45 protein-coding genes (1 of these 45 cut by a window edge) are annotated in these 57306 nt (G+C 46.3%); 12 read left to right on the top strand and 33 right to left on the bottom strand.

Annotation, left to right across the window (positions count from 1 at the left end; genetic code table 11):
• Both gucD and IEW26_RS08360 read right to left on the bottom strand, forming a co-directional pair.
• Positions 1 to 971 carry the 5' portion of an alpha-ketoglutaric semialdehyde dehydrogenase GucD gene (gene gucD / locus IEW26_RS08355; protein ID WP_188592038.1) on the bottom strand. 493 nt of this gene lie to the left of the window's left edge, so only the first 971 of its 1464 coding nucleotides appear in the window; it begins with the start codon at positions 969 to 971; its stop codon lies beyond the left edge, outside the window.
• 39 nt (positions 972 to 1010) lie between these two features.
• Positions 1011 to 1889, bottom strand: a complete 879-nt coding sequence (locus IEW26_RS08360; RefSeq protein WP_188592039.1) for a fumarylacetoacetate hydrolase family protein — start codon at positions 1887 to 1889, stop codon at positions 1011 to 1013.
• Between the two features lie 162 nt (positions 1890 to 2051).
• On the opposite strand from IEW26_RS08360, the gene IEW26_RS08365 reads away from it, so the two are divergent.
• Positions 2052 to 2960, top strand: coding sequence for an AraC family transcriptional regulator (locus IEW26_RS08365; RefSeq protein ID WP_188592040.1), 909 nt, complete (start codon positions 2052 to 2054; stop codon positions 2958 to 2960).
• A 122-nt stretch (positions 2961 to 3082) separates the two neighbouring features.
• Here the strand turns inward: IEW26_RS08365 and IEW26_RS08370 are convergent, their stop codons facing one another.
• Positions 3083 to 4504 (bottom strand): family 43 glycosylhydrolase, encoded by a 1422-nt coding sequence (locus tag IEW26_RS08370; RefSeq protein ID WP_188592041.1) that lies wholly within the window; start codon positions 4502 to 4504, stop codon positions 3083 to 3085.
• A gap of 240 nt (positions 4505 to 4744) precedes the next feature.
• Here IEW26_RS08370 and IEW26_RS08375 point away from each other — a divergent pair, with 240 nt between their 5' ends.
• The 3 genes from IEW26_RS08375 (at position 4745) to IEW26_RS08390 (ending at position 8348) form a co-directional block, all read left to right on the top strand.
• On the top strand, positions 4745 to 5542 hold the full coding sequence (locus IEW26_RS08375) for a helix-turn-helix transcriptional regulator (protein WP_188592042.1): 798 nt from the start codon (positions 4745 to 4747) through the stop codon (positions 5540 to 5542).
• A gap of 1443 nt (positions 5543 to 6985) precedes the next feature.
• Complete coding sequence (locus IEW26_RS08385) at positions 6986 to 7507, top strand: DinB family protein (RefSeq protein ID WP_188592395.1); 522 nt, start codon at positions 6986 to 6988, stop codon at positions 7505 to 7507.
• A 103-nt stretch (positions 7508 to 7610) separates the two neighbouring features.
• Complete coding sequence (locus IEW26_RS08390) at positions 7611 to 8348, top strand: AAA family ATPase (RefSeq protein ID WP_229729791.1); 738 nt, start codon at positions 7611 to 7613, stop codon at positions 8346 to 8348.
• Between the two features lie 383 nt (positions 8349 to 8731).
• Here the strand turns inward: IEW26_RS08390 and uidA are convergent, their stop codons facing one another.
• The gene (gene uidA, locus IEW26_RS08395) at positions 8732 to 10531 is read right to left on the bottom strand and encodes a beta-glucuronidase (protein ID WP_188592044.1); all 1800 of its coding nucleotides are present in this window, start codon (positions 10529 to 10531) and stop codon (positions 8732 to 8734) included.
• 76 nt (positions 10532 to 10607) lie between these two features.
• Positions 10608 to 11963: an MFS transporter gene (locus IEW26_RS08400; RefSeq protein ID WP_188592396.1), complete on the bottom strand. Its 1356-nt coding sequence runs from the start codon at positions 11961 to 11963 to the stop codon at positions 10608 to 10610.
• Positions 11964 to 12226: 263 nt separating this feature from the next.
• Here IEW26_RS08400 and IEW26_RS08405 point away from each other — a divergent pair, with 263 nt between their 5' ends.
• Complete coding sequence (locus tag IEW26_RS08405; RefSeq protein WP_188592045.1) at positions 12227 to 13462, top strand: helix-turn-helix transcriptional regulator; 1236 nt, start codon at positions 12227 to 12229, stop codon at positions 13460 to 13462.
• Here IEW26_RS08405 and IEW26_RS08410 read toward each other — a convergent pair.
• The 3 genes from IEW26_RS08410 to IEW26_RS08420 all read right to left on the bottom strand — a co-directional run bounded on the left by IEW26_RS08410 (position 13446) and on the right by IEW26_RS08420 (position 16698).
• The gene (locus tag IEW26_RS08410) at positions 13446 to 14426 is read right to left on the bottom strand and encodes an ROK family protein (protein ID WP_188592046.1); all 981 of its coding nucleotides are present in this window, start codon (positions 14424 to 14426) and stop codon (positions 13446 to 13448) included. The two genes, IEW26_RS08405 and IEW26_RS08410, sit on opposite strands and share 17 nt — an antisense overlap.
• A 113-nt stretch (positions 14427 to 14539) precedes the next feature.
• Positions 14540 to 15628 (bottom strand): DUF418 domain-containing protein, encoded by a 1089-nt coding sequence (locus IEW26_RS08415; protein WP_188592047.1) that lies wholly within the window; start codon positions 15626 to 15628, stop codon positions 14540 to 14542.
• Positions 15629 to 15810: 182 nt separating this feature from the next.
• Positions 15811 to 16698: an AraC family transcriptional regulator gene (locus tag IEW26_RS08420; RefSeq protein ID WP_188592048.1), complete on the bottom strand. Its 888-nt coding sequence runs from the start codon at positions 16696 to 16698 to the stop codon at positions 15811 to 15813.
• A 314-nt stretch (positions 16699 to 17012) separates the two neighbouring features.
• Between IEW26_RS08420 and ureA the strand changes: the two genes are divergently transcribed.
• Positions 17013 to 17639 carry an urease subunit gamma gene (gene ureA / locus IEW26_RS08425; RefSeq protein WP_145402233.1) on the top strand — a complete coding sequence of 209 codons (627 nt, stop codon included), beginning with the start codon at positions 17013 to 17015 and terminating at the stop codon, positions 17637 to 17639.
• On the top strand, positions 17636 to 19348 hold the full coding sequence (gene ureC, locus IEW26_RS08430) for an urease subunit alpha (RefSeq protein ID WP_188592049.1): 1713 nt from the start codon (positions 17636 to 17638) through the stop codon (positions 19346 to 19348). Before ureA ends, ureC begins: the two co-directional genes overlap by 4 nt.
• 123 nt (positions 19349 to 19471) lie before the next feature.
• Here ureC and IEW26_RS08435 read toward each other — a convergent pair whose 3' ends face one another.
• Positions 19472 to 20227, bottom strand: a complete 756-nt coding sequence (locus IEW26_RS08435; RefSeq protein ID WP_188592050.1) for an SDR family oxidoreductase — start codon at positions 20225 to 20227, stop codon at positions 19472 to 19474.
• 179 nt (positions 20228 to 20406) lie between these two features.
• Between IEW26_RS08435 and IEW26_RS08440 the strand changes: the two genes are divergently transcribed.
• Entirely contained in the window at positions 20407 to 21168 is a 762-nt protein-coding gene (locus IEW26_RS08440) for a helix-turn-helix domain-containing protein (RefSeq protein ID WP_229729792.1), read from the top strand.
• Positions 21169 to 21197: 29 nt separating this feature from the next.
• Positions 21198 to 21896 carry a transglutaminase-like domain-containing protein gene (locus IEW26_RS08445; protein ID WP_188592052.1) on the top strand — a complete coding sequence of 233 codons (699 nt, stop codon included), beginning with the start codon at positions 21198 to 21200 and terminating at the stop codon, positions 21894 to 21896.
• A 789-nt stretch (positions 21897 to 22685) separates the two neighbouring features.
• Here the strand turns inward: IEW26_RS08445 and IEW26_RS08450 are convergent.
• From IEW26_RS08450 to IEW26_RS08510, 13 genes are all read right to left on the bottom strand, one after another.
• A complete protein-coding gene (locus tag IEW26_RS08450) occupies positions 22686 to 24038 on the bottom strand; it encodes a glucoamylase family protein (protein WP_188592053.1) in 1353 nt (450 codons plus the stop codon).
• 234 nt (positions 24039 to 24272) lie between these two features.
• Positions 24273 to 26093, bottom strand: coding sequence for a glycoside hydrolase family 43 protein (locus IEW26_RS08455; protein ID WP_229729739.1), 1821 nt, complete (start codon positions 26091 to 26093; stop codon positions 24273 to 24275).
• Between the two features lie 213 nt (positions 26094 to 26306).
• A complete protein-coding gene (locus tag IEW26_RS08460) occupies positions 26307 to 27146 on the bottom strand; it encodes an ABC transporter permease (protein WP_111272932.1) in 840 nt (279 codons plus the stop codon).
• A complete protein-coding gene (locus IEW26_RS08465) occupies positions 27143 to 28309 on the bottom strand; it encodes an extracellular solute-binding protein (protein ID WP_188592054.1) in 1167 nt (388 codons plus the stop codon). The genes IEW26_RS08460 and IEW26_RS08465 overlap by 4 nt, the downstream gene beginning before the upstream one ends.
• A 14-nt stretch (positions 28310 to 28323) precedes the next feature.
• Positions 28324 to 29361: an ABC transporter ATP-binding protein gene (locus IEW26_RS08470; RefSeq protein ID WP_188592055.1), complete on the bottom strand. Its 1038-nt coding sequence runs from the start codon at positions 29359 to 29361 to the stop codon at positions 28324 to 28326.
• 61 nt (positions 29362 to 29422) lie between these two features.
• Positions 29423 to 30247 (bottom strand): ABC transporter permease, encoded by an 825-nt coding sequence (locus IEW26_RS08475; RefSeq protein ID WP_111272935.1) that lies wholly within the window; start codon positions 30245 to 30247, stop codon positions 29423 to 29425.
• Positions 30248 to 30249: 2 nt separating this feature from the next.
• Positions 30250 to 31287, bottom strand: coding sequence for a LacI family DNA-binding transcriptional regulator (locus IEW26_RS08480; protein WP_188592056.1), 1038 nt, complete (start codon positions 31285 to 31287; stop codon positions 30250 to 30252).
• On the bottom strand, positions 31265 to 32023 hold the full coding sequence (locus IEW26_RS08485; RefSeq protein ID WP_188592057.1) for a glycerophosphodiester phosphodiesterase: 759 nt from the start codon (positions 32021 to 32023) through the stop codon (positions 31265 to 31267). The genes IEW26_RS08480 and IEW26_RS08485 overlap by 23 nt, the downstream gene beginning before the upstream one ends.
• The gene (locus tag IEW26_RS08490) at positions 32020 to 33147 is read right to left on the bottom strand and encodes a CehA/McbA family metallohydrolase (protein WP_188592058.1); all 1128 of its coding nucleotides are present in this window, start codon (positions 33145 to 33147) and stop codon (positions 32020 to 32022) included. The genes IEW26_RS08485 and IEW26_RS08490 overlap by 4 nt, the downstream gene beginning before the upstream one ends.
• On the bottom strand, positions 33144 to 33611 hold the full coding sequence (locus IEW26_RS08495; RefSeq protein WP_188592059.1) for a hypothetical protein: 468 nt from the start codon (positions 33609 to 33611) through the stop codon (positions 33144 to 33146). Before IEW26_RS08495 ends, IEW26_RS08490 begins: the two co-directional genes overlap by 4 nt.
• Positions 33612 to 33899: 288 nt before the next feature.
• Complete coding sequence (locus tag IEW26_RS08500) at positions 33900 to 34520, bottom strand: NAD(P)-dependent oxidoreductase (protein ID WP_188592060.1); 621 nt, start codon at positions 34518 to 34520, stop codon at positions 33900 to 33902.
• Positions 34521 to 35091: 571 nt separating this feature from the next.
• Positions 35092 to 36075 (bottom strand): alpha/beta hydrolase, encoded by a 984-nt coding sequence (locus IEW26_RS08505; protein ID WP_229729740.1) that lies wholly within the window; start codon positions 36073 to 36075, stop codon positions 35092 to 35094.
• Positions 36076 to 36325: 250 nt separating this feature from the next.
• Positions 36326 to 37555 (bottom strand): RNA polymerase sigma factor, encoded by a 1230-nt coding sequence (locus tag IEW26_RS08510; protein ID WP_188592061.1) that lies wholly within the window; start codon positions 37553 to 37555, stop codon positions 36326 to 36328.
• Positions 37556 to 37860: 305 nt separating this feature from the next.
• Here IEW26_RS08510 and IEW26_RS08515 point away from each other — a divergent pair, with 305 nt between their 5' ends.
• The 3 genes from IEW26_RS08515 to IEW26_RS08525 all read left to right on the top strand — a co-directional run bounded on the left by IEW26_RS08515 (position 37861) and on the right by IEW26_RS08525 (position 41350).
• Entirely contained in the window at positions 37861 to 39453 is a 1593-nt protein-coding gene (locus IEW26_RS08515) for a type 2 periplasmic-binding domain-containing protein (RefSeq protein WP_188592062.1), read from the top strand.
• Between the two features lie 100 nt (positions 39454 to 39553).
• Positions 39554 to 40444, top strand: a complete 891-nt coding sequence (locus tag IEW26_RS08520) for an ABC transporter permease (RefSeq protein ID WP_188592063.1) — start codon at positions 39554 to 39556, stop codon at positions 40442 to 40444.
• A gap of 15 nt (positions 40445 to 40459) precedes the next feature.
• Positions 40460 to 41350, top strand: a complete 891-nt coding sequence (locus tag IEW26_RS08525; protein ID WP_111272946.1) for a carbohydrate ABC transporter permease — start codon at positions 40460 to 40462, stop codon at positions 41348 to 41350.
• A gap of 339 nt (positions 41351 to 41689) precedes the next feature.
• On the opposite strand, the gene IEW26_RS08530 is transcribed toward IEW26_RS08525, so the two are convergent.
• From IEW26_RS08530 to IEW26_RS08580, 11 genes are all read right to left on the bottom strand, one after another.
• Positions 41690 to 43444, bottom strand: coding sequence for a cache domain-containing sensor histidine kinase (locus tag IEW26_RS08530; protein WP_188592064.1), 1755 nt, complete (start codon positions 43442 to 43444; stop codon positions 41690 to 41692).
• Positions 43445 to 43492: 48 nt separating this feature from the next.
• The gene (locus IEW26_RS08535) at positions 43493 to 45124 is read right to left on the bottom strand and encodes a response regulator transcription factor (protein WP_188592065.1); all 1632 of its coding nucleotides are present in this window, start codon (positions 45122 to 45124) and stop codon (positions 43493 to 43495) included.
• A 196-nt stretch (positions 45125 to 45320) separates the two neighbouring features.
• Positions 45321 to 45473: a glycoside hydrolase family 30 beta sandwich domain-containing protein gene (locus IEW26_RS08540; protein ID WP_229729741.1), complete on the bottom strand. Its 153-nt coding sequence runs from the start codon at positions 45471 to 45473 to the stop codon at positions 45321 to 45323.
• Positions 45474 to 45493: 20 nt separating this feature from the next.
• Entirely contained in the window at positions 45494 to 46810 is a 1317-nt protein-coding gene (locus IEW26_RS08545) for a glycoside hydrolase family 30 protein (protein ID WP_188592067.1), read from the bottom strand.
• A 103-nt stretch (positions 46811 to 46913) separates the two neighbouring features.
• Positions 46914 to 48278, bottom strand: a complete 1365-nt coding sequence (locus tag IEW26_RS08550; protein ID WP_188592068.1) for a glycoside hydrolase family 30 protein — start codon at positions 48276 to 48278, stop codon at positions 46914 to 46916.
• Between the two features lie 51 nt (positions 48279 to 48329).
• Positions 48330 to 49973, bottom strand: a complete 1644-nt coding sequence (locus IEW26_RS08555; protein ID WP_188592069.1) for a type 2 periplasmic-binding domain-containing protein — start codon at positions 49971 to 49973, stop codon at positions 48330 to 48332.
• 54 nt (positions 49974 to 50027) lie between these two features.
• Positions 50028 to 50915: a carbohydrate ABC transporter permease gene (locus tag IEW26_RS08560; RefSeq protein WP_111272952.1), complete on the bottom strand. Its 888-nt coding sequence runs from the start codon at positions 50913 to 50915 to the stop codon at positions 50028 to 50030.
• A 14-nt stretch (positions 50916 to 50929) separates the two neighbouring features.
• Positions 50930 to 51916 carry an ABC transporter permease gene (locus IEW26_RS08565; protein WP_111272953.1) on the bottom strand — a complete coding sequence of 329 codons (987 nt, stop codon included), beginning with the start codon at positions 51914 to 51916 and terminating at the stop codon, positions 50930 to 50932.
• 215 nt (positions 51917 to 52131) lie between these two features.
• Positions 52132 to 53154: a LacI family DNA-binding transcriptional regulator gene (locus tag IEW26_RS08570; protein ID WP_188592070.1), complete on the bottom strand. Its 1023-nt coding sequence runs from the start codon at positions 53152 to 53154 to the stop codon at positions 52132 to 52134.
• 204 nt (positions 53155 to 53358) lie between these two features.
• Complete coding sequence (locus IEW26_RS08575) at positions 53359 to 55737, bottom strand: glycoside hydrolase family 95 protein (RefSeq protein ID WP_188592071.1); 2379 nt, start codon at positions 55735 to 55737, stop codon at positions 53359 to 53361.
• Between the two features lie 233 nt (positions 55738 to 55970).
• Positions 55971 to 56936, bottom strand: a complete 966-nt coding sequence (locus tag IEW26_RS08580) for an alpha/beta hydrolase (RefSeq protein WP_188592399.1) — start codon at positions 56934 to 56936, stop codon at positions 55971 to 55973.
• Positions 56937 to 57306: the final 370 nt, after the last annotated feature.

A 57306-nucleotide genomic window follows, 5' to 3' on the forward strand; every position in this document is an offset into this window, starting at 1 on the left:
CCAGCAGACATGCCGTCTCCCAAACGAATCTCCTGAACCTGTGACAGCAGCTTTTCCTTGAAGGCATCATATATTTTTCGTTCGATAATAACGCGGCTGGTCGCTGTACATTTTTGCCCTGTTGATTTCAGACCACCGCTGATCGTTCCTTCTACAGCCAGATCGAGATTAGCGTCTGCGGCAATGATTACCGGATTTTTACCACCCATTTCAAGCTGGTATTTGGCACCCCGAGCGAGGGCAGCCGCACCAACCCGTTTGCCGACTTCATTGGAGCCTGTGAATGTGATGCCATTAACATCCGGGTGCTCCGCCAGCGCGGAACCGATAACCGAGCCTTTACCACATATCAGGTTCAGAACTCCTGCTGGCAGTCCCGCTTCCTCGAAGCATTCCATTACTATGGCTGCGGTAACCGCCGTTTCCTGAGCTGGCTTGAGTACAACGGTATTGCCGTAGATCAACGCAGGCGCTGTTTTCCAGATCGGGATCGCCACCGGAAAATTCCAAGGTGCAATCACACCTACCACACCAAGCGGTACACGGGTTGTGAACATCAGAGCTTCGCTGTCCGTTGACGGAATAACATCACCTGTTTTGCGCATGCCTTCTCCTGCGTAATACCTCAGAATCGCAACGCCGCGCATCGTCTCTCCCTTGGCTTCAGGGAAGGTTTTCCCCATCTCCCTTGTCATCGCTTCGGCTACCTCGTCTGCCCGACGTTCGAGTACGTTGGCAGCCTGAAACAGATAATTGCCGCGTTCCGCACCAGTTAACCTGCGCCACGTTTTGGCTGCCGTTTTGGCCGCTGCCACAGCATGATTCAGGTCCTCCACACCAGAAGCTGGAACATAACCTACAATTTCTTTGCGATTCGCCGGATTAAGGCTTGGTTCGGTCTGGCCGGAACCTGCCTTCACCCATTCACCGTTAATAAAATTGTTATACGTCTGCTCTAACTGAAAACCCATTGCGCTCATCCTCCCTGTTCATTTGTTCGAATTCATCATTTATCGGTTTGAAACAACAGGATTTACCAGTGTGCCGATGCCGCTGATCGTAATTTCAATGCGGTCTCCTGGCTGAAGTGTAAAATCGTTAGGCGGTACGATATTTGTACCTGTCAGCAGCACGGTTCCGTCAAACAAATCATTGTCTCTTGCCAAAAAGGAAACCAGCTCATCCAGCTTCCGGTTTAATTCGCTTGTACTCGCCTCACTATTCACCACAACCTTGCTATCGCGATAGATTTCGCAGACGATGTCAAGATCATAAGGATTAGCTACCGTTTCTGCCAAACGTATAGCTGGACCAATAGCGCAGGAGCTGCGCCATATTTTGGCCTGCGGCAGATACAACGGATTTTCACCCTCGATGTCCCGGCAGCTCATGTCATTGCCAACGATGTATCCCACAATGCTGCCATCTGCGGTAATTACCAGCCCAAGCTCGGGCTCTGGAATCTGCCAGGTGGAATCGCTGCGGAGTGTTACGGCTTCATTAGGACCCACGGTCCGGGCAGCTGTTGATTTGAAAAAGATTTCCGGCCGTTCTGCATCGTAGACCTTATCGTAAAAGGTGTTCGCATCCAGCTTGCCAACTGTCGCTTCATAATTACGCGCTTCCCGGCTTCGCTGATACGTCACACCCGCAGCCCACACCTCCGGAGCGTCAATTGGATTAATAAAATGCAGGGATGTCCAATCCTCTGTCAAACGGTTCACGGGTTTAAGAGCGCTTTCAACAAGCTGTACTGGAGATATCCCCTGCTCTCTGGACTGATGGATCAGTGTGATGAAATCGGCTTGTGGCAAACGATAGGCTTGTTCGTCATCAGTAACGGCTGCAAGCCACTTCTGTTCTCCATCCAGAAATCGAATAATTCGCATGTAAGCGTGCCCCCTGTTTTCCCTTGGCGGGTTGATAATTATACCTTAGCATCATGGATGTCTCATGACGATGCTCTAATCCATCCGAAGAGTTACCCTTTTCACGCATTATTTTTCTGGTAAGATAAGGTTATATTTATTCGACAAAGGAGCTGAGCTGGTATGACCAAACATGCGGAAGCGATGTATCTGGGCCGTCTTCCTGATGTTCGCATGTCGTTTCAACTCATGGGTCTGCATGCCCGAAAAGCAGATTCGAACTGGACTTATCCATCTCACGAGCACACGATGTATGAAATACACTGGATGATGGAGGGGCAGATGGATATGGTGGTTAATGGGCAGCTTTACAAGCAGTCCAAGGGTGACCTGTTGTTCATCCGCCCTGGAATGACCCATTCCTGTACAGGCGCAGGGCCAGAGGGCTTCAGTTATTTTTCAGTGCATTTCAGTGTGCATGATACATCCTTCTGCCGGGAGCTCAACCGTTGTAATGATATCTATTATCCGGCTGTTTCCAATCTGGCCACGGGATTATCGGCCTCCCTGTCTGCATTATACGAGCTGTCTACGGAGCATTTGTCCGATTCATTATCCTCCTCCAAGCAGATGAAGGTGCATGCTGCCGTATTTGAGCTGCTTGGCTCGCTGGTTGGGCAGTTATCGGATCACGCCTCCGTTACATTATCCAGAAAAGAAATCATTGCCCATCAGATCGCGGAGCACATCGAGGATTCAGTAAACTACATTCATCTTCATGGCGAGATTCAGGAGAATAACCGTACATGGATTCAGGATATCGCCAAATCGCTGAATATGAGCACATCCCAGGTGAATCGGATTTTTCGCGAAATCTACGGTCAGCCGCCACGCAAATTTTTATCCGAGACACTTCTGAACGAAGCACAGCGGCTCCTTAAACAGACGGATCTGACGATCGACCATATTGCCATGATGCTGGGGTATAAGACTAATGCGCATTTCAGTCGTCAATTCAAGCGGTGGACGGGCATTGCACCAAGCGAGTTTCGCAGCCATTCACAGCAGGCAGAGCATGAAAAAAGCAGCTAATGGACGATTGACTCACCACTAGCTGCTTTCCACCACCACCACATGATGCAGACATACATCACATGCCGGAAAAAGCGTGCAACCGCTTCTCCTGAGGCATTCTTTGAATTCTGCCTAACATCTTATTCCAAGGCAAATGAAGCAAGACTTGCTCCGCCATTTCCTCTATAAGTAAAATACAATGCTTGTGTGCCGTCCGGGATGTTGATTGGCGCGGTGTAGGCCTTCCATTCATTGGTAAAGTGAACCGGGATGGTTCCCAGAACCGGGCCGTCCCATGAGGTTTTCACCTCGAAAGCTCCGCTGCAGTATCCTCTTACCCTCAGGGTAACCTGGCGAATGCCATGACAATGGAAGTATTTATAACCTGCTGTTGCTGAATCAACCATATTGGCAATATACCCGATCTCCTCATCACCGTCTCTGCCGTCCTGTGTAATCTTCGGAAAGCGACTGTCCAGCCAGGCCCCTGCACCGAAACCTCCGGTGTATATTTGATCGTCACGAGTAAACAGATTACATGCAATGTGTGCAGGATATTCTCCTTTACCCTCAAGTGCACTTCCATTGGCGCCGCAAGAGGTTATCTCCACCTGAGGAATCGATCCGTCCTCTTGAAATGAAATTTTCTCTATGCAACCCTGCCTGTTAAATGCATCTCCGTTTGTGTGCCGGTGATAGAAAATATACCAGTCTGCATTCATTTCGATGATACTGCCGTGATTGTTGCCTCCGTAATACATCGGCATATCGGCCGGTTTGTAGGTATCGATGTGGAGATCACAGTTACTCACAATTACGCCCCCGTATTCAAAACCTGCCGTTGGGGATGTGCTGGTGGCGTAGCATAATTCATGCATCACAATCGAGGAATAAACGAGATAGTACAGATCCCCCCTCTTGCGGATCGAAGGTGCCTCAAAAAATTCATGTCCTTCGAATCCACTGCCCTCGCTGTACGGCTGACTTGGTGCGATGAAAACGGGTTCCTCCACAATCGTTAACATGTCCGGTCCAAGTACGGTTGCCATGGCGCCGTGTCTGGAACGATCGCCAGGTGCACAGAAGCCGGTATACAGATAAGTAAGCGGTCCTTCCGTCAGCACACCGGGATCAAACTGCGGCTCATCCCCATCTCGTTCTCCGAGCCGGGTGCCATCCTCATATTTTACATAACCATAGAATTCATATTTACCAGCGGGCGTATCACACACGGCAACGGAAACAACCGGCACTTTATCCAGCACATAAAATAGATAATAACGTCCGTCCGGCCCTACCGTTACATCGGGCGCGTACAGACACATATGGCCGTCCGGGTTCAGCGGATCATCTGTTTTCAAATAAATGACGCCCTCATTGCGCCAGTTACCAAGATCGTCTATTGGTGCAGACCAGCATACATAATCGTTCAGGCAAAACACATGCCCGTTAAAACGGTCATGCGACCCGTACACATATACTCTGTCGTTAAATACGTATGGCTCACCATCAGGAACATACTCCCACGCTGGCAGGTAAGGGTTAAACGCTTGCTTTTTCATTCGAGATGCACTCCTTATTGAAAAGATATTGAAGTTGAAAAGATATTGAAGATATTGATTAAAGGTTTAGATGAAAATAAATGAATGTATTTGCCGAGCGTTTAAGACAAACTTCCGTTTAATATAGAGCAGAAGTAACCGTATAATAGAAAACAGGAATAACCGTATATTACAAAGGAGAAGTAACGGTGTCCAAGTTCAGTATCTATTCCACAACCTGTATGGTAAAGGTGAAGAACGATGAATACTATTTTTTACGTTGAACATGATGCGGTACATCACAGTGGGTTTGTATTTGATGTGCCCGAAGGGCATGATTGCTGGCTTTTGGTCATCACAAAGACGGCGGCACAGTTCTGGGTAGATGGTGAGCTGAAGGAATATCCGCCCCATCATGCTGTTCTATATGCACCCCATCAGAAAATCTATTACCGTGCGTGTGCGGAGCAGTATGTAAACGATTGGATTCGTTTGCATAGTGATGAGCCTTATATCACCGAAAGCCGCCTCCCGCGCGGGAAGCCATTCCCGTTAGATGATCCTGAATATTGTCACAAGCTGTTCCAGTTACTGGTCGCAGAGCATTCTTTCAAGAAAGATTACCAGGAAGCCTCGATGGATTTTTTGCTTCGAACGCTGTTTAACAAAATGCTGGAGTCCTGTGTTCTTGAGAATATTGGCCCGCAGCATTATCCTCTAATGAAACTGCGGACGGCGATTCACAACAATCCCGGTTACCCATGGACGGTTGCGGCCATGGCCAAAACGATGAGTATCAGTCCAGGGTATTTGCAGCTGATTTATAAGAAATCCTTTGGTGTATCGTGTATGGATGATGTCATCCACAGCCGCATTCGTTTAGCCAAAGAATACCTCAGGCATTACCTTTACTCGATAGCTGAAATCGCTGATCGCTGCGGGTACCGCAATGTGGAGCATTTCTGCAGACAGTTTAAACAGATCACAGGGGTATCACCCAAGCGATTCAAGCAGCAGAGCGTCAAGGTTTTGACGGACAGAGCCAATCTTGATCAATAGTTTGATGAACGAAATAGACAGTTGAAGGTTATTTCATTTTGTATTTACGCTCAGCCTATGTTCAGATCCCTTCTGACTTATGTGATGGTAGCGGTTACTAATATATTCAGGGTAAGGTATCGGGCATACAGTTGCAATGATGTATACTGATGGATTATTGATCAATCCTCATATGCTTCTCATATGAATCAGCTTATGCCGAATTGTGTGAAATGAAAAAACCACCGGATTAACGGCGGCTTGGTGGTGGACTATGTATCTGGGTTAAAAGTTTTTATCATAGGTCTCACGTTGGATAGTCTGCTGCTTGCTAGGGTTTAACTTTGTATTGGTGCATATGAAGCTTAGGTGTGTTCAAATGATCTGGACTGTCAGCATTGTCTAGATTTTCTACATGGTTTGGGTTATCTAATTTGTCTACGTTGTTCAGGTGGTCCACGTTGTTTGGGCTGTCTGGATTGTTTAGTTGATTCAGTTGGTTTTGAGCTGTCGCTTGGTTAAGCTTTTTGCGTTTTTGGAACATCATATAGGTTGTTAAGATCAAAATAGCCGGAATTCCTATATAAATCAGAATGAATAGAAAAATAGATCCAAAAATAATAATGTAGCCTTGCATCGGTGTAATGATGTCGATCCCTCCTTTCAGAAAAATGTTATTGACCGTGATCTGTATATTATAATGCGAATCTGTAAAAATGCACCACTAAACTTGCCCCTTTAAACTTGCTCCTTTCAAGATTGACATGCTCCGCCGATGCTGCAAAAAGCTCTTTTTTCTAACGATCTCAGATAACGCTATTTGGCCAATTTTACATGTTTCTCATTTCTAACGAATCGAGGGGACCCTATTCTCGGCATTTGGTGGGAAAAAGGGTGTTTATTTTGCGGTTTCAGCGAAATAAGGTTTGTCGGATTCGTTACAATTTGAGAGGACCCAAAATTGATCAAATAAGGTCATCTGGATTCGTTAGAGCAGGTAGATACCCAGCTAGGTAGGTTGTTCCGAGAAATGCTGCTGATAAATCGGCGTTTGGCGGGTAGCTACGATAATTCAAAAAATAATCCATTGAATCTTCCGATAATAAAGGGTTAAATCCGAACCAGAGTCCGAAAGAGAATTCAAAAGAGAACGTGCACCAATATTGTAACCATGGCGATACTCTAACCTTAACATCATGCTATGAATGTGATCTACGCTGGGGTTCTATCTTGATTAATGGTAAAATAAACAAAAATCAATTCTAGGGCGTGTCTTGAAACCTGCTGAAGTGCATCTTTTCCTTTTCGCCCCCTGCTACGTCAGTTTCTCTTGACGTGCCCCGGCACGCCTGCTAGAAACTTCCTTGCTTGGAATGAAAATTCGGCAAAATCCGCTATCTTCAGAGTTTTCAGACACGCCCTAGTTAAAAAAGGGGTTATAGCATGAAGACGAACGACAACCACATGAACGAAAGACCTGAACCACAAGAATATGCTTCCTTTTATGAAGGATACATTCGTCAAGTTCCTGAAGGCAATGTGTTGGAACTGCTTGAGAAGCAAGCTAAACAAGTGCTGGCATCCCTTTCCTCCTTGACTGAGGATCAAGCCAGTTACCGCTATGCAGAAGGGAAATGGAGTGTTAAAGAGGTTTTCGGCCATCTTATTGACAATGAACGTATTATGAGCGGTCGTTTGCTGCGGGTAGCGAGAGGTGATATGACATCCCTTCCGGGATATGATCAGGACACACTGATGGGCAGTCATCCATTTGACTCGTATACAGTGGCCGATCTGGCAGAAGAATATGAAGCTGTGCGGCATTCCACCCTGCTCATGCTTCGCCGCCTTAGTCCTGAAGCATGGCTGCGCACAGGAGTCGTCAATGATTACTCGACTACAGCTCGTGCAATTGCTTGGGTGATCACCGGACATGAGCTGCATCATTTATCTGTTCTTCGTGATCGTTATGAAGTACATGTATAACGCACCAATGGCAGTATAGAAGTGTAATACGACGACAACAGCCCATCTATTCTATCGTCTGGAGTGAAGCCAGTTGAACTTATCTGCATCTTATTTAAGCCAGATTCGGCTGAAGCGTGATCAAATTGCTGCTTTTGATCAATATCCGTTTGACTTGGCCGTAATTCAACATCTACATACGCTGAATTTCCACCCCAAGGTCACGTATATCGTTGGTGAAAATGGAATGGGCAAGTCTACGCTGATGGAATCTATTGCTGTCTCCTGGGGATTTAATCCCGAAGGAGGAACGATGAATTTTTCATTTTCTACCCGGGCCACGCATTCCGATCTGTTTCAGTATATCCAACTGGTCAGAGGGTCGCGGCGTCCCAGGGACGGCTTCTTTTTCAGGGCTGAAAGTTATTATAATCTGGCGACAACGATCGATGAATTGGACAACGAGCCTTCGTATGGACCTCCGATAAAAGATTCGTACGGGGGAAAATCTTTACATGAGCAATCTCATGGAGAGTCTTTTTTTGCTACGTTTATACATCGTTTCGGGGGCCAAGGTCTGTATATTCTGGACGAGCCCGAGGCGGCTTTGTCACCGCTTCGCCAGATGGCTATGCTCGCTCGCATTCATGAACTGGTGCAGCAAAACTCACAATTCATTATTGCTACCCATTCCCCTATTTTAATGGCATACCCGGATTCACAGATCTTTAATCTGACTTCAGAGGGCATCGAGCTCCAGACGTTGGAGGAAACAGATCATTATCAGATCATGAAGCAATTTCTGAACAACAAGGATAAGATGCTTCAACAGTTATTTGAGGAAGCTGACTCTGAGGGCTAAAGGGCACTAGCATAAGCAAGCAAATAACGAAGAATACGGATAATGTAAAAAGAAGAGCATGAGCAGCAATTTTGACATGATAGACGCGGGTAGGTGTTTGCTTTGATCAATTCCTGTCACTCAGCGAGCGTTATACCCTGGAAGCAGCGAGTGATATAAATGATATACTAAAACCCCTATTCTATTTTTATTCTATTTCCATGAGAAAGAGACAGCCACTTTATATGATGAGCTGTCTTCTTCTCTATTATCTTTGTTTTATCTTTATCTTTATCTTTATTCTTATCTGTTTTCTTAGCCGTTTTCTTTCTGCTTTCCTCTGCTTTTTTCTGCTTATAGTTATTCTTCTTAATAACACTGTTCTCTATTGTGTATACTTCTTTTTAACCCTTATAGTAGAAATCCGGGATACTTGTCCAGCGTCTTTTAAGCTCATGTGCAATTGCCTTTGGTTTACGATCACGGGTGAAAATGCCTTTTTTATTGCCCTGCACTCGAATGATGCCCTGACTGGTTGCGAAATCAGCAAAATTCCAAACCTGTTCTCCAACAAACTGTGGAAACTCATCGAACACTTCATGGTTGGCTTTGTAGAATTCAACCTGGTACTCTTCAGTAAACATAACGGGCTCGACATCATGTAATCCGGCAACGGTATCTGCACCATACTCTGTCATCATCATAGGTGTGTGTGGACATCTTTTTAGCCACCCATTGAGTTCAGCGCGAAGTTTCTGTTTTGCCAGGTTCAGTTCCCCGCCATCCACATACCATCCGTAATAACGATTGAAGGTGAGCATATCCAGCAGCTCTGCAATCTGATCCTTCTCCGGCGACGATTCGATTTGGGTGACAATCGTAATCGGACGCTTCTGCGGATCTAATGCTCTGGTTAACTCCACCAGCGGTTTGAAATATTCGTAGGCGCCCTCTTCTTCTGAAGCAGGCTCATTAGCGATGTTCCACATGACGACACATGGGTGATTTTTATCCCGCTGAATGAGCTCCCGAATTACGTCTTGATGGTGTTCAAAAGTTTCCAGTTCATCCCACGTATTTTTCAACACCCCGCCGTGATGGAGAACCAGCATGTTCAGATGCATACCCACTGCGGGCACCTCGTCAATAACAACAAAGCCCTCCCGATCGGCCAGCCGCATCATCTCTTCCGAATATGGATAGTGCGCGGTGCGGAATGAATTCGCCCCACTCCACTTCATCAGGTTACAATCGAGCACATTGGCCGCTTCATCAAAACCTCTGCCATGCATCGCGGTATCCTCGTGTTTGCCGTATCCTTTGAAATAAAACGGTTTGTTGTTAATGAGGAACTTGCCTTCCTTTACCTCAACACTTCTCACCCCGAATGGCTGTTCATAGACATCTACGGTTTCATTTTCAGATTCCGTTTCCAGTTCAATACGAAGCGTGTACAAGTAGGCATTTAGCGGCTCCCACAACCTGACGTCTGGAATGTGTGCCAGACCTGATGCCCCTGCAGATTCTGCCACAACCACTCCTGATTCGTCCAGTACTTTCACTTTCACTTTAACTGCGGCCGAGCCTTCAATCTCGATAGCATAATCAACCCGTCCATCCAATTTGCCAACGATAGTGACGTCCTGGATGTAAGTTGCAGGGGTGGTGTATATTTTAACGGGACGGTGAAGACCGGCGTAGTTGAAAAAATCAAAATTAGGCAGGTTCTGCACAACCTTCCCTACACCGGCGATGTGCTTCTCAACAACTGAACCGACAGGTAAGGTAGTTTCGTCCACAACATTATGGACAGCAACGGTTAACCGATTTTTCCCTCTTTGCAGATAAGGGTTAATCACAGCTTCAAAAGGCAGAAATCCACCTTTGTGCTCCACTACAAAATTGCCATTCACATACACTTTCGCAGCATGAGTGACCGAACCAAACCGTAAAACCACTCTCTCCTTGGTTAACAAATCCGGAATGGTGATGTCTCGCTCATACCACACCCAGCCCACGTGATCACGAATTTTTGCACTTACTCCAATGTCATTATATGAAGCAGGCACTGCCATGCATAGGGTATTTTTTAGCTTTTCCTGCTGCCAATTCTCCTGAAATCCCTGACCTGAATCGAGTTTGAAATTCCATATTCCGTTCAGATCAATCACGTTGCGAGTCTCGGTAAGTATAGGGTATAACATATGAACATCTCCTTCATTCTCTTTTAAAAAGAATACCCTTGCTCTACCTCCCTTCGTTGTATATCTTGTTGGTCAGCTAATTGCTCATTCTCTTCGCGTTGATATCGCTTACAAGTTGAGCTGTGCGTTTTTTGTTTAAAGGATACAGTACGGCAATACATACAAAGACAAGAAATAATCCGATTGCGGGTACAAGTGTTGCTAACAGGTAAATCCCTTTAAGTGTCTGCGCAGTCTGCACATGCAGTGAAGCGTTATATCCAACGGCTGCAACGGCTACGCCACCGATTCCTCCGGCTACAGCCTGGCCGACTTTGCGTGAAAAGGAATAAATGGAGTAAATCGTAGCGTCCTCTCGAAGCCCTGTCAAATACTCATGATAGTCGACCAGGTCGGTTATAAATGCCCAGCTGATCAGATTAAACAGAGCGTAACCAAACAAACCGACGGACAAAATGATCATATATTGCACCACCGACAGATCAGGAATGAGATACAAAAGCAAATAGATCACCGTTGAAAGTAAAAATCCGGTCGCGGCGACTTCTTTTTTACCAAATTTTGCGACTAGCGGTTTAACCAAGGGCATGCCGATAAATATCGTTGCCGATTGAACGAGGCTGAGCACACTTAACAGTTGCGCGTTTCCAAAGTAATCTTTGAACAAGTACGTGTTTACAGTACCAATCAGCATGAGATTGATTAAAAATATTAATGATCCGATCAGGAAAATGATCAGCGGTTTGTTTTTCAGCAGCCCCTGTAATGTTTTCTTCAAGTTTGTGTTGGGCTTCTCGTTCTCATCCATGACAACACGTTCGATGGACAGTTTATAACATGCCATATACGACGTGATTGACAAAACTCCGAAAATGACAGCACCCATCAGGAATCGATTGGCATTCGCTTCATTATTCACAAACATCAGCAGCGGGCCAAGCACGCCAACGATAAGCTGAGCGAGAGTTGCGCCGAGTGATCTCCAGGTGGACAGCACGGTTCGCTCTACAGGGTCTGCGGTAATAACCGAAGCCATAGAGCCGTAGGGAATATTGACCGTACTGTACAACGTTCCCCACAAGATATAAGTCACATAAGCATAGGCAAGATAGAATCCGTCGGACATTCCCGGGATGTATACAAACATAAGCACACCCGAGATGACCAGCGGGAAGGACATACGATAAATCCAGGGCTTGAACTTCCCATGCTTTGATGCTTTTCTCGTATCAATAAAACGCCCCCAGGTAATATCCGCTATGGCATCCCATAAGCGTGCTAACAAAAACAAGCCCCCCGCCGCTGCAGGATGAATATGGAATACGTCCGTGTAATACACCATTAGAAATGAAGCTACCAATGCAAAAAAGAAATCATTCCCGAAATCGCCAAACAAATAACCGAATTTATCTTTATATCCGAATGGACGCATAGTAACCACCTTTTTTTGTTTATTTGGGCATATCTCTAAAGATCATTGATGATATGAGACAGAATGATAACGCTCTCAATTTATGGAATACAATAGCTCTTTACGCAAGTTCCAGTGATGTGACCTCCTTCAAATCTATGCTTGAAATCGATTTCATGGAAAATTATAATCGGTATTATCCGTTTGATATGGTATTTTTCACAGATAAATCGGATGATTCACGTTTGATTTTAATAGGAATGAATTGAATTGGAGGTTTTGACGTGCAAAGCTTTACGGATGAACATCTGGAGTTTATATGTACGGTGGCCCATCATTTATACAATGTACCCTTCTACTATTTCGGAGAGCATAATCAACTGCTTTATCGTATTCCTGTGAATATTGAACATAATCCTCTGTTTTCCTCGGATCACGAGATGATCGCAGCATTGTTTGATGGCACGGAGGATCGGCGGTATCCGATTATTCGGGAAACGGTCTATCTGGAGAAGTTTTTTGCTATAAACCTCTTTGCTGACGATCAGCGGATGGGACGCCTTGTCGCGGGACCTGTGATTCATTTTAAAATGACCGAGGCCATCATTCATGTCACGTTAAGTGATCTGCTAACCAAGGCCAATAACAAAGAATTGAGTTTCTACTACGATCATGTACCCGTAATGAGTAATTACAAGTTCATCAATTTTGCGATGGTTGTTTATTTCATGCTCTATCAGGAGCAGTTAACGCTGGCCGATGTATTGGGTAATCTGGAGAAGGATGACTGGAGAAAAGCAGCACTGGAGATCGAGCACCCGTATCATCAAATTATGGATGCGCGCCAAAATAACCTCATACACACCGAGATGCATAAAGAGAAAAAACTGCTGGATTATATTCGGTTAGGCAGAACGGATAAAGTGCTGGAAACCTTCCATTCCATCCATAAACAAGGCAAGAAAAGCGTTCTGTCCAAAACCAGTTATGTCAGAAGCCAGAAAAATCTGGCCATCTCCCTTATTACGCTTGCAACCAGAGCAGCGGTAGAAGGTGGTGTATTTCAAGAAATTGCTTATAATCTCAGTGATCTGTATATTCTTAAACTTGAGGAGTTGACGGATAGTAAAGCGGTGGATGATTTGATGGAGGATGCCTTGCTGGACTTTACGAAACGTGTGGAACACAGCAAAAAAAATAAATACTCCAAACCTATTAATATTTGTCAAGATTACATCTTCAATCACCTGCATGAACGGATCACCATTGCGCGACTGGCTGAACTGACTTCACTTCATCCTAATTATTTATCCAATCTGTTCAAAAAAGAAGTAGGGATCTCCATATCCCAATTTATGTTGAAAACCAAAATAGAAGAGGCTCAAAATTTATTGACATATTCTAATTATTCTCTGGCGGAGATCGCTACTCTTTTGAACTTTAATGATCAGAGTTATTTTGCGAAAGTGTTCAAAACCTATACAGGCTGTACGCCGAAACAATTCAAGGACCAAAAATAACAGACGTCCTGCGGCTTGCATAAGCAGCAGCACCAATCATCCCGGCTTGTCCACCCAGCTTCGCCTGTACGATTGTACAAGCTCCTGAAGCAAGCTGTAATGAATGCTTTTGAACGGTGTCCCGAACGCTGTTGAGAAGACGGTCACCTGCTGCTGACATGCCTCCGCCTACGATAATCCGTTCCGGATTTAACAGATTGATTACGTTGGCCAGACCAAATCCAAGAATCTCTCCTGTCTCATGCATAACCTCCATGGCAAGTGTGTCGCCAAGATCGTACGCATCCGAGATCATGCGAGCTGTAATTTGGGTGTGGTCTCCCTCTACCCATTCTGTAATGATACTAAGCTTGCCCGCATCAAGCTTATCTGTCAGCGTTCTGACCATGCCAATAGCCGATACATACCTTCCCAAGCAGCCTGAGCTTCCGCAGCGGCAAGCGCGACCCTCTCTGTACATATTCATATGACCTATTTCCCCGGCACTGGAGGTTGTACCATAGTTCACCTTGCCGTCATTGACAATACCAGACCCCAACCCGGTGCCCAATGTAATCAGTACCATGTTGCGATACCCGACACCCGCACCAAACAACCATTCACCATATAGATTTACGCGCACATCATTATCAATAAACACTGGAAACTCAAAATGCTGTTTCATGTGGTTTACCACATGAATATTCTCCCATTCAGGAAAATTAGGCGAAAAAACAGAGTTGCCCGTTTCGGGGTCCAACAATCCCGGTACACCAATTCCCATGCATTGAACTGCATCCGGCTGGATTCCGACAAGCAGCATCATCTCTTTTGCAATGTTCACCATTTTATTCAGTACATGAATGGGGCCTTGATCTGCTTCTGTTGCATCGCTTCGTTCGTGAATTTTTTTGAATTCCGTAGTGAATACGGCAGATTTGATATTCGTACCGCCCAGATCGATCCCGATAATATATTTACTCATTGCAGTTCCCCGATTCTGTTTATTAGAAATATCCAATTATTACACTATAAAATCTACACGTTATTAAACCATATAAACCTACACGATGAATATAGTCTGTCCTTCACATGTACTCATTCCCATCTCCGCATTAGTTGTTCCAATGGTCCGCGGCTATGACGTTTTTTCCAATAGTATGAAAAGACAATCGCGGCAACGTAAAATATCAACGCATAGATGGTTGAGAACACCACACTACCATTTTCCAATTGTCCTGTTAATTGAAGTGGAACAAGTCCAATCATAACATGGGCAACATAATGTGTAAGTGAAAGTTGTCCTGTGCTGATCAATGCCTGCACCGACATTCTCTCCCTCCATCTCTCGGCTACTTCAATGCAAATCACTAACATGGCAAGTGCGGATGAAGCTGCCGCGATGAAATATATCGGGTTCGGTGGCATGGGCTTGGTGCCGAATAGTGACTGCGCTCCCTCGAAGCTCAGTGTAGTGGTGAAACGATGAACCAGCCATGCGGAAACCATCTCGGTAATTACGGCAACACTTGCTGAGATCTGAAGCAGACGCACTCTGGTTTTTAGCTGAGTCAGCCAGCCAATTCTGCCCACCCACATGCCTAACAGGAAAAATGCCAGCCACGGGAAAATGGGGTGAAACCCGTTAAACAGCAGGTTGCGTGTGAATCCGCTCCATGTCCACAATATCTCATATTGATGGTAGTTCTCCGACCAGCCGTAGCTGTAGTCCAACATCATTAATTGAAGGATTGACACGATCACTGTGCCTATTGTACCGATGAGCAGATGTGAGTTGGATGTTTTGATTAACATAGCGGCAATGACAAGGAAGACCGCATAATAATGCAGAATGTCTGCACTCCAACCGATGAGTAGCAACATCATGCCTGTAACAAACAGAAATCCAGCTCTGCGAAATAGTAGTCGTTGTGTCGTTTGAAGTAGAGTCTCGCCTTCCGAAGCTCTCGCTTTGGCCGTCATTAACGCTACTCCTATGCCTGCAAGAATGACAAATAACGCAGAAGCCCGCCCTTCGAAAAGCCCTGTTATGGTCTGCAGCCAATCCGGTCCTGCCGCTTGTGCATTCATCGCCAGCTTGTAATTGACCAGGATCATACCAATGACAGCCAGAGCTCTTGCCAAGTCCAGTCCGAAAATTCTTCCTTTTGTCGTATGTACGTTCATGCTGTAACCTCCCCTTCTGCATCTCAATAATGTTTGCCGTTGTAAACACAACATGAAGCATAAGGCTTGGGACAGACCTAAGGTCAAGTCATGCGCCGAACTTTTCTCAAGCGTGTTAGATCAAGGTCCTCGACACAAAAAAAGCCGCTAATCTGGCGGCTCTTGTCATTAGACATTTCTGTTTAATTGGTTATTTTGCGTACAGCAAACCAAAGTTCTGCAAATTGCCGCCCATCCTTACTTCCTGTAATTTCGAATTCCAAACCGTTCACCTGCTCATATCCCGCCGTAGGGAGCCATTCGGTAAAGAAACGTTGGTATAACGTCTCCATGACCCCATCAAATTGATCCCAAGTAAACGGCTCGGATGGAAAGATCGCCCAAGTATACGCAGGTATACTGATTACCGTGTACCCTTCGGTTGTGCTTGTTTCCTTTTTGAAAGCACACAGCATATATGGAAATGTCTCTTCCTCCGTCGCTGTATAACTACACACCGAATGAACCTGATGATAGTGCGGATTCAAGAAATCAGGCACTCCTCCTGCATGCGCAGCAAGGCGCTCAACCTCACCATTCTCATGACTTTGCTTCCAGAAGTCAGCCGGAGTTTCTTGTCCATTTAGACTGAATATGCGCTCCATTCCAAACACTTCAAAGCTCTCTTTGGTTTCAATCCGATAATTCACAGGCTCAGCCCCTTTAATCGAGATGAGAAAGGACAGCCGCGGATAGGCTTTGAGGGCTGTTCCTTCTTCTCTAGCCTTGGCAGGATTCACACCATGTAACGCATAGAATGCTCTTGCAAATGATACTGGAGATTCGTAGCCGTACTTGACTGCAATATCAACCACTTTGGTATCGCTGTTCTGAAGTTCGATGGCCGCCAGAGTAAGCCGCCTTCTCCTTATATACTCTGCAAGTGAAACATTAGTGATAAACGAGAACATTCGCTGAAATTGATGGGATGAGCAACAAGCACACTGAGCAACGTCTTTCAGCACAATCTCATTCGCTAGATTCATTTCAATATGATCCAAAGCGCGGTTCATTCTCATCAGCCAATCCATCTGATCCCTCCTCTCGATCAAAGTATAGTGTTCTGTCTGTCCTGTTTCGCAACAGTTTGTGCACACTTTAGTTTCGTAATTGGATGTTGCAGAAACATATTGTCGAGTATGACAAACATCAAGTTTAAGAATACTTTATCTGCCCTCCGTATACTACGAAATATTTTCCGTAAGTCCTCTCTGTTTGTCATCTCGCACAATTCCAATTAATGATGTTATGTTATTTGACATATTTGTTTGACTGGAACCGATTCTCATGTTACATTTTCATACATAAGCAAGAACTGGAAATGATTACAAAGGAGCTGCTGTCTATGCATTTAACGGTACAGGAACGTGAGAAATTACTGATGTATCTGGCTGCGGATATGGCTGAAAAGCGTCTAAAACGAGGCGTTCAACTGAATTATCCGGAAGCCGCTGCTTATATTTCCGGGTTTGTTGTCGAGGGTGCACGGGATGGAAAAACAGTGAAACAGCTCATGGAAGAAGCACGTCACCTTTTAACTGCATCACAGGTCATGGATGGTGTGGCCGAGCTGATGAGCGAGGTTCAGATTGAGGCTACATTTCCAGACGGAACGAAGCTGGTGACCGTACATGAGCCTATTGCCCGTATAGACGGTGCGATTATACCTGGTGAATATGAATTCGCTGACGATCCTATTGTGCTGCTGCCTGACCGTAAACGCATTACGCGTTCCGTGACCAACACGGGAGATCGACCGATTCAGGTCGGATCACATTTCCACTTTTTTGAAGCCAACCCCTCGTTATCCTTTGACCGGGAAGGCACCAAGGGCTATCGGCTGGATATCGCTTCAGGTCTTTCCGTTCGCTTCGAACCGGGAGAAACACATGAGATTACACTGGTTGAAATTGGTGGCACGAAGGAAATCTATGGTTTTGCCGGATTAACGAACGGGAGGATTGAATCATGAACACCATTGATCGTGCAACGTATGCAAGTATGTATGGACCTACGACAGGAGACCGGATTCGGCTCGCAGACACCTCGTTAAAGATTGAGATCGAGAAAGACTTTACCGTGTACGGAGATGAATGTGTTTTTGGCGGAGGAAAAACAGTCAGGGACGGTATGGGCCAGCACCCTCTGGCGACACGGGATGAAGGTGTGCTGGATACCGTCATTACCAACGTTGTCATTATAGACACCTGGGGCATCGTCAAAGCGGATATCGGGATCAAGGATGGCTTGATTGCGGGTATTGGGAAAGCGGGAAATCCGTTTGTAATGGATGGCGTACATCCTGATATGTATATTGGAGTGGGTACAGAGGTCATCTCTGGTGAAAATTTGATCGTGACTGCTGGCGGCGTAGACAGCCATGTCCACTTTATTTCTCCGCAGCAAATTGAGATTGCGCTGCAAAGTGGTGTTACTACGATGATCGGCGGAGGTTCCGGGCCAGCTACAGGGACACTCGCGACCAACTGTACCTCAGGTGTGTGGCACATTGAACGAATGCTGCAGGCGCTAGATTCACTTCCTATGAATTTTGTGATGCTCGGCCGCGGCAACAGCTCAAGGCCTGAAGCGCTGAAGGAGCAAGTGCTCGCAGGTGTCGGCGGATTGAAGATTCATGAGGATTGGGGCAGTACACCTTATGTGATTGACAAGTGTTTAAGTGTGGCCGAGCAGTATGATATTCAGGTCAATATCCACACGGATACGCTGAATGAGGCCGGATATGTAGAAGACAGCCTGCGGTCGTTTAACGGTCGTGCCATTCATACCTATCATACGGAAGGTGCGGGTGGCGGTCACGCGCCGGATTTATTACGTGTCGCTTCCATGCCTAACGTGCTGCCTTCCTCTACCAGTCCAACCATGCCTTACACCCGAAATACGGTCGATGAGCATCTGGATATGCTGATGATCTGTCATCATCTCGATCCCAAAATTCCCGAGGATGTGGCCTTCGCCGCGTCACGAATTCGTGAAACGACGATTGGTGCGGAAGATATTTTACATGATATCGGGGCGATCAGTATGACCAGTTCGGATTCACAGGCAATGGGTCGTGTAGGTGAAGTAGCGATTAGAACGTGGCAGACAGCGGATAAAATGAAAAAACAACGCGGTTCCCTTACCGGTGATAACCAGGCAGATAACGCGCGCGTCAAACGTTATATTGCCAAGTATACGATTAATCCGGCCATTACCCACGGCATCTCCACTTATGTAGGCTCGATTGAAGTCGGTAAAATGGCCGATCTCGTCCTCTGGAAACCCGCCTTCTTCGGCGTTAAACCGGAGCTTGTCCTTAAAGGTGGCATGATTATTCATAGTGTGATGGGAGATCCCAACTCCACCATCTCGACACCACAGCCGTACATGTACAGACCTATGTTTGGCAGCTATGGCAAGGCACGTTCAGCCATTTGTGCGACCTTTGTTTCCCAGGCTTCAATTGATGCCGGCACCCTCTCCCCTCTCGGGTTGAGCAAGTCATTAAAGCCTGTGAGTGGCTGTCGTGCAGCAAGCAAGAAAGATATGATTTTGAATGGAGAGACACCGAATATTATGGTCGATCCGAAAAATTACACCGTATCCGTGAATGGTGAAACATTGCAGTGCCTGCCAGTTGATGAACTTCCGATGGCCCAGCGCTATTTCTTGAGTTAACATGATGAGAGGTTCATCGAACTTATTCATCGCTTTATATCAATCTTCAAAAAAGCCCAGCTGATGCAGCTGAGCTTTTTACGTTTTGACTTTATTTCTAGTTGTATCATCCGATTCTTCAGACTATTCCCGAATAAAGCCGCCTTCTGAATGAATCACCTGACCCGTGATCCACGCCCCTGCTTCACTCACCAGGAAATCAATGATGTTAGCTGCATCCTCTGGTGCTCCGATTCGTCCCAATGGAAATTTGGGCAACAGATAGTCACGAATGGAGTCATCCATCCACGTTGTATCCGTCGGCCCCGGGTTTACGGCATTTACGGTAATCTTGAGTGGTGCAAGTTCACGGGACAAGGACTTGGTAAAAGCAGAGATCGCCCCTTTGGTCGCAACATACGCTAATTCCCCTGGCATGGGTGATATATCCTGTCCAGACGTCATGTTGATAATTCTACCCGAGGTTAGGCTGGATTTTTCGAAATCACGGGCAAAGATCGTACATAAGAGAAAAGTAGATCTCATATTAACGGCATAGTGGTTGTCCATGAGGTCAGCATCAAAGGACTTGTAATCGGTGTTGACGCCATAAGCAGCATTATTAATCAGTATAGAGGGCTGGCCCAGCTTCTCGACTGCGCTTTCATAAACTTGCTGCGCTGCATAACGTTCAGCCAGATCGACATCCAGCGACGCACAACGCACACCCATGTCCTCTATTTCCTTGTGAAATGTTATGATCCTCTCAGGATCAGCCTTGTAATGTGTGAAGAAAATGTCGATATCTCGTGAAGCTAACTTGCGGCAAAAAGCACTTCCCATATCTCTCGGGCTGCTGGCACCGGTGATGATTGCAATTTTTCTCTGGTTTTGAGTCATTCTATTAACCTCCTCATATAAAAGACGTGTATTGTTCTCGTCAATTATAGTGAATAGAAGTGAATAATTAAACGATATTGCTTCATTTAAGGTGATTCCTCTTTCAATTCCAATCCAGATGTATTCTAATAGAGAGAGTAAAGATTTTTCTATTTTACCCATGAGGTGATTCCCGTTTGATGAACTTATATGGCGCGCAGCATCACATTCTTGTGCATTCGAATGCCATTGATGCTGAGACGCATCAACATACCTTTATTCAAGTTACGATCGCTTTAGAAACTGATTTTAAGATTGAAGTTCAGGGAGAACATATATGTACTTCCGGGATTGTGCTTAATTCCAATGTAACTCATCGTTTGCAAGGTTTGGGACAGCCTATGGTATTGCTTCTAATAGACAGCACCTCCAGCATAGCTGCGGCCTTTAAGCATTATATGGGCAAACAGGCATATGCCAATTTTCCTTCAGAGCTTAGTCTGGTCATGGCCGAATATATTAAAAAAAGTTTGCCGCAAATTCATACGGCCGAGAGTTACGGCTTGTTTTTACAAGAACTCATGACGCTGTTTAACCTCGACTATACTCCGCCAGCTATTACGGATACACGAATTGAACAACTGATTCAACATATGAAAAATTGCACGGATTCGGAGCACTCTATTCATCGTTACGCTTCTCAGTTCGGTCTTTCGAGCAGCAGGCTCTCACATCTGTTCAAAGAAAATACAGGAATATCTCTTAGTGGTTATCTCGTCTTACATAAGCTGCAGAAGGCATGTTATCTGATTTTTGAAGGACTGAGTATAACAGATGCGGCCATGGCTGCCGGCTTCGATACCCCCTCCCATTTTGCCAATACAAGTAAGCGATTGTTGGGTATGACAGCCAAAGACATTCGTAAAGATAGCGTGTTTTTGCAAGTTTCCTCACTGCACTGACGATACAATGATTGCAGGAGGTGCTCATCATGAACAACTATCTCGAGCAAACGGAATTGTTAAACTTCAATCATTCGTCCATTCAGGACCTCATTCGCAGACGTCAGTGGGCTTCGCTTCCAGTAAAAGAGCAGATTCTGCACGTGTATAACTATGTTCGAGACGAGATTGAATTTGGTTATAATCGAAGGGATGATATTCCGGCTTCACAAGTATTGCAGGATGGCTATGGACAATGTAATACCAAAGGCATTTTATTTATGGCACTGCTCAGAGCGCTAGGCATCCCTTGCCGAATTCACGGTTTTACGATTGATAAGCAATTGCAAAAAGGAGCAATGACTGGCTGGTACTATCACCTTTCTCCGAAAGAGATTATCCATAGCTGGATTGAGGTGTTATACAACGACAAGTGGTTAAATATAGAAGGTTTCATTGTGGATCTTCCTTACCTGACCAAGCTTCAGCAAAAGTTTAACGAATGCACCGGCTCATTTTGTGGTTATGGCGTAGCAACGAATGATTTTCAGAATCCCGCTATTTTTTGGGACGAGAATGATACTTATGTCCAAAAAGAAGGTATTGTTCAGGATTTCGGAACGTTTGATCATCCCGACCAATTCTTCACTCTTCATCCTCAGAAGTTAAGTCCGATCAAAAGAAGGATATTCAGCAGCCTGGTTCGGCATTTAATGAATAGAAATGTCAGGCGTATCAGGAAAGGTTGAACCTCACCTTAGGCAGAAACAAAAAGCGGAACGATCCAGGGGAAATTCTCTGTTTCGTTCCGTTTGCATATGCCTTTTTAGTTGCGACATGCATGAGCTGGTTTATCTCCAATTTTCAAGGGGATGAACCGCTATCCGCTTGTGAAGTTAATCCATATATCGTAGTCCCGGGGAGTCTTGCTTCTCTAACGATCTCCACAAACGCTATTTAGGCGAAATCAAACGTTTTTCATTTCTAACGATCCCAGGAGAGCTTATTTTTAGAAATTAATGAGAAGATGACTGTTTATCTTGTGTTTTCGGTGAAATAAGCTTTCTGGGGATCGTTAGAATTCCAGAAGGCTCTATTTTGCTTAAATAAGCTCATCTGAGATCGTTAGAAAAAAATAGCTATGTTGAGAACCCATTTAAATGCAACCATCTTAAATACATCTATCCATTCGTGGGTTACGATGCGATGCCATATGCTGAGAATGAGCTCGAATGTGCCCTAAAAACAAAAAAAACGGAACGAAGCACCATAAGCTATGCCTCGTTCCACTTATTACTTTTTGAGATGCAAGAAAGGTATCTGTACTGTAATATGATGTGCTGTTCTGTACCTGTACTGTATTGTTCTGTATTGTTCTGTAGTGTATTGTTCTGTAGTGTATTGTTCTGTACTGTGTTGTGTTGTGCTGTGCTGTTCTGTTCTGCGTTGTACTGTGCTGTTCTGAGGAGTTCTGTTCTCTTCTGTTGTTCCTGTTCTGCTCCCCTCTACTTTCCTCAATCTAATCTGCTGCACAGGATCTACTGAATGGAGAAAACTTCTTTCTGCAATAATGCTTCAGGTTTCTGGCCGATGGGATCACTGTGGAAATAATCACGAATAACTCCATCCTCCAGATAGTTGGCAATGGATACCATGATCATGCCTTGATCCAGTGCCAGGTAAGCTTTGGCGATTTCTTTAGTTTCCAGATTGATGGAGTCATATAATCCATACTTGCCCATCATGTTTAGCTTTTTCAATGTTTTGATGTTTTTGCGGGCCTCTTCGGGTGCATAGTCCAGAGCGAGGAATGTTGCATGTGCGGTTACTGTGGCTCCGTCTTTATAACCCGAGATGCCAAGCGGTGTTGCAGCAAACTCACTATATCCGGTTGGTGTTGCAGACGGGGAGAATCCCCATGCAGCATACCCTTTTTCTTTGGCATATTCAATCTGCAGTTCGACATGACGCTTATTGTTTAAACCTAGTGCCTGAGTACCCAAGTCTTTTTCCTTAATCACCAAACCAGGCATAAGTCCTTCAAACATGCTGCCTCCCCAGCTCGGGACAAACTTTTTCCCTTTATACTCATAACTTCCTTCGAAGACATCGACACCATCATAATTTACTGTTTGACCCTGCGGGGTCTGAGACTGCCAATCCCACTCCAGAGGCATGGTACGATACATCTTCCACCAATGCTCCTGCGGCACATCCCCTTTACCAATGGCAATATAACTTGCTACACGAGGTTCGGTATAAAATGACCCATAGTGATGCTCTGTCAGTGCGCCTTTAGCGACATCATAACCACCCCGGAACTGGCCGACTTCAGGATCATACAGAGTTGTATAGTTCATCTGTTTAACGAGTGTACTGGTCTGTGCATTTAATTCTTTGTAGGCTTGACCCACAACGATTAATCCTGCGGACATCCAGCCGTTGTCTACCTGAGATATAAATTGCCCCCAATCTTTTTTAACCGAGCCATCGTCCGTGTTGTACCAGTTATAAAATAATCCGTTCCACTTATCCATTTTTTCCAGCGTGTTTAGTGTTGTTTTCAAGCGGGATACCGCTTCTTTTTTCGAAAGGATACCCATCTGTTCCGCTGAAACGGTACTCATCATGTACATGGCGATGTTCGTGGGTGAGGTGCGCTTCGCTTCTTCCATCCCTTTGTCCTTTATTCTGACCTCATCATACGTCAACCCGGTTGTCGGGTCGGTAAAGTCCTCGAAATATGTGTACGTTTTTTTGGCAACCGCTTTCAATTCTGGCTTGAAGCCTGGAAGCTTGCCTAAATCATGTGCCGATATGACAGGAGCGAAAGCTGTGGTGGCAAACAAACAAAAAGTGATTACAAATCCTAACCTTTTTACAATGTTCATCCCTTTTCTCCTTTCAATATTGAATTCGAAACGTTTCGTTTTTATGATATCATGGATGTACATATTTGGTAAACACAAAAATGAAAACCCTTACTTTTGGAGGAGGATTATCATTTTTTGAATGTACTGAACTTTTCGAAACGTTTCATAATTCTTCTTGTATATGAATTGTGCAAGAACAAACAGCACACAAAAAGCCGCTGAATGCAGCGGCCTTCCATGCTTTTATTTTCGTTATAAGACAACGGGTTTCATCCGGCCATCCTCTCCAAAAAAGACAGGGGCAATGCACACTTCACGGTGATATCCTTTGCCTGTGGAAAAGCGGGACAGCGGCGTAACAAAGCGGTGATATGCCATGTGATACTGCTTGCTTTTCGGATCATAAACCATACAGTGGTGACCTGTACCAAGCATGTCTTTCTCCACATTTTTGCTGAGAACCGTATAGTGATACGTAACCGGGCCGTATAAATGCTTCGAGGTGCCGTAATTGACATGATAATCTTCACTGCCCGTATCATCACAGGACCATGTAAAATGATAGACCCCATCACGCTTAAATACAGTAACGGCTTCCCTGAAATCATGCAGGCCTGCAAGATTACGCATCGTTTCTTCACGTACACGGATCATATTGTCATGCAGCTCAACAATGGCGGCATCTCCGTTGCCAAGAAACATGTACGCTTTCCCATCCTCTTCGATGTAAATGGAAGGATCAATCGCCTGGCTCATCGTGATGCCAAGACGCCTTAATTGATCCATCGTAATTAGAGGCTGCGGCTCAGCATGAAAAGGTCCAGTTGGAGAATTCGCTACAGCGACACCAATGGCACTTTCATCATTAGGCATTTTACCGCAGAAATAGAAATAATACTTGCCGTTACGGCTACTAATTGCGGGTGCCCATGCATTTCCTACTGCCCAAGGCACATCATCTGTTGCCAAATCCAGAATAACGCCTTCATCCTGCCAATGCCTCAGATCGCTGGAGGAGAATACCTTAAACTGTGTTCCTGACCATCCTTCAAAGCCATCGGTGGTTGGATACATGTAATAGCGTTCGCCGAATTTTGCCACGTCAGGATCAGCAAACTGTCCGGCAAGCACTTGATGCCCATCCCCATATGCAGCCAGCAAACGGTTGCACTCCTCCGCCCTGATGGGCAAAATGCCACCATGCCGCTTCTGATTTGTTCCCATATCAAACTCATGCTCTGGAACAGTACGGAAATCACCGCTGTTCAGATCGGTCGTCAGCAGCGGCAGATACCCTTTGCCCTCAGCAAAGTGATCTACAATCAGGCACCACTCTTCCCGATCATTCAATTTAAAAATCTGAGGTCCCTCTACCCCTTCAATTGCTTCCAGAAGCGGAGCATGTAGCGGTTCAAAAGTATGCTTTTCCAGTGAAGTTCCCTTCTCAACACGAATATTCTTGGTTGTTTCGTCCTTGGAGTAGCGATAATAAAAACCGGATGAAGGAAGAATGGTCGTGTCAATAATATGATTCTCTCGCTCTATGTACTTCTCCGATGGTGTAAAGCTGCGGAAGTCCTGGGTACGCGCACTGTAAATTTTTTGTTTGCGTTCCGTTTCATGTGGTTCCTGTGTGGCAGAAGCCCAGAATACAAGAAACTCGTCTGTCTTTTCATCATAGACCGCTTCAGGTGCCCACACACAGCCTGCGCCCTCAACACCAACCGTAACGTTCCAGGGTGATGACCATTCTACCAGATTGCCGGACTCCCACACGATGATATCGCGGCTGCCAGCATGAACGGCTGTATCCCAGCCTTTGCCATTTGCAATGCGCAGATCGGTTGCAATCAGATAAAACTTGTTCTCCTTCGCAGAGCGAATGAGAAACGGGTCACGCACGCCTTGTTCTCCCAGATTGGAGCGTAATACAGGTCTGCCCGCATTGAGGTCTTTCCAGTGAAGACCATCCTCGCTGTATGAGAAATAAACCTGCTCTCCGTCAGGCTGCTCACCTATAAAATGCACAAAAAGATATCCGGCATAGTTCATGTTCTCGTTAGTGCTCGACAAATTGATTAGCCTCCCCACGATAATTATTCATGAATGTCAGGAAAATAAAGCGCTTAATTTCTTTAGTATCATACTTCAAAATGTGCCACAGGAGTAGAAAAACTTGCCGGATTCGTTTATTTAGACAAAAATGCCCCTCTTTTTGAGGGGCAGCATGAGTGATGAAGCGATTGAACTTATATACTGTTTGCGTACTTTAACTGTACATCACTCTTAGATTTTACCCTTCTCTTCCTCCGCCATGGAACGGATATAGAATGCCCCCAGCACCGAGCAGAGCAAGAACGAGAAAAATGCAATGGCAGCTGCCTGTTCACGTTCCTGGAATACACTAAATACCTGCTGCATCGATACACCAAGCATCTGAGGAGAGTTGGCTCCAATCAGGAACGGTGCGGTGAACGATCCGATAACACCCATGAAGACAAAGGTTAAAGCAACGAGGAACGTTTTGTACGACAGCGGGAAAATAAATCGGGTAAACAAGGTGAGCTTGCCTACGCCCACATCCTTTGCACTCTCAATCACTGATGAAGGAATACCCGACAACGCGGAGCTCAGCAGCATTGTGGTGAACGGAATGTTGAACCAAAGATTGGCAATGATAATGCCTTTTTCATCAAAAATGATACGTGGCAGCGTGATGCCTGCGACTTCAAGCATGCGGGCAAGCCAGCCGTGATTGCCAAGCAGATTGATCAATCCATACGTTGCGATGACCCCTGGAATGAAAAGCGGAATCATGTATGTTTTGCGAATCAGGTTCACAATGGGCCCGTTGTTAAAACGCATGTAGATTGCCAGGGTGTAGCTGACAAGCATCACGGCAATACAAGTGATGGCTGTGATCCGCAGTGTGAAGATGATGTTGTCACGCATGCCTTTATCCGTAAACAAAAACGTATATCGGCTCAGATCATATCCGCCTGAATCATTGCCCAGACTCATTACAAAGGATTGAATGATCGGAATAATGACCACAATCAGCAGAATTGCGAAGGAGGGGAGCACCATCGCTAACCCTGTAATGGACTGTCTGATGTCCTTGCTCATTGCGCAGCTACGTCACTCTGCCAGCGTTTATTAATCTCTGTGCCCAGATCCCCGATGTTAAATGTGCGGAAGCCTTCAGCTACCCCGTCGAATTTGCTCTGCACTTCCTGTGGCATGTTGGAAAGCTCAATACCGGGGAAACCGTTCATTTTGTTCACAATCACTTCCTGCGCTTCCGGAGACAACACGAAATTCAGGAAGGTATTCACCGCTTCTTTCTTGTCGGACGCCTGATTGACCATCAAGTAGGTTGGCCCGCCGTTAAAGCCTGGTGTAATCTGCTGCATTTTAATCGTATCCGGCAGTAAACCCTCGTTCAGCTGCTGCAGCACCATGTCGGACCAAGCCGGAATGATCGACACCTCTCCGTTCATCAGCAAGTCAAGCGTACCCTGGTTTTTCTTAGGATAGATGCCTTTGCCGTACACATACGGGCCCAGCTCTTTGAGCGTATTAAAGCCGGTGCTCCATTTGTCCATAACAGCCGGTTCAGCATTGTGAATGTCTTCCTCCGGTAGATCCTTATACACAATCGTCTGCACAAATGAACTGCCGGAACCTCCTGTGGACGGGTCATTGTAAGCAAATTGACCAGGGTTTGCTTTGATCCATGTCAGAAGCTCATCCAGTGTTTTGGGCGGGCTGCTTACTTTGCTGCTGTTATAAGCCAGCACTACTGCGGAGGAACGATACGGAACCGCATAGTTATTCACGTCCTTCATGGTGCTTGCGCTGACTTTGCTCAGATTAGGAATGTCCTTGGCGTCGAGTTGTGCCCACACCCCGTCTTTGATGCCTTGAGAGACAGAAACGATGCCATCTTCATACAGGTCAATATCTCCCGATCCTTTGCCCGCCTTCTTGGCAGCGACAATTCGATCGTATGTCGGCTCTGCCCCGGTACCCGATGGAATGTAGACCATTTTCACGTCAATATCCGGGTGTTCCTTTTCAAACATCGGTTCGAGAGAGTCCCAAAGGTCCTTCACATTTTGTGAGCCGGTAAAATAAAAGTTAAAGGATGCCGGCGTGCTGCTTGATGCACCCGTTCCACTCTCACTTCCAGTGCTCTTGGCATCACTTGCGCTGCCACAGCCCGCCAGCAAAGACATCGACAAGCCAACTACGGTTAACAGAGATAACAATGGTTTGTTTTTACGCATTCTCTTCATCCTCCTCAGTATGATTCCTCATGTGGAAATGCAGTCATTTTGCTGATCGAAATGTGAACCTGCTTGCCTGTGTGAAGCTGCTCCACGCTGTCTTTGTTCAGAAACGCACGAATGACGCCCCATTGCTCCAGATCAACGGTAACCTCGGCGTAATGTCCAAGTATCATGACCTGTTTGATTTTACCCGCCAGGCTCTGCTGACCTTTAGTTATTCCCACCTGCACATCTTCTGGGCGAATCGCTGCCACTACCTCTCCGTCTAGCTTTTTCTCGTTTGGGAGATGAATATCTCCAATATGAATGCTTTCCCCTGCTGCCACCCCTCTCAAGAAATTCATTTTGCCGATAAAACCGGCAACATATAATGAAGCGGGCTCATCATAGATGCGCTGTGGTTCTGCAATTTGTTCAATGCGCCCGTGATTCATGACTATAATGCGGTCCGACAAGGATAAAGCTTCCTCCTGATCATGTGTTACAAACACCATGGTAAGCCCTGTTTTCATCTGAATCTCACGCAGTTCCTCGCGCATCTCATGTCTCAATTTGGCATCGAGCGCCGAGAAGGGCTCGTCCAGCAGAAGCACGGCCGGGTGAAGCAGCAGTGAACGTGCAAGCGCAACGCGCTGCTGCTGTCCACCGGACAGCTCTGCGGGATATTTTTTGCCATAGCCCGACAGCCGAACAAGCTTGAGTGCATCCTCTACAGCGGTTTGAATCTCGGCCTTTGGCATTTTACGGATTTTCAGACCAAAGGCCAGGTTGTCATATACCGACATATGAGACCAGAGATTATAGCTCTGGAACACCATGGAGGTCGGGCGTTTTTCCGGGGGCAGCTGGATGACACTTTTACCTTCGATCAAAATGTCTCCCGAGTCCGGCTCCAAAAATCCACCGATGCTCCGCAGCACTGTTGTTTTACCGCAGCCTGAAGGTCCGAGCAGGGTGACCAGCTCGCCCTTCTGAATATCGATGTTGATGCCGCTGACACCATCACCGGTTTTATATCGTTTGCTTAACTCACGTACTGACAATTGCATGGTACGTATGGCCTCCCTTTTTTCCCGGTATAATTCTCAAATATGAGTTAGAGCAACGTAGTTATTTCATCTGAAAACCACTTGCCAGTACATCTGCACTAACTAGTCGCTGAGCTGCCAGCAGCAGAATAATGGTTGGCAGTGTTAAAATAATCGAGAAGACGGCTCCAGCACTGCTCGGGAAATCGGAGATGATTGAGTACATCACAATCGGCATCGTTTTGAAATCCGGGATACCGACCAGAAACGTGCCTTGTGCTTCATCCAGTGAGTTCAGAAATGTGAAGATGGACGCGACCATAATACCAGGCATGGCCATTGGCAATGTAATGCTGCGAAACACCTTGAACGGGCTTGCACCAACGTCTCTTGCAGATTCCTCCTGTGCCCGGTGGATGTTGCGGAATGCGGAGGTAGGAATCCACGTCATGAACATCAACACGTTAATCATATGAATAAGCACAACACCGAGCAGCGTGTTCATCAGTCCGATCTGATAGAATAACACGGCGATGGATACGTACAGCCCCATTTTGGGAAAGGCATGTGTCAGCAGAAACGAGAACAGAAACATACGCTTGAGCGGAAACTGCAATCTGGCGAAAGCATACGCTGCCGGAATACAGATTACGATAGATAGCAGTGTTACAAGCGCTGCAATCAGGAAAGACAGCGAGATGGATGATACGATATCGTCCTTGGCGAGTACGAAATTCCACCATTTGAAGCCCCAGACTTGAGGCAGAATGTCCGGGTAGTTCCATTTTTCACTGAAAGCAAGTACCAGCAGATTGACCAGCGGTCCGGCGAAGAAAACGGCAAAGATGGTGAGTAAAAGGAATTCAATAATTCTTCTGGGTCCAACATGTTTCCAGTACCACAGCATATCTACTTCTCCTCTCTTGTCGTCGATTGTCGAACCAATACGTGGCTCTCATATTCGGTCAGACGAGGTATATTCTCTTCCCCGCGTATCAGGTGATCCAGTATAGATACAGCATCTCGTCCGATGCCTGCAGCATCCACGCTGACCGTACTCAATGAGGGGTGAACCATGCTCGACAGTTCTGTGTTATCGTACCCCATAACAACGGCCTCTTCCGGCACTTTCATTCCGCGATCCAGGATCACCTTCATCGCGCCCAGCGCAAGCATATCATTGGTACAGAAGATCGCAGTGTACTGTGCCTCCCGAAGCGTATTGAAATGCTGCTCCATCAGCTCGTGACCGGATTCAAAGCTGGAGTCGAGTGATTTCACAATAGTGACTTGTCCTTGAGAGGACGATATACCAAGGGATTCCAGACGTTGGCAAAAGCCTTTCAAGCGTAAGGAGTGACTTCGATGCTCACCGGGTCCGGCAATAACAAAAAATTTGCGATGACCATCAGCTGCGAGATGTTCTGCGGCGCGCTCACCTCCCGCCTCATCATTGCTGACGAGATGCACCACATCGGGGTCTTCCGTTGAGCCGTTAACCATTAGATAGGGAATGTTAAATTTTTTAACGTAATCAATTACATTTTTTTGTAATCTGCTAATCAGGATGAGTCCGTCTACACGCTGTTCTAACATATAGTCGGTGGAGCGCAGCGACATTTCCCGATCTGTCTTGAGAAAAATGGAGTAGCCAAGTGCTTCAGCCGCCATCAGAATCTCATCAATAATACGCCCATACAATGTGTGTGATACAATCGGCAGCTTATCTCTAAATACGATAACACCGATGTTGTACGTACGCTTGGCAACCATGGCCCTGGCAACCGCGCTCGGTTTGTAGCGTAACTGATCGGCGGCCTGAAGCACGCGTTCTCGTACGTCCGGGCTTGCGTATCCGTTACCAGAGATGACACGGGATGCTGTTGATTTCGATACACCCGCCAGCTCTGCAAGTTCCCGCAAGCTATAATTCAGCTTTTGATTCAAACCCGTTCTCCTCCGCTCGTTTCATATCTTCACGTACTGCTGTCAGCAGCAGTGGATTACGAGTTGTAATCGAATGCACTCCCCAGCGTGCAAGCCTGCGCATATCGTCTGCCTCCATAACGGTCCATACATATACACTCAATCCGTTTGAGACTGCAATATCTATACATTGCTCCTGAACAGCCTGATAAGGTAAATTCAGCCCGAAGCAACCTGCAGCTTTAGCTTCTCTGCACATCTGAACAATTGCTTCCGTATAGGGGAGACGTTCGAAATGCTGCAGGTTTACGTTTAAGAGCCGGCGAAGGCGAGGTGCATATTTGGCGGCCTTCTTAGCCATCTCATAAGAACAACCGCTGAGAAATACCTGTTCCTGCATATGCAGCTGCTCAATCAGAGCCGCTATCGGTTCAAGCGCACGCGTTGTTTTGATATCCAGGTTCATCATGTTGTCAGCTTCACGAATGTGACGTAGCGTATGCTCAAGGGTGGGGAACGCCACACCACTTTCTTCAGCCAGCTCCTGCCATGTCAAGCCTTCGAGACTGCTCTGTACACCTTCCGTCAATATGACCTCATCGTCATGTGCCAGCACGGGAATCCCGTCTCGGGTTACACGGATGTCATCTTCGTAAATATCTACCCCGAGTGACAAGGCTGCCTGCAGGGATTCGAGGGAATGATCCGGGAACCCCATACTGCCGGTATGCGCTGTAATCAGCGGAAAGCTGTTCATGTTTGCCGAGCTCCTTCCTCAAAATAGATCGCATTCGTAAAGGCAATTTGTACATATGCGCCTCTGATCGTTCCCCAGCATTCAGCCCGAATCCATCTGCGGCAAGATTCAGCCGCAGTACCAATCTTCAGAGGCATACTGAAGTTGATCCTTTGCTGGTTTGGATGCCACTCTATCTTCACCTGCTGCTCCTCGCCCAGATTGGAACAGAGCTTCAAGGTCAAGTTTTGCTCTGGCATCGACCACTTTCCGGCACGTACCGTGAAGTCCACGGCAACATGTGCGAGCAGCTTTGCATCGACAGGCTGCGACCTGCTCTGTTGCGCTGGAATGACAGCACCGAGAGAATATGTAATCTCATCACTGCTGATTGTCAGTGTAAGCAGGGGACCCATTGTGACAGCGGCACGGCCTTTGCGCAGTGAGTTGATCAAGTCTTTCTCATCAACGGAACCAATCCATGCTTCACCCTCAGCATATGTATTCATCCTGGAATGACCTTCCAGCGGACTCTCGCTTTGCCTCGTCTCATCTATCTCTTCAATGCCAAGATAGGTTACGGAGATTGGATCATCCGTCGGTTCCTGTGTGTGCCAATCCCGACCTGAAGTGGCCGTGATGCGGTATCCTTCATTCAGTTTTTGAGTCCACAGCTCGAACGCCCGGTGGTTACTTCGCAGAATCGAGGGGAATGTGCCTGACCATACCTCGATATAATCGACTTGGTTCCAGTCGTTCAGCTCATACTCCCAGTAACATCCTGTGCATGCCGGACTACCAATGCGGAATGGGTGTGCAATGCCGGCAATTCCGCCATGCTGATGAACGGCAGCAATTCCCTTGTCGATATCATGGCGGTTCACATCCCGCCAATCTGCGAATGCTTCCAGCCCAATAGTCACCATATGACCGTAGAAGGTGGTCCACTCCATTCCCGGGATGATATGTACCCCATACTTTTGCCCGACTTCGGCTCTCCCGATCAAGCCTGACATTGTATTATGATCTGTTAAGGCAATGGCATCGAACCCGAGCCCGGCCGCACCGGCAGCAAGCTCCTTCAGTGTCTGGCGGCCATCACTATGAAGCGTATGGGTATGCAGTTCACTGGCAAGCCATTTCATAACACATCCTCCTCAGTGGTCCAGACTTGAAGCTGATATGCACACGCTTCGGTCACGATACAATGCACACTTAACGTGATGCTCCAGTTACCCATGGGCAGAGTACCTGCCATTAGTCCGGGCGAGGCCTCCTGTTTGCTGATGTACAACTCCTGAATGTCGTCATGGCGATGACAGGCCCCGCGGTATCCGTTTGTGTCGTCTAGCGAGAGGGTGATCAGGTTTTTCAACGGAAGATGCTGATCTGCATGGACTGTGGCATATTCCTGGTGTTCAGGCAGAATATACAGCTCATAACTTTCCTTGAGCAGCTCGATGGATCGGTGCCGATCTTCAAGAATTTTGGGACTGTATTGCAGACGTATATACAGCTTCGCGCATCCGGCTTCGACAACAAACGGCACGCGGATATGTGTTTTGGAATCATTGGGAGTGAGGCTTCCCTGCAAATCGAGCTGCTTCATTCGAAGCACACCACCCTTCAGTAGGCTATTGAAAAACTAGCATCCTTCTTGTGTGGGACCGTTCCCACATCCAATACTTATGTTAAAGTGAAATCATCAGCCCTGTTTCTGGCACATGTTAATATTCTGTAAAGCGCAAAAGGACCTGTCTTCTATTAAAAGAAGTCAGGTCCTTTTGGTATGTCTTGAAGAGATTGTTTTCGCATGTACAACATCATTTACCGTGTTTTACCAAATGGAACGAACCATACTTGCTTCGCGGATCACTTGAAACCAGATGCACAGCACTCAGTACGCGATACCCACACGTTTATGGATATATTGACGATCCGTAAGCTGTTGATAGGTGAATGCAGCGGTATCCGCTACAGAAATTTCAGTGCCGCCTTCGGGTAGGAAATCAGGCATAACCCGGTACCTTCCTACCCGCTCTCCATCCGGCAAATACGTAGGACATACAATGGTCCATTCCAGCGAAGATTGCTGCAGCAGCGTGAATACCCGTTCATGCTCCTTGGCGGCGCGAGTTGAACGGCGTCTGGATTCACTGGATTGATAGCGCAGTTGGGCCGGCTCGGTTCGGCTTTGCAAGATTCCAGCCGTACCAACCGTGATAATACGTTGTACACCTTCACTGTACATAGCCTCGATAAGCAGTGGCGTGCTGTCTGACAGGGTGCTGGTTCCATCTGTATTCAGTGCGCTGATAACCACCTCGGTGCCATGAATACCACGAAGCAAATCCTCCTGAGTCAGCACATTACCTTGTACAATAGTTGAGTTCTCGTGATGACTCTTTATTTTCTCCGGGGAACGAACGAGCGCTGTCACCTGATGCCCCTCTTGTAAAGCTTGTGCAAGGACATGGCTTCCCACACGTCCCGTCGCTCCTAGCAATAATATGTGCAAGTGAAGCATCCTCCTCAGGGGTTTAAAAGAATAGAATAACAGAAAAATCGCTCAAGGTGTATCAGGGTAAAGCAAAATGAAATGAAGCAATTCGCCTGAGTCGGCTCTGGTAGCATAACCGATGCGTGCTAACGATCTCCAGAAGGCTTATTTCGGCATTTTTGAGTGTCTTGAAAAGCTAACGATTCGTAGAAAGCTTATTTTTGGGAAAAGTCAGCTTTTCGACGCCAATCTGAACGATCCCTATGAAATAGCGTCTCTGGGAAACGTTAGCGGTAAAAAAGCTGAAATATCGACCAAATAAGGCTTCACAGAATCGTTAGAGCCTAAGAGCTATAAAGTTTTGCATTTTCGCAGCGAGTGCAGCTCCCGGCACACGCTGCCTTCCTTCATGACAAGGGTCTCAGCCACAAACTTTACGCTTAGGCCAAGAAACCTAAGGTCTGAAGCCAAAGGTCCGAAGCCCGGAAATCCAGAATGGAGAAACCTTGAACCCCAGAAACTCCTAGAAAATAAAAGCTTGGAGAAGCCTGCTAATCACCTTTTCAAAAAGTCGGGATATTTCCTGCGGTTACATCCTGCTTTCCATGAAATCCTTTATTTTCTCTGCAATTTCCATCGAGTGGGAACGATACAGATAATGATCAGCCTCCAGCAGAACGATCTCTCCCTGCTTGGAATTCACGATCTGCTTCTCATGCTCCGAAACCCATTCGTGCACTACAGGGTGATTCTTTTGCACAAAGAAAAGCACTGGTAAATCCGCAGGAAACGTTAACGCTTTAGCGGTTTGAAAGTTGGAATACATGCTCACCGCTTCGTTTAATTGCGTGTCATTATACATATTTTTTCGAATCAAAATGTTTAGCTGCTCTTGGGTCTTCTCATCATAAGGCAGCTCTTCATAAGGGTTGTCACCCAGCTTCAATTGTAAACGGGCAAACCCCAGGTTGCGGAACCATTTCACCGGTACAATATCCGATGTTTCCACTTTCTGTTCGCTGAGTGATGGAACACTGTGATCCAGCCCGATAAATGCTTCTACCTCGTCCGGGTAACGGTTCACATAATCCAGGCTGTAGAGCCCGGAGATGGAGTGAGCCATGAGAATATAACGATCTGCGCCGAGGCTTTGTACCGCTTCGTGAATTTCGCTGCTGATATTGGCTGTACTGCGCTCCTTGTCGGTCTGATCGCTCAATCCGTAGCCAAAAGGTTCAATAACAATGACCTTGTAATCAGACTTCAGCCTGGATAGCAGTGGTTTGAAATCAAGTGCAGGCGAAGCCGTGCCAAAACCAGGCAAAATGACGATCGTTTCTTCCCCTTCTCCCTCAACAAGCACATTCATCTGTTTTCCTGCAACCGATACGAGCTGCCCGTAGGACTCAAGCTTTTGCATTTCGGAATGGCTGCTGACTCGATTCACGGTATACACAATACCAATGAACAGCACAATCGCCAATGCGATGATCATGATGACTTTCAGTAAAATAAGCAGTATACGCCGTAATCTGGAATATGGTTGTTGATGTTTATCTTTCGTATGAGTCAAGAATCTTCATCTCCTTCAATGATGTAAATGCACCCGTCTGAACCTTTTCATAACCGGATTTCTCAGTTGAGCTATTCCATTGTAATGAAAGAAAATGTTCTGTTGATGAATGAAACATGAACAGAACATGAACTGGAGACTATACCAAAAAACACCTTCAAGCAGGTCACTCCTATGCTGCAACAGAGTGAGTCCTTATTGAAGATGTTGTTGAAAATACTTATCGTTGTACGTTTAATTACCGAACAGGTTAATTTTGCAAAGAGTCAACGATTTGTTGATGCAGTGCCGCCTCAGAACAATTCATAATGCGTTCAACCTGCTGCGGATCACGAATCAGCTGATTCATCGCTTCGATCCCATATGTTTCAAGCACAAACTCAACGAACAGATATGAGAATTGGAAGCCTTTTTTGGTTTCAAAATCCCATGTATCATCTTGCAGCTGAGCAAAAGTCGGGATCGCATGGTTCCGAACGGTCTCTTTAATCGAGCTTTGGATATATTCCGGGGTCATCAATTTGGCTTCGTAACCGCCAATCCCCTGTCTGATCCATTTTGGTGCCTTAGGATTAATCTCTTCAATTATCCACATCGCAAACAGATGAACGGTACCTTTGATGATTGATTCATACGTGTGCTCAGGACCTGGATTCAGCGGCGACACGATTTTCAGAATCTCATTCTGGTATGTCCCCGTAAACCAGTTCGGTGCATCTTTTTCCCCGACAGCCTGATGAAATGTGGGTAGATCAGAATACATCTCAATGATGACTTTTCGTGAAGGCTGATAATGATATTTGACCGCGAGTCGTTCAACCTGCGCATCAAGTTCTGTGAAGAGGTCGTGATTCGCTTTTTTCAACTGATCGTCTGAATGTTCGGAATTTCCTTTATTAACGATTGAAATAAATTGCTCCATTGACATGTTAGCCATGCTCCCCCATCCATTTAGTTCATTTTTGAGCTTTGCAAGTGCGCGGTACAGCCTGTTCTTCACTGCACTCTCCCGCATGCCCACCAGATTTGCGATCTCAGGCAGCGTACAATCTGCAAAAAATCGGAGCGCGATAATCTCCTGATCCTTCTCACCCAGCTTCTTCAATGCCGCTCCAATGTCGATACGAAAGTCAACATATTTGGTAAATTCAAGAGAAATGGACTGTGATTCCAGTTGTGTAAAGTCAAGGGGTGTTTCGTGCTGGCGTGCAAGCCTGCGATATTCATTTTTGAGCGTATTCTGGGCGATCTTGAAGACCCATGTGAAAATATGGGCGTTTCCTTTAAAGTGATGCATGTTACTGGCGGCTTTCACAAATACCTGCTGTGTAAGATCATCCACAGAGGCAGCATCCATTTTCATTGAAAAGTAACGGCTGATGCGATCACGATATCGTGAATAAATGTATTCGATCGAATGTGTGCTCTCCTGTTCATCCGGTTGAACAGAAGTTAAAACCTGGTCCTGAGCTCCTGACATGGTGTAACCTCCTCTTGATTTACAATGAATTAGACACCGAAGCATAACGAATAGCCACAAGTATTTCTCAAAAATATGTATACGTCCCCGTCTTGCCACCAGCTAGCTCAGGTCAAAAAAGTGCAATGCAGTTCAAATAAGTGCTGTGCATCTAACCTCCACTGGCTCTCTCACTACCGTTTAAAGTAAAAAATCATACAGGTTCTGGTCAATTCCGTTTATATCCTCTCCCTGTATTCTCCATTACAATATCTTCAAGTACAACATTTATTCATGACAACTTGAATCTGAGGGGGAACGCGTTAATGAACAAAAAGATGAAGCTTCTGGTGCTGTCCATGAGCATGTCCGCTCTGCTCGTTGCAGCGTGCAGTGATGGAGGAAAGAAAACACCGACGGATGCCGATCAGGACGACACAGGCGCTGTCACCATTCACACCGTAACGTCTGAATACAGCTCGGCAAAATATCCAAAGGGCGACGATATTACCAATAACGTCTGGACACGCCGTTACAAAGAAAAATTAAACATTAACGTCAAAACGGACTGGGTGAGTGATGAATATGAAACCAAACTGAATCTGGCCATCTCGTCCAATGAGCTGCCTGACGTATTTCGCGTAAATCCTTCTCAGCTGCGTCAGCTGGTTGAAGCCGATATGGTCATGGACTTGACGGAAGCCTTTGAACAGCATGCCTCGGAGAGACTCAAATCATATATGAAAGCGGATGCAGACAGTTATGAATCAGGGAAAAAAGACGGCAAGCTCTACGGCATTCCGCAGATGCATTGGGGGTTGATTGATCAGCCGGACTTCATCTGGATTCGCAATGACTGGAAGGAAGAGCTCGGACTGCAGGACCCGAAATCGGTAGATGATATTGAAAATATTGCTCTCAAATTTATGGAAAAACACGGTGGATACGGCATCGCTGTGGATCAATCCCTTGACTATCTGAACCTGCTTGCGATTGCCTGGAATGCACATCCAGACATGTGGATGGATGACGGCTCGGGCAAACTGACCTACGGCTCCATCCAGCCCGAGATGAAGGCCGCACTTGCGAAATGGGCCGATTGGTACAAGCGGGGTATCATTGATCCGGAGTTTGCGATCAAGGACTTTAATGCGATGAATGCAGACATTGTTGCAGGCAAAGTCGGCGTGCAGCCTTACTATCAGTGGTGGGGTTATAACCCTGGTGTTGATACGGTCGCGAATCTGGGCAAGGACGCCATCTTCTATCCATATCTCATTCCAACGGTGGATGGCAAGGAAGCGAAGCAGTCTATCTTTTTTGCGAATAACAATTACATCGTCATGAAAAAGGATGCTGCCAATCCGCAGGCAGTGATCGAAATCTTGAATGATTATGCCTATATCGTAGATGAGGGCAACGGCAAGGAATCACCAGAGACTCTGTCCGCCCTGCTCGACAATGACATTGCACATGTCGTTGGCGCATTCCGTGTGCTTAACCCGAACTCGGACTATGAGCAGTATGAGGCCGTATCCAAGGCTCTGGAAACAGATGACACCAGCGGACTCACTACTTCAGGGATGTGGCAGAAATATAACAATAGTGTGGAGTTCAAGAAAAATGCTACACCCGGATCGGTTGGGGATTATTTGCAGCAGGGTGCTCCCAAAAATGCATATGGTCTGGCGAAAAAAGTGCTCGACAGTGAGAACTATATCAAAACGGCACTCTGGGGAGTATCTCCCGAAGCGCTGTCCAGCTATGGCACAACCCTGGATGATATTTTGACCGAAGGTTTTACGAAAATCATTATGGGCAGTGAAAGCATTGATTATTTTGACGTTGTGGTACAGAACTGGCGTGCAGCCGGCGGGGATACTGCGATTGAAGCAGTGAACGAGGCCTACGGCAAATAAAGCATCTGCAGTGTGAATGCCGAGGGGTTGAGCCTGTTCTCACCCCCTCTTTTTGATAAAGGTTACAACTGATCCAGTTATGCCGAACGGAGGAACAGCCATGCTGAAAAAATGGAAGCAGCAAAGCCCGTATCACCTCATGTTAATTCCTAGTGTCGTGCTGGTATTTATTTTTAGCTACATCCCGTTCTATGGGCTCATTATTGCGTTTCAGAAATATAACCCCGGACTTGGCTTCAGCTCTCCCTGGGTCGGATGGGATAATTTCACCCATGTATTTAACCAGCCTAATTTCATAAGAACGATCTGGAACACCCTTTACATGTCCATCTTCAAAATGGTTGGGGGTATCGTTGTACCGGTTGTATTTGCACTGCTGCTGAACGAGGTGATGCATAACGGAATCAAACGCACCTTTCAGACCCTCGTGTATATCCCGAATTTTCTGTCATGGGTTATTATGGCGGGCATTATGCTGGACATTCTGAGTGCCGATGGCATCGTGAACACATTTCTCAGTCTGTTTGGCGTTAAACCGATCTCCTTTCTTGGCACACCTTCCATTTTTCCATGGACGATGATTGTGAGTGATATCTGGAAAGGATTTGGTTTTGGCACCGTAGTTTATCTGGCAGCCCTGACCAGCATCGACCCGGGACTATACGAAGCCGCAGTTATCGACGGGGCCAAACGCTGGAAGCAAACGATCTATATCACCCTGCCTCTCCTCATGCCAACGATTGTTTTGATGTCGGTTCTATCACTGGGGAACGTGTTAAATGCCGGTTTTGATCAGATTTATAATCTCTATTCACCTGTGGTGTATCAGACCGGGGATATTATTGATACTTATGTGTACCGTCTCGGTATTCAGCAGGCACAATATTCGATTGCAACCGCAGTTGGTTTGTTCAAATCGGTCATTTCCTGTATTCTGGTCGCTGTTTCTTACATTCTGGCTTATCGCGTGGCAGGTTACCGTATTTTCTAAGGAGGGCACATTGGCATGGTTTATGATAAAAGTATAGGCAGGCGTCTCTTTCATATATTGAATTACACGATATTGCTGACCATCTCACTGCTCTGTGTCCTGCCGTTTGTGAATTTACTCGCCGTGTCCTTCAGCAGCAGCTCGGCGGTGTCGGCGGGCAGTGTGACGTTCTGGCCCATTGAATTCACTACAAAGGCTTACGAGTTTGCATTATCTGGCGGGGCATTTTATTCCTCGCTGTGGGTGGCGATTCAGCGTACCGTTCTGGGCACATTGGTCAATCTGGTGTTGATTGTGCTCACAGCCTATCCGCTCTCCAAAACCAAACAGAAGGTTGCGGGACGAAACCTCTACATGGGCTTTTTCATCGTAACGATGCTGTTCAGCGGCGGCTTGATTCCTACGTATCTGGTTGTTGTCAAAATGGGACTGATTAACTCCATCTGGTCTTTGATTCTTCCGGGAGCACTGCCTGTGTTCAGCATGATTATTCTGATGAACTTTATTCGAGGCCTGCCTGAAGAGATCGAAGAATCAGCCATCATTGACGGGGCTGGCCCCTTGCAGGTACTGCTTCGAATTATGCTGCCCCTTCTCAAGCCGGCTCTCGCAACCGTTGGTTTGTTCAGCATCGTGGGGCATTGGAATTCCTGGTTTGACGGCATTATCTATATGAATAATCCGGCGAATTATCCTTTGCAGAGCTATCTGCAAACGCTGCTTCAAAGCTTCGAGCAGATGATGCTGAAATCCGGATCAGACTATACCCATCTGTTGTCTATGATGAATGCCAGAACAGGACGTGCAGCGCAGATGTTCCTTGGTGCAATCCCGATTCTGCTGATCTATCCGTTCTTACAGAAGTATTTTACCAAAGGGCTGGTGCTCGGCAGTGTCAAAGGTTGAGGATTTCACATCATCATCATGGGCTTACTATATAAATTGAGCTAAATATTTTACACAGTCCACTCCGATGACAGAATAACCTTCCAATCGCTGTTATCCCAGATTTTTCTGATCCCCTTCTCTGAAGGGGAAAATCCGGTGATAAAGGCGACCGCTCCGCTTTTCCAGGTTTTTTCTGTCCTCTCCGTTAACGTGTAAATGAATACTTAGTGGTGCATGCATACAGAAAAGGCCCGCAGATTCGTCTGCAGGCCTTTTCTTCATTTTCTTCCACACTTAGCCTAAAGAATAGGCTATTCTTATCGTATAAACGTCTCCCTTAAACTCGAAGGTTATTCCTTACTTGTTCTCCGGCAAACAGGTGATCGCAGGCAGCAGGATCTTAAATGTAGTTCCTTTTCCAATCTCACTGTGCACCTCTACCCCATACGGACTCCCGAAATGAAGCTGAATCCGGCGCTGTACGTTATAAAGTCCAATACCCCGCCCGCCGTTTCCGGGTTCGTTTCTGTCCTCCATCAGACTTCGGATCGTATCCCCGTCCATACCTGTACCGTTATCTCCAACTTCAATACAAATCTCGCTTCCCTGCGGCTGGATTCGAATTGTGATTACACCATCCTCTTCCACCTCCGCCAGACCATGAAAGAAGGCATTCTCGACAATAGGCTGCAAAATCATTTTGGGCATAACATAATCCAGCAAGCTCTCTTCAATCTCGTACCTCATCTGGATACTGCCGTAATATCGGACATTCTGAATGGTCACGTAATGCATAATGTGAGTCAGCTCCTCTCGAATCCGGACAAGACTGCCATCCGACCTCGTTGCATATCGCAGCATCGAGATGAGTGCATCGGTCATATCTACGATCTTGTCAGCATGCTGCATGGATGCAATCCACTTCACAGAGCCTAAAGTGTTATACAGAAAGTGCGGGTTGATCTGGTCGTGCAGCGCTCGCATCTCTGCTGCGGCCTTCTCAACCTCCTCCTGCTGCATTCGTTCAACCATACGCTTCAATTCATAAGACATACGATTAAACCGGGTCGACAGATGACCGATTTCATCACGAGAGCGGATGTCCTGTACATGCTCGAACTGTCCCTTTTCGACGAGCCGAATGTTGTTCAGCAGCTTTTTGATAGGCCTTGTTATCACATGAGACAGGAAAACAGAAATGACTGCGGCAAAGAGTGACATGACGATCGCCAAGGTTACGAGATTGCGGCCTAAAATTTTGCCATCGGCGGTCAGCTCTTCAAGCGGCATATAGACATATGTAGTCCATTTCTGCTGGCTGAGCGGGCTCGTCACGACCACATTATAGGCTTCCGATGGGCGAACGTTATCCCGAAACAAGGTGCCGATCAGCTGCTCATTGACGTTGTACACAATCTTCTCATCTTCGTCGATAATCATAAACCTTGAGCGAAGCCCTTCCTGCAGGTTACGGTTGACGATCTCAATAAACTTGATATCAATGCTGACAACGATGACACCAAGCAGTTTCCCGTTAGACACATCATGGATTTTTCGGGCATGGGATACGGCGAGCACTTTATTTTCCAGCTGCTTGTCCAGCCGGGTGGTTAACGTAATCGTTCGATCATCATCATGCATGAATTTTTTGAACCAAAGCTCGTTTCTGACGTTAAAGGTGGGGTCAATCGGTTGGTGTGGACTTACAAACAGGTCTTGTCCCCCGTTCATATTATACAGATAGATGGAAAATACACGATCCTTCATCATGATGTAATTCATAAGGATGTTGTATGCAGCAATCTCATTGTTTTCATCAGCCACACGCAGAAAATCCTGAATAGGAAAGCTGCCTTCATGGGTAGCCGATAAGCTGTCACTGAGACCATTGCTCGCAAGCAGGGTGATTTTTTCAATCTCCTTCAGAAACTCATCGATGCGGATATTGGTCTGTTTGGTCAGATCAGTGAGCAGAGTTGTATAATTTTGCGACAATAAACGTTCAGAAGAATAATAGGAGTTAATCGTCATCACGAACACAGGAAAAATAATAACGATGATGCAGATCACCATAATTTTGTACTTGATCTGGAAAGGACGGATATGCTTCATTCCTTACACCTCGATCTGATGTAATATCCATTTATTCGGGTTAATGAATTAGTGCACATGCTGCTGCTCCCGATATTCCTCTGGCGTAAGACCCGCATTCTTTTTGAAAATTTTACTGAAATAGGTGTAGTTGTGGTATCCGACCTTATCGGCGATTTCATATACTTTCAGCTCTCTATTGAGCAGGTAAGCCTTCGCGTGTTCAATACGAACCCGAGTCAGGTAAGAAATGAAGTTCTCCCCCTTCTCTTGCTTGAACAATCGACTTAAATAGGACGGGTTCACGTTAATCTGGCTAGCTGCGCTTTGCAGCGAAATATCCTCTGCATAATACTTGTGAATCAGATCAATGGCGAGGTCTGTATAGGAAAGCTCCTGTGCAGATTGCGAATAAGCATGAAACGTATCTAACATATGAGCGACGACATTATCATGGATTTCGTGCCAACACTCTCCATGCAGTACAATTTCATAAGGTGATTTCCTGGAAACGGGGAGCTTGCTTCGTGATGAAACATGTAATAAGTGAGCATGCATCGTTTCCATCATTACAATGTACTGCTTGCGCACACTGCTCTCATCCGCTTGCATGTTCATCAGCTCGGAGCGAATTCCATCCATAAATCGCTGCATGCCCTCCTTGTTCTGACTGACACAAATCTTCTTGAACCGCTGTTCCTGCTCTGTGTTCAGCATAATGACAACCTCTTGCCTGCTCGGCTGCTCACGTACATCCTGAACATGTAAAATCGGATGAGCACCCGCGAAAAACCGTTCTTCTAATGCGGCCTCTGCTTCCTGACATGCCCTGCGTATCATTGTAAAATCAGAAACAACCGAGCTTACACCTGCTGTAAGAGACAGGTTCATGAAATCCTTTAAAGAGCACATTATTTTACAAATAAGTTTGTCCAGATCAGTCTGTGTGACTTTCACGTCAGATTCGACGCTTGAACCTGCGTTCACCACAACCCAGTATTCGGATGAGCTCTCCACAAAAATCTCCTTGGCCCACCGGGAAGGAATCACTTCCTCCATTATGTTAAGGATAGAGAAACGAAGCAGTTTCTCCCCTTTTTCAATGTACTTGCGTTTGACCTGCTCCACATGATTGACGATGAATTTGATGACGACCAGATCACCTGACTGAATACGAAACTGAAGCTCGTCTGCTTTGACTAGCATATCGTGATTAGTTATGAATCCGCTTACAATATCCTGAAAAAAGCTATCCTTCAAATATCGGAGGCTCTTCGAATAATCTGCTGCCGCTGGCAGGAGACCGTGTATAAGCTTCTGCTCGCTCTGCAGCTTCTCACGAATCGTCTCCAGCAGCTGGATGAGCGAATGCTCGTTGATTTCACTTTTGATCAGGTAATCTGCAGCACCAAGCTTTAATGCCCTTTTCACATAATGCAGCTCGTCGAAATTGCTGAGAATGACGTATTTGCAATGTTTTATTACATTGGACGCTTCCTGAATCAGCTGCAGTCCATCCATGACAGGCATTTTAATGTCGGTAATGATCAGGTCTGGAGCCTTTTCCAGAGCCATCTCCAAGGCTTCTCTGCCATTGCTGGCCTCACCCGCCACGCAAAAGCCGTGCTCTTCCCAATTCAGCATCGAGCGAATGCCCACACGCATCAGCAGTTCATCTTCCACAATGATTAGTTTATACATGTATGTCCTCCAAAGTTGTTATTTAACACTGATTTCTTCATTCTAAAATTCAAGTGCTTGTATGTTCCTCCTTGTAATTTATTCGGAGTGAATTCACAAAATCCCCTTAAAAGAATGATAAAACGAATAAAAGACCGCTAAGTTCAGCGGTCTTTGGTTTGTGGAGACGTTCCACGCGTATGTTTATTTCGTTTTTCTACCATTTGTAGGTCATGGACGTTTTCTCTGGGATGGTGACGGTGAAGCTTTGGCTGCCCCATACCACTTTCACACTTCGGGATGAACTGGAAGCGTTATATGCAACCACCACTTTAGTACCGTCCGGATTTCGAAAAGCCACATTTTTCACGTCTGTTCCCGTGTTGCTGTCTATCTCCGATATGCGCCAGGTACAACAAATTTACTGAAGTGACCTAGTAAATAATACTGTTTGTGATAGGTTACCTGGTTCTCGGGATTGTCGTTCCGATTGTCCGAATTACGAATCATCAGCATGCCTTTGTTACTGTTATTGGGTGATAACAAAGCAGGACCGTCGTTCTGATCCAGAGCTGCATTCCAGAGAATGATGGATTTCGACCAGTTTCGTGTAATGTTGATAAACTCATTCATCATATTATCAAAGCCAGCCGAAGTCCCGTTCGGAGGATCATTCCAGTTTCCGAATCCACCCTCTGTAAACCAGATATCCTTATCTGGATGACTGTTATGAAGTGATGTCATCTGAGAGCCATCCCCGCTGTCATAGTGATGGAATGCACTACCTGATACGTAGCTGCCTTTGCCTGAGTTTTTCAAGCTTGTAATGACTTGATTCGGAAAATCCCAATCCAGAAAGTTGTGGTCAAAGGCGATAATTTTGGTGTTCATCCCGGCACTACGAAGTGCAGGTCCGAGGTAATCGCCAATAAAGCCGATCTGATCAGGGATGTTCATTCCCATGGATGGATAATGAGAGGGCTCATATAGTGGTTCATTTTGTAGTGTAACCGCATAGATCGGAACACCTTCAGCCTGATAGGCTTCGATGAATTTTTTAAAATAGTTCGCATACGTGCCATAATGCTCTGCTCTCAGTTTACCTCCATTCAACTTCTCGGAATATTTCATCCATGCTGGAGCACTCCAGGGAGAGGCCATAACTTTAATCTGCGGATTTTTGGCTAAGGCTGCTTTGACCATCGGCAGAATATAGGGCCTGTCGCGTTGAATGGTGAATTGGCTAAGTGAATTATCATTAGGAGCATCCGCATACGTGTAAGCCGCCCATGCAAAATCAGAGCTGCCCAAAGGCTGTCTTAACATACTAAGCCCAATGCCCGTATTTCCAAAAAGCTTTTCCATAACCTCTGCCCGCTTGTTTGCATCCAGCTTGTAATTCATCAGCCATGCGGATGAGTCTGTCAATGAGACACCAAAGCCATCCATCTGCTGGAAGGTTCTGTTCTCGTTGACCGTAATGGTTACCTCTGCGTTGGCGGATGCATTGTCAAAATGCTGAGAGGCTATTCGGGTCAGCCTGGCATCGGATCGCAGCCCCACTGCAGGCTCTGTATGGGGATCGGCGGTTGAAATCCACACCTCTACCTGTTCTCCTGCGGCTTGTGTGGTGCTGACAGCACCAAAACTGGAAATAACCAGACATACAGAGAGCAATCGAATCAGCCTTATTTTCCAAACCTTCATGAAACCCTCTCCTTCTCATGATCATCTGAGGCATCCAGTGGGAAGACTGCACGTGTATTACAGACAGGAAATAGGCCCTCACCTCCTTAACTATTCTAAATTTCTAGCTCTTTAATATCGACAGTGCACACTTGGGCTCCATCGACAGATTAACCTGCTCTCCTTCCTTCATCTGCACCACAATTTGTTTGCTTTCCTGCCCATCGTTGAACAGGACCAATGCTACAGATCCGTCTGTGTTGCGGAAAGCAACTGTAAATACTGTATCATCACTGGATATGGAGTGAATCTGGACTGCTTTGGGGCGAATAAACGTACTGAAGTGAGCCAGCGCATAATAATCGAGCGTATACACAAGCTCGCCGGTTTGCTGGTTGATCTGTATGATCCCCCGGCAAGTGCTCCGTCCAAATCCAGGCACAGTGGGTCCGTTCTGCTCATCCAGTGCCATATTCCATAAAATCATGGACTTGCTGTAATTTCGAAGAATCTGAATACCGGTTCGTATCACATTGGAGAACGCCTGTTCAAATGGAGGTATCCACTCTCCGCCAGACCCTTCTGTAAAATGCACCTCTTTACCTGCAAAAGCTTCATATACCTCGCTCTGTGCAGCCGCATTGCCGCCATACCAATGCCAGGCAACCCCATCGACAGCTTCTCCAGCCTGCTCAAGCACTGTGAGCGGATAGTCCGGGCGATCCCAGTTATGGTCATAACAGAGGATTTTGGTCTGGAGGTTATTGCGTACGAAAGCGGGCTTCAAGTGGTGCTGAATAAACTCGGCCTGTGCTTCGGCAGGCATCAGCATGCCGGGGTAATGCCCAGGCTCATACAATGCTTCATTTTGCGGTGTAACGGCATAGATGGGCAGACCGTGCGCCGCGTAAGACTGAATGTACTTTACAAAATACGCTGCATATGCCGAATACCACTGGGGTTTTAACTGGCCAGTAATCATCGACCCGCTTGTTTTCATCCAGCCTGGTGCGCTCCATGGCGAAGCAAACAGCTTTAACTCAGGATTAAGAGCCAGCGCCTGGCGGGTTAACGGAATGATATCTGCTTCATCATGGGCAATGCTGAACCCGGATAAATCCGGGTCGGTCTGGTGTTCCGGGAGATCATTATAACTGTAGACCGTGCGTGCATAATCAGAAGCGCCCATCGGATTGCGGATTACAGACAAACCTATGCCTTCCACAGGATGAAACAGTCGTGTCATCACTTCGACCTGCTGTTCCTCAGTTAACTTCTGATGCATCAGATAGGCAGCAGCATCCGTAAACGAAGCACCGAAACCATCCATCTCCTGATACGTTTCACGATCATTTAATCGAACGCTTACAGTTGAAGTGGCATGGGCTGTGCCCGTATTCTTTGACAGGTCAGCACGGCATTGCTCCAGACTTACGGACCGAAACAGCTCATTCTCACTTGTAGTCCTGTATATTTTATATGTGGTCATTGCGCAGCTCCTTTTCAGGTATGGATTATGAGACGTTTTTTTGATTTAGGCTTATTGAATGCCTAATTTCTCTTTGTTCTGCTTCATCTTCTCGCCGCGAATCTTCACAATGTCCGGCCAGCGATTCTCTTCAAGGAAGGTTTGGTACACAGCAAGCGCATTTTCAAACGAGGCATCGTCTTTGGCACGCAGCATACTGACAAGCGTAGAGTTCCACTTCGTCTGAATCGCTGACAGCGCACGGGCTTCGGGCGTTCCCAGATTTGGATTAATATTTTCCAAAATAAAATGTGGTGTCAGCTTGCCTTTGCCCCATTCCTGCATCTGCTTGATGGCCTCTGGGAAGGCATCTGCGCTCAGCGCTTTATGACGGTCATGACCAAAGAACATAAACTCGCCCATGCGGTAATCCTTTTTGAATTGATCCGCGTTATGCAGCTGCAGGTCCTTCACCGCGGGGAGTAATTCCACCGTACCATCTGCTTTCTTGGTAAACGTCTCTCCTTCAATGCCGTAATTCATCAGCATCTGTCCTTCTTCACTCAGCAAATAGGTGAAAATCTGGATGGCCTTTGCCGGGTCCTTGCAATCCTTGGAGATAAAGTTAATCATCCAGCCTGTAATTCCGGATTGATTCAGCGTTGGTGCATGCCCCTTGGTGCTCTGCGGCCCGTCAATGGCAATATACTCCTTGCCTTCATTAGCACTCATATAAATCTGGAGATTTCCTCCCTGTTGAGGTGTGCCGTCCAGCAGCATCGTAGCATATTTTCCCGACTTGACCTTCTCTTCAAAAGCCGTCCCATCATCCGCAAAGCTGTCATCACTAATGTTGCCATCTCTGTACACAGCGTTTATTGTTTTCAGCCAGGTCAGGTAGTCTTCGTCCAGATTACGATCGTAGAACTCGCCAGTGTCCGTCTCCAGCGGCACGCCGATAAAATCCTGAAGTGTATCGCCCAGTGAACCTGTGCCTTCACCGATCGCATTAAAACCAAACGGAATTAAGGAAGGGAACTTTTCCTTGATATGCTTCATGACAAGCTGGAATTGCTCGGGTGTGCCCATAACCGGACTGCCCAGTGCTTCATAGACATCCTTACGAATGATAAACGCCGTTTTCGCTGGTATGTTACCGCTATCATAATCCTCTTGCGTGTTCGAATAGTTAGGGTAACCATAGGTTTTACCGTCCTCCTGCTGGAACCAGTTCAGCGTGTCCGCAGCAGCCACCTTATTGAAATATGGATCATATTTCTCGGCCAGATCGTTCAGGGGCATCGCCCAGGTAGAGGCCTTGTGCACTACGGCTGAATTGGAATCAAACACCGTCAACAGATCAGGCATATCTCCCCCTGCAAAAAAGGTATTTAATTTCGTGTCATCTCCTGTAATGAACTTGATATTAATATTCAAATCCTCCTTGATTTTCTTCGTTACAATATCTTTGCCAAAATCTGTATTCCACCAGTCTGCATTCACATACCATGTCAGATCGGTAGCTTCTTGCTTCTGGTCGAGCGTCCAGGCAGGCTTATTCGGATCAACCGTATAACGGTCTTCAATGGAAATCCAATTGCCTTCACCCGTACCGCTGGAGCCCCCGCTGCATCCGGTAACCATGAGAACTGCTGCCAGCAGCACTGCAAAGCCCCTTACTCCTTTTACTTTGGACCATCCATGAAAATTGAACATGTGTTTGCCTCCTCATTATGAAATGCAAATATGCAGATGTATTGGGTTGCTTCGTTATTCCTTTACCGCTCCAAGCATCATTCCTGATATAAAGTATCTTTGAAGGAGAGGATAGATCAGCACGATGGGCAGCGTTGTAATTACAATCGTGGCGAGCTGCACCCCTTTGGTTGTCGTTTCAATAACAGCTGATCCGCCAATGTTTTGCATGGATTGTGTCTGTGACTGGACAATAATTTCATATAACATCATCTGAAGCGGATATAGCGATTGATCTGTGATATACAGCTTGGTGGTCATGAAGTCATTCCACTGGCCAACCCCGTTAAACAGAGCAATGGTTGCCATCGCCGGCATGGAGAGCGGAATAAATATTTTCAGAAAAATATGCCAGTCTCCCGCCCCGTCCATCTTGGCTGATTCCTCCAGAGAATCGGGGACATTGCGGAAGAAGTTCATCAGAATAATGACATCATAGAAGCTGAACAAGGCGGGGATAATGTACACCCAGAAGCTGTTGAGAAGCCCAAGGGACTTGATCAGCAGGTATGTTGGAATCATTCCGCCGGAGAAAAACATCGTAATGACACCCATCGTGACGTATAATTTGCGGCCGCGCAAATATTTCTTGCTTAGACCATAGCCAACCATGGCACAAAAGAAAACATGTGTTGCTACACCGATCGTTGTTTTGGATACAGAGATAAAAAATGCCTGCCAGATGCTGGAGTCGTTGAACACGGCTCGATAGTTTTCCAGCGAGAACTCGGGGGACCAGAAGATGAATCCACCTTCTGCTAGGGCTCTGCCGGAGCTAAAGGATGAGATGATAACATTCCAGAGCGGAACGACAATCACAATCGTACATAGCAGCAGCAGCATGACATTGACGGTATCGAAGACCCGGCTGTCCAGATCTTCCTTTGCCACCTTTCCGTTCACGGGGAGGCCTCCTTCTACAGCACTGATTGATTGTCATTCAGTTTGCTTGTAATTTTGTTTGCGGTGACGAGCAGAATGACGGACACGATTGAAACGCCCAAACCTACCGCGGTTGCATAGGAAAAATCACCCTGTGACATCCCCATGCGATAGACATAGGAATTGATTACTTCCGCCTTTTCACGGTTTTGCGAATTCATCAGCACCAGCGTTTGATCCAGATTCGAGCCAAGCAGACCGCTGACCGTCAGGATCAGATTCAGACTGATGATGGATTTCATGTTGGGCAGAGTAATGTTCCATATTTGCCGCAGCCGGCTGGCGCCATCTATTTTGGCCGCCTCGTAATAGGTCGGATCGATCTTCGACATAATGGCGAGATACAGAATCGTGCCCCAGCCTGCTTCTTTCCAGATATCGGACAGCGTGGCAATCCACCAGTACTTGCCTGCGTCCAGCAAAATATTTTGCGGCTGGGAGATGATGCCCAGGCCAACCAGCAGCTCATTAAACAATCCTGTCGTGGAGAACCAGGTAATCAGCATGCCGCCGAGTACAATCCAGGAGAGAAAGTGAGGTAAATATGAAACCGTTTGCACGAATTTCTTGAAGCGTCCGCTATTTAACTCATAGATCATGATGGCCAGTATAATCGGGATGACAAAGCCAATCCCCAGCTTCAGAAAGCTGATGCCCAGCGTATTGACGACCGCGTCCCAGAAATATTTATCAGACAGAATAATTCTGAAATTATCCAGACCAACCCAAGGTGCAGTAGAAAGGGTATCAATAACGGTGTAGTTTTTGAAAGCAATGGTCAACCCATAGATGGGTATGTAGCAGAAAACAATCATAAAGATTATGCCGGGTATAACCATGGATTGAATCTCCCATTGCCTGGCGTAATCGGCCCAGAATGCCTTGAAGCGCTGAGCTAACGGCGGTTTACTTCCGGGCCGGTGAGACTGCTGCTTGTTTGCTGCAGTGGTCAGATGACTCATGTATTCGCTGCTCCCCTCTGCCTATATAGTTTAATAAAAACGTTTTTATTTTTGTGTCGAAAACTCCTTTCCCTGGAATATATAAGTTGAACTAGAGAGTTTACACCATGCACTCCGGTGATAGAACAACCTGGAGAGTAGCGGTTATGCCCGTGTAAACCATAGTTCAACTTATTTGGATTTGGAGAGAAAAGAACTTCACTATACTACAGCTATCATTTACGCACGTCTCTTCGATCCATTTTCACATGGCTTGAACCTCTTACAATAAGCTCTCCTGAGAGCTTCTGTGCAACTCCTTGCTCCTGCCCCTTGATCATTTGGACCAATTGAGTAACCGCCAGAATACCCTGTCTTGCAATCTGATTCCGTACCGTTGTTAGTGGCGGAGAGTAATACTGAGCAATATCAATATCGTCAAACCCCACCACACTGATATCACTCGGAACCTCATATCCATGTGCTTTCAAGGCTTGAATGCAACCAATTGCACTCAGGTCATTGCCGGCCAGGAAGGCATCTGGCAGCTTGCCCGGTTGCAGATGAATGAAGGATTTGATGGCGCTGTAGGTGGCTTCCTCCTCGAAGTAGCCTTGAATAATGTAGTCTTCATCGACAGGCAGCTCGTATTCACGCAACGCCGCCAGATATCCCTCTTTCCGCTGCACGCTGTCAAACATCGTATCCACACCGCAGATATAGGCAATTTTCTTATGCCCGAGCCCGATCAAATATTTGGTTGCTTCGTAGCTGGCTACGTACGAGTCAAAAATAACACTCCCCATACGTTCGCTTTCATATTCACGGTCGAGAAACACCGCTTTGATCTTGTCTTTCTCCATAGACAGAATGTCCTGTTCATCAATTCGAAGCTCTTCGTAAATAATAACGCCATCCACCCGTCTGCCCAGAATATTGCTCATAATGACATGTTTATCCCGGGTAACAAATACATTCAGTCCATATCCGAGACGGTCACATTCACGCGACATCGCTTCAACAAGCTTGTAGAAATAAGGCCCCGATACACTCGTTGTGAAAAAACCGAGCATTTGGGTCTGTCCCGATTTCAGAAGTTTGCCATTCAGATTCGGTATGTAGTTCAGTCGCTCCGCCACTTTGAGCACATGGGATTTGGTCTCCGGGTTCAGTACATCCACACCATTCAACGCATTCGAGACGGTAGAGATCGACACGCCAGCTTCCCTTGCCACATCTTTGATTGTGATTTTTCCCATAAGTTCCGGTTCCTTTACTATAAAAACGTTTTAATACATTCAAAATAGCATAAAACCGTTTTCATTACAACCTTAAATATTCATGGAAAACGCCAAAAAGAAAACCGCTGATCGGGAGTGATCAACGGCACATGATCTCCAGCGCTTCATATTGGAAGACGCTGAAGGTTCATAAGATTAGGTTCATGCGAGATGTAGTTCATTCTATTCAAATGAGATAATATACGTTTGTCCTTTTTGCGTTGGCACACTTATTAGGCCGTTCTGCTCCGCGTGTTTTTCTACTTCAGTCTCATCGAGGCGCACCTTCAAGCCTGGCGCAGATTGCAGGTAACATACATTACCTGTATGTGAGAGAATTTCAGCTTCCATCAGCTTGCCATTCTCCCAGCGAAGGCTGACCTCGAACCCGCCCCTTGCTCTCAAGCCTTTAACATAACCTGTAGACCATCGCTCTGGCAGTGCTGGCAGGAACTCCAGATATCCTTGATGGGATTGCAGCAGCATCTCGGCAATACCTGCTGTTGCTGCAAAATTACCGTCGATCTGGAACGGCGGATGAGCATCAAACAGGTTGGCATATACCCCGCCCTGCTCATGTTTGCCTGGCTCATGCGCCTTGACGAGGGTCAGGAGATTAGAGATCAGCTGCTCGGCACGGCTGCCTTCTCCGAACCTTGCCCACAGACCGATTTTCCAGCCCAGACTCCAGCCTGTTCCGCCATCGCCGCGAATTTCAAGGGAAGTGCGGGCCGCACGCATCAGATCAGGAGATTTTTTGTGGGTAATCAGCCTTCCAGGGAATACACCAACCAGATGGGAAACGTGGCGGTGCTGCGGATCTTCCTCAGTGAAGTCTTCACTCCACTCCTGAAGTCTTCCCTGTCCATCGATTTGCAGTGGAAGCAGCTGCGCCCTTTTTGTCCGCAGAAGTTCAACGAATTCGCTGTCCGTGTGCAGCACTTCTGCTGCCTCAATACAGTTATCGAACAACTCCGCAATAAGTGAAATATCCATGGTCGTTGCTTCGCTGACCGCCGCCTGTTCACCATTAACGACAAATTTCATCTCAGGTGATGTGGAAGGTGATGTAATGAGGTGTCCTTCTTTATTTTCGATCAGCCAATCCAGACAGAACATAGCAGCATCCTTCATAATCGGGTAGGCCGTTTCCTGCAAGAACTGTTTATCTTCGGAGAAAGCATAATGCTCCCACAGATGCTGTGTCAGCCACACGCCGCCCATCATCCACAGTGCCCATACCGGATCACCTGCGCCATAATCTCCAACCGGAGCCGTCTGTCCCCATATATCCGCATTGTGATGAGCAACCCAGCCTCGAGCTCCGTAGTTGATCTCGGCGGTTTTGCGTCCATTGACTGCAAGCTTGCCAATAAAATCGATCAGCGGTTCATGCAGCTCGGCCATATTACATGTCTCCGCAGGCCAGTAATTCATCTCGGCGTTAATATTCAACGTATAGTTGCTGCTCCAGGGAGCCCGTGTATCCTGATTCCAGATGCCCTGAAGGTTCGCTGGCAGTGTTCCCGGTCTGGAGCTGGCAATCATCAGATACCGGCCATAGTTGAACAACAGTTCTACCAGGCCCGGATCACTGCTGCCGTATTTCTCAATCCGTTCATCTGTAGACATGCTCTCAGGAGCAATGCTGTCACCCAGATGTAATTGAACACGATTGAACAACGCCTGATGATCCTCAACATGACGTTGACGCAGAGCCTGGTAATCATGTGCCATAATCTGCTTTATAACGTCTGCGGTTTTTGCCTCGGGAGAAGTCAGCTTGTCACTCCCCTGCCCTCCTGCCCCATAACTCGTAGCTCCTGCAAAATAGATCACCGCTTCGGTAGCATCAATGATTTGCAGCTCACCACCGTTTGTAAGCAGTGTGCCGCCCCGATGAGAAACTGCAAGTCTGCCATGGAAGGACATCGCTTGTGTAGAAGCGGGGTCTCCATAACGCACAGGAACTTCAACATCATGATAGTTGGGGGATACATATTCCGGAGCAGTACCCGACAACTCGAATTGAGAATTCGCAACCGAGGTTGTATGTCTCAAAGGGCTGCCCAGTCGAGTACGGAAGCTTAATCTGCCTTCCTTACTTGCTGTCAAACGAATGACGATGCCTTGATCGGGATGTGAGGCGAATACCTCTCGATCATAACGCACGCCACCGATTTCATAGGAAACGCTTACAACGCCTGTTGACAAATCAAGCTTGCGTTGATAGGTTTTCCGTTCACATAACTGACCATGCTCCATAACCAGCTCCAGATCACCGAATGGAAGGTATGATTGTGTGAAAGGCCCCATCATTTTTTTACTCAGCAGATCAGCCTCTGCATACTGTTTATTCGCAATCAACTCTCTGATCCGAGGCAATACTTCCCGGGCCTCCGGGTTGTTCCAGTCCTGGGCATACCCCGACCATAACGTATCCTCGTTTAATGCAATGCGTTCCTTTTCAATACCACCAAAGACCATTCCGCCCAGCTTGCCGTTGCCGATAGGCAGTGCTTCAACCCAATAGGTGGCTGGAGAACCAAACTGAATATTCATGCTGATTGTTCCCTCCGAATGCACTTGTATTTTGGAGATGTTCTGATAACTTGTTCAGCAATCATTATATCTTTCATTTCAAGGAGAGGATATATAATTTGATAAAAATGGTGTGGAAAAACTTAAACGAATGACAAATATAACTTATAATCCCAGATGAAGCTGTTTATTTCTATAATTGAGAGCACAAAAGCGCCACCAGATCGGTGACGCTTTTCTATATCAGAGTATTATTACAGTTTAATATGTTTCATGTATTCTTTGAATTGCTCGGCAATCTCTTTATATTTCGTATGATGCAGATAGTGTGAGCCTTCCATCGGAATCAGTTTGCCTTGATCGGATTGTTTGATCTGCTCCTCATGCAGCGGCAGCCAGTTCGGATTTTTGTCGTTGTTGGATTGCACAAATAGCAGCATCGGCAGCTCACGCGGATATATCATGTTCTCTGCATTTTTAAAGTTAGAACCTAGATTTCTCAATTCATTTATTAGCGTTGAATTTGTGGAAACCTGATTCGAGATCAGATTCATCTGCTCCTTGGTATGCTCATCGTAATCCATCGCATCGTAGGGATCTGCGCTTACCTTTTTGAGCAATCGCATCAGCCCCGAGGATTGAAGAAACTGCATGGATTTCAAAGGCAATTTCACATCCATGCCAGGCTGATTCGGAACACTGCTGTCAATGCCAACAAAGGCCATTACTTCATCTGGGTATTGCTTCACATAGGAGACACCGTACAGTCCTGTGATGGAATGACCCATCAGGATATATCGTTTAAGACCGAGCTGTTCTACAGCTTCATGAATTTCGCTGACAATGTTCTCCGAGGTGCGCTCTTTATCGGTACGATCACTCAATCCATAGCCGAAGGGTTCAATCGCTACCACTTTATAATCGGAGGTCAGTTGGTCAATCAACAATTTAAAATCCAGTACAGGCGTAGGGGTTCCCTGCCCTGGAAGCAATACAATCGTCTGCTCACCGTCACCCTGTATGGATACGTTCATTTTTTTACCATCCACTTGCACGTACTGTCCGTATGATTCGATTTGTTTTTTTTCGATTCCGTTGCAAATCACATTAACCACAAACACAATGCCCATGAACAATGCAAGCGCTGCGATGATTCCTCCGCCTATTTTAAATAATAATTTTCGTTTTCTGCCCGGCTTCTTCTCTTTCTGTTTGACCACTATACTCTCTCCCATTGCAATCTTCTCCTGTTCCTTGAGTCCAACAAAGCGTCTTGCTGACTTCTGTTTTGTACAGTATAAGCTGGCAAGATGTCGTCACAATGACGCCAATATGAACGGAGTATGAACAGGAATACAAGCTGAGGATATAAAGGGATTGTTCAACATAGATACATTGAACTCAAAGAAACTACATTATACCGATTAACGGTTCATGATCGTCAAAGCGCGTTGTAATGGGGCAAGAATACCAGCCTTGGCAGGCAGTTTAAGTCGAAGAGGGAAGGCTAACGATCCCCATAGAGCTTATTTTCCCTGAATCGGGGACATTTGAATTCTAACGATCTCCAGGAAGCTTATTTCATTCGAA

The organism is Paenibacillus silvae (assembly GCF_014639235.1).
Classification (GTDB): domain Bacteria; phylum Bacillota; class Bacilli; order Paenibacillales; family Paenibacillaceae; genus Paenibacillus; species Paenibacillus silvae.

What these genes read in the sequence shown, in the direction of transcription:
- IEW26_RS08360 (WP_188592039.1), bottom strand. Translation starts at nt 1,889, where the DNA reads ATGCGAATTATTCGATTTCTGGATGGAGAACAGAAGTGGCTTGCAGCC.
- IEW26_RS08365 (WP_188592040.1), top strand. Translation starts at nt 2,052, where the DNA reads ATGACCAAACATGCGGAAGCGATGTATCTGGGCCGTCTTCCTGATGTT.
- IEW26_RS08370 (WP_188592041.1), bottom strand. Translation starts at nt 4,504, where the DNA reads ATGAAAAAGCAAGCGTTTAACCCTTACCTGCCAGCGTGGGAGTATGTT.
- IEW26_RS08375 (WP_188592042.1), top strand. Translation starts at nt 4,745, where the DNA reads ATGAATACTATTTTTTACGTTGAACATGATGCGGTACATCACAGTGGG.
- IEW26_RS08385 (WP_188592395.1), top strand. Translation starts at nt 6,986, where the DNA reads ATGAACGAAAGACCTGAACCACAAGAATATGCTTCCTTTTATGAAGGA.
- uidA (WP_188592044.1), bottom strand. Translation starts at nt 10,531, where the DNA reads ATGTTATACCCTATACTTACCGAGACTCGCAACGTGATTGATCTGAAC.
- IEW26_RS08400 (WP_188592396.1), bottom strand. Translation starts at nt 11,963, where the DNA reads ATGCGTCCATTCGGATATAAAGATAAATTCGGTTATTTGTTTGGCGAT.
- IEW26_RS08410 (WP_188592046.1), bottom strand. Translation starts at nt 14,426, where the DNA reads ATGAGTAAATATATTATCGGGATCGATCTGGGCGGTACGAATATCAAA.
- IEW26_RS08415 (WP_188592047.1), bottom strand. Translation starts at nt 15,628, where the DNA reads ATGAACGTACATACGACAAAAGGAAGAATTTTCGGACTGGACTTGGCA.
- IEW26_RS08420 (WP_188592048.1), bottom strand. Translation starts at nt 16,698, where the DNA reads ATGGATTGGCTGATGAGAATGAACCGCGCTTTGGATCATATTGAAATG.
- ureA (WP_145402233.1), top strand. Translation starts at nt 17,013, where the DNA reads ATGCATTTAACGGTACAGGAACGTGAGAAATTACTGATGTATCTGGCT.
- ureC (WP_188592049.1), top strand. Translation starts at nt 17,636, where the DNA reads ATGAACACCATTGATCGTGCAACGTATGCAAGTATGTATGGACCTACG.
- IEW26_RS08435 (WP_188592050.1), bottom strand. Translation starts at nt 20,227, where the DNA reads ATGACTCAAAACCAGAGAAAAATTGCAATCATCACCGGTGCCAGCAGC.
- IEW26_RS08440 (WP_229729792.1), top strand. Translation starts at nt 20,407, where the DNA reads ATGAACTTATATGGCGCGCAGCATCACATTCTTGTGCATTCGAATGCC.
- IEW26_RS08445 (WP_188592052.1), top strand. Translation starts at nt 21,198, where the DNA reads ATGAACAACTATCTCGAGCAAACGGAATTGTTAAACTTCAATCATTCG.
- IEW26_RS08450 (WP_188592053.1), bottom strand. Translation starts at nt 24,038, where the DNA reads ATGAACATTGTAAAAAGGTTAGGATTTGTAATCACTTTTTGTTTGTTT.
- IEW26_RS08460 (WP_111272932.1), bottom strand. Translation starts at nt 27,146, where the DNA reads ATGAGCAAGGACATCAGACAGTCCATTACAGGGTTAGCGATGGTGCTC.
- IEW26_RS08465 (WP_188592054.1), bottom strand. Translation starts at nt 28,309, where the DNA reads ATGCGTAAAAACAAACCATTGTTATCTCTGTTAACCGTAGTTGGCTTG.
- IEW26_RS08470 (WP_188592055.1), bottom strand. Translation starts at nt 29,361, where the DNA reads ATGCAATTGTCAGTACGTGAGTTAAGCAAACGATATAAAACCGGTGAT.
- IEW26_RS08475 (WP_111272935.1), bottom strand. Translation starts at nt 30,247, where the DNA reads ATGCTGTGGTACTGGAAACATGTTGGACCCAGAAGAATTATTGAATTC.
- IEW26_RS08485 (WP_188592057.1), bottom strand. Translation starts at nt 32,023, where the DNA reads ATGAACAGCTTTCCGCTGATTACAGCGCATACCGGCAGTATGGGGTTC.
- IEW26_RS08490 (WP_188592058.1), bottom strand. Translation starts at nt 33,147, where the DNA reads ATGAAATGGCTTGCCAGTGAACTGCATACCCATACGCTTCATAGTGAT.
- IEW26_RS08495 (WP_188592059.1), bottom strand. Translation starts at nt 33,611, where the DNA reads ATGAAGCAGCTCGATTTGCAGGGAAGCCTCACTCCCAATGATTCCAAA.
- IEW26_RS08510 (WP_188592061.1), bottom strand. Translation starts at nt 37,555, where the DNA reads ATGTCAGGAGCTCAGGACCAGGTTTTAACTTCTGTTCAACCGGATGAA.
- IEW26_RS08515 (WP_188592062.1), top strand. Translation starts at nt 37,861, where the DNA reads ATGAACAAAAAGATGAAGCTTCTGGTGCTGTCCATGAGCATGTCCGCT.
- IEW26_RS08520 (WP_188592063.1), top strand. Translation starts at nt 39,554, where the DNA reads ATGCTGAAAAAATGGAAGCAGCAAAGCCCGTATCACCTCATGTTAATT.
- IEW26_RS08525 (WP_111272946.1), top strand. Translation starts at nt 40,460, where the DNA reads ATGGTTTATGATAAAAGTATAGGCAGGCGTCTCTTTCATATATTGAAT.
- IEW26_RS08530 (WP_188592064.1), bottom strand. Translation starts at nt 43,444, where the DNA reads ATGAAGCATATCCGTCCTTTCCAGATCAAGTACAAAATTATGGTGATC.
- IEW26_RS08535 (WP_188592065.1), bottom strand. Translation starts at nt 45,124, where the DNA reads ATGTATAAACTAATCATTGTGGAAGATGAACTGCTGATGCGTGTGGGC.
- IEW26_RS08545 (WP_188592067.1), bottom strand. Translation starts at nt 46,810, where the DNA reads ATGAAGGTTTGGAAAATAAGGCTGATTCGATTGCTCTCTGTATGTCTG.
- IEW26_RS08550 (WP_188592068.1), bottom strand. Translation starts at nt 48,278, where the DNA reads ATGACCACATATAAAATATACAGGACTACAAGTGAGAATGAGCTGTTT.
- IEW26_RS08555 (WP_188592069.1), bottom strand. Translation starts at nt 49,973, where the DNA reads ATGTTCAATTTTCATGGATGGTCCAAAGTAAAAGGAGTAAGGGGCTTT.
- IEW26_RS08565 (WP_111272953.1), bottom strand. Translation starts at nt 51,916, where the DNA reads ATGAGTCATCTGACCACTGCAGCAAACAAGCAGCAGTCTCACCGGCCC.
- IEW26_RS08570 (WP_188592070.1), bottom strand. Translation starts at nt 53,154, where the DNA reads ATGGGAAAAATCACAATCAAAGATGTGGCAAGGGAAGCTGGCGTGTCG.
- IEW26_RS08575 (WP_188592071.1), bottom strand. Translation starts at nt 55,737, where the DNA reads ATGAATATTCAGTTTGGTTCTCCAGCCACCTATTGGGTTGAAGCACTG.